We start from the raw sequence: 57,671 nt of genomic DNA on the forward strand, positions 1-57,671 counted from the left end.
CCAAACAACTTTTACCTCACCTTGAAGTCATTGCTAACCGCACCAACTTAGCTGTAAGTGCGCATCCTAATGCAGGCTTACCAAACGCATTTGGCGAATACGATGAAAGCCCTGCTCAAATGGCTTTGCAAATAGAAGAATATCTAGAAAAAAATCTAGTGAATATTATTGGTGGTTGCTGTGGCACCACTCCCGAGCACATACAAGCTATTGCAACTGTAGCATTAAACTACAAACCACGCGCAGTTTTCAACTCTAAAAACGCTGAAGTATGATTCCTGAAAAACAAGAAGTAGAGGCAGCCTGTAAGCGCGTAAAACCATATGTTCACAATACGACGGTTTTACAATCTTCCTATATAAATAAACTTTCTGGCGCCCAAGTATTTTTTAAATGTGAAAACTTTCAGAAGATGGGGGCTTTTAAAATGCGAGGCGCAACAAACGCTATCCTACAGCTTACAGAAGCGCAAAAAGCAGCGGGCGTTGTCACCCATTCTTCGGGTAATTTCGCGCAAGCTTTATCGCTGGCAGCACAAAACCTGGGTGTAAAAGCCTATATCGTCATGCCAGAAAATGCACCTCAGGTAAAAAAAGAAGCTGTAAAAGGCTATGGCGGAATAATTACCGAATCTGAGTCTACGCCTCTAGCGCGCGAGCAACAAGCGGAAAAAATTAGAAAGCAGACCGCAGCAACATTTATACACCCCTCAAACGATAAAAATGTAATTCTCGGCAATGCCAGTTCGGCCGCAGAGTTGCTAGAATCGCAACCCGATTTAGATTTTATTTTCACACCAGTAGGCGGGGGTGGGTTAGTAGCCGGAACAGCACTTGCGGTAAAATATTTCGGTAAAAACTGTAACACCATAGGCGCAGAGCCTTTTGAAGTAGATGACGCCTACCGAAGCTTACATTCAGGAAAGATTGAGCGAAACCAAACCACAAACACTATAGCCGACGGATTAAAAACCTTTCTAGGCGATATAAATTTCCCCATCATAAAAGATTTAGTTCAGGAGATAATAAGGGTAGAAGAAACCGAAATTGTTGCAGCTATGAAACTTGTTTGGGAGCGGATGAAAATAATTATAGAGCCCAGTAGTGCTGTTGCTTTAGCGGCTTTGCTAAAAAACAAAGAACTGTTTAAAAACAAAAAAATAGGAATTATTATTTCTGGCGGAAATGTTGATTTAAAGAATTTACCTTTTTAGTTGCTAGAATTAATAGAGAAATGGAATATAGAGATTTGGATGTTTGGAAGTTTTCTCGAGGGTTCGCTTTATGAACTAGAAACGCAATTGACTCTTGTTTATGATCAAAACTATATAATCGAAGAACAATTAAATGAAATAATTAACCAAATAGATAGCTGTAAAAAACTGTTGAACGGATTTATAAATTACTACAAAAAATTATTATGAAAGCTCAGCAACCAGCAACTAGCAACTGTCAACCTAGGTATTTGACGTTAAGTGGTCTTGAACCTCTTGTAATTACTCCCGAAAGCAATTTTATAAATGTCGGAGAACGCACCAATGTGGCAGGTTCAAAGAAGTTTCTCAGGCTTATAAAAGAGCAGAATTACGAGGAAGCACTTTCGGTAGCTCGCGAACAAGTGGAAAACGGAGCCCAAATCATCGATATCAACATGGACGATGGCTTGATTGATGGTAAGGAAGCGATGGTAAATTTTTTAAACCTCGTTATTGCCGAGCCAGATATCTCGCGAGTGCCTATTATGATTGATAGTAGTAAGTGGGATATTATTGAAGCAGGGCTACGCGTGGTGCAAGGCAAGTGTGTAGTAAATTCCATTAGTTTAAAAGAAGGTGAAGCAGAATTTATAAAGCATGCAAGATTGATTAAACGCTATGGTGCTGCAGTGATAGTAATGGCTTTTGACGAAGTAGGACAGGCAGATAACTACGAGCGAAGAATAGAAATTGCGGAGCGATCGTATAACATCTTAGTGAATCAAGTAAAGTTTGCTCCCGAAGATATTATTTTCGATTTAAATATTTTTCCGGTGGCAACAGGGATGGATGAGCACCGAAAAAACGCAATAGACTTTATTGAAGCCACACGTTGGGTTCGGGAAAATCTGCCATATGTAAGTGTAAGCGGTGGGGTGAGCAATGTGTCGTTTAGTTTTCGAGGCAATAACCCTGTTCGGGAAGCCATGCATTCCGTTTTTTTATACCATGCTATTAAAGCGGGGATGAATATAGGTATTGTAAACCCATCTATGTTGGAGATTTACGACGATATTCCAAGGGACCTTTTAGCGCATGTAGAAGACGTAATGTTCGACCGTCGTGAAGATGCTACAGAACGTTTGCTAGATTTTGCCGAAACCGTTATTGGAAAAACCAAAGAAAGCAAAATTGATCTTTCGTGGAGAGAAGAGTCTTTACAAAGCCGTATCACTAGAGCTTTAGTAAAAGGGATTGACGAATACATTCTTGAAGATATTGAAGAAGCACGACAAAGCACGTCAAAGCCAATAGAAGTTATTGAAGGTCATTTAATGATTGGTATGAACGTAGTAGGAGACCTTTTTGGAAGCGGGAAAATGTTTTTACCGCAAGTAGTGAAGTCTGCAAGGGTAATGAAAAAAGCTGTGGCCTATCTATTACCGTATATTGAAGAAGAGAAACTAAAAAATCCACAAGTTGGCGATTCCAAAAACGCTGGAAAAATATTGATGGCAACTGTAAAAGGTGACGTACACGATATAGGTAAAAATATAGTTGGCGTTGTATTGGCTTGTAATAATTACGAGATAATAGACTTGGGTGTTATGGTTCCCCCAGAGAAAATTATTGCAACAGCCAAGGAAGAAAATGTAGATGCTATTGGTTTAAGTGGTTTAATAACACCATCCTTAGACGAAATGGTGTTTTTAGCCAAGGAAATGCAACGACAAAACTTTACGGTTCCCTTGTTGATTGGTGGCGCAACTACCAGTAAAGCACATACGGCTGTAAAAATAGACCCAGAATATCACTGTGCTGTGGTGCATATTAATGATGCTTCGCGCGCGGTGACAGTGGTGGGTAATTTGCTAAAAAAGGAAACTTCAGACGTGTATAAAGACACTTTAAAAAAGGAGTACGATGTGTTCAGAAATAATTTTTTAAAACGTCAGAAAGTAAAAACGTACTTGCCTCTTTCTGAGGCTAGAAAGAATAAATACAAAATAGATTGGAGTGCTTCAGAAATTATAAAACCCAAGCAGTTGGGGGTTCATGTGCTTAACAACTTCAACTTAAAACTTTTAGAGCCTTATATAGATTGGACGCCCTTTTTTAGAAGTTGGGAGTTACACGGAAAATATCCAGAAATTTTAACTGATAAAGTTGTGGGTGAGCAAGCTTCGGAATTATTTGAGGATGCAAAAAAGATGCTTCAAAAAATTATTTCAGAAAAATTGCTTGAAGCGAGAGCCGTTTTTGGATTATTTGAAGCAACTACTGTTAATGACGATGATATTTCTTTAAAAATTTCTCAGCCTGAGCTTGTCGAAGACCCCAATCCCCAATCCCAAATTCCCAATCCCGTTTTTAGAACTCTTCGTCAGCAATCTAAAAAAGCGGCTGGAAAGCCCAATATAGCTTTAGCAGATTTTATTGCACCAAAAGAAAGTGGTATTAAGGATTATATAGGTTGTTTTTGTGTGAGCACGGGTTTTGGAACGGCGGAATTGGCAGCCAAATTTATTGCGGAACTCGATGATTACAATGCAATTATGGTAAAAGCCTTGGCAGATCGTCTGGCAGAAGCTTTTGCGGAATACCTTCACAAGGAGATACGCATAAAGTATTGGGGCTACGCTTCGGAAGAAAACCTTACAAATGAAGATTTAATTTCAGAAAAATACAAAGGAATTCGTCCCGCACCAGGCTATCCAGCCTGCCCTGATCATTTGGAGAAAAAAACTATTTGGGAAATTTTAAAAGTTAAAGAAAACATAGATGTTACCCTTACGGAAAGTTTAGCTATGTGGCCTGCAGCATCTGTTTCGGGGTATTATTTTGCGAATCCTGAGGCGCGTTATTTTGGAGTTGGAAAAATTAAAGAAGATCAAGTAGCAGATTTTGCAAAGCGGAAAAAAATAAATATAGACGAAGCTACAAACTGGCTTAAAACAAATTTGGCCCCCTAAACCCACCAAAGGGGGCTGCAATTATTTTTAAAAGCTTGAAAAATGAAAAATAATCTTAAATCGAAATGTTTAATCGCCCCTGAGTTCTCCCTTTGGGAGCTAGAGGGCTAGAATGGTATATGAAAGTAACAGCGCACATACAAAACGGAAACGGAAAATCTCAGTTTTCATTTGAAATTTTACCACCTTTAAAAGGGGAAAATATTCATTCTATTTTCAATAATATTGATCCATTGATGGAGTTTAAACCCCCATATATAAATGTTACGTATCATCGTGAAGAGTATATTTTTAAAGAAGTAAAGGATGGTTTGATTGAAAAAAAGATTGTTCGCAAACGCCCAGGGACTGTGGGTATTTGTGCGGCAATTCAAAATAAGTATCAAGTAGATGCCGTGCCGCATATACTCTGTGGTGGTTTTACAAAAGAAGAAACAGAAAATTTTTTAATAGACCTTCAGTTTTTAGGTATTGACAATGTAATGGCCTTACGTGGCGATGCGGTGAAAAGCGAGACCTATTTTACGCCAGAAAAAAACGGTCATAAGTATGCATGCGATTTGGTTTCGCAATTAAATGATCTAAACAAAGGGGTTTATTTGGACGATGCGCTTCAAAATACAAGTCCAACAGATTTTTGTGTGGGAGTGGCAGGGTATCCTGAGAAACATATGGAAGCTCCGAGTAGTGAAAGTGATATTCAATATCTAAAACGGAAAATTGAAAATGGAGCGGAATATATTGTTACTCAAATGTTTTTTGACAATGAGAAGTATTTCAAATTTGTAGAAAAATGTAGACAAGCAGGGATTAGCGTGCCTATTATTCCCGGCTTAAAACCTATAGCGGTAAAAACTCATTTAAATCTAATTCCCCACAGATTTAAAGTAGATTTGCCTGATGCATTGGTGAAAGAAGTGATGAAAGCCAAGGATAATAAAGAGGTCCGGCAGCTAGGTATTGATTGGTGTATTATGCAAAGTAAAGAGTTAGTGAAAGCTGGCGTTCCCTTTTTGCATTATTATTCTATGGGAAAAAGCAACAATATTAAAGAAATAGCTTCGCAGGTATTTTAAGATTGCTTTATTTTGTGGTAATGTCCCAAAGAATCTTTTTAGTACTCTTTTTTGTAACATGTTTTGTTTTTTCGCAGGAAAAAAACAATAACGATTTCTTTGTAGATGCCAATTATTTTTATGGAACTATTCTAAGACACAATAAGGATATTTCACATTTAATAAAAAATCATCCAGACGGTTATATAATAGGTTTCAACAAAAAAACATTCGGATCGCAGCTTTGGCAGCAGGAATATAATTACCCAGATTGGGGTTTTTCTTTTTTATATCATAATCCGCATTACGAAATTTTGGGGGAAAACTATGGGCTTTATGGGCATTTTAATTTTTATTTCTTCCGAAGAAATCTTTTTCTTAGGGTTGCACAGGGACTTACGTATAATACCAATCCGTTTGATATAGATACAAACTTCAAAAACAATGCGTATGGGAGCCACATATTGAGCTCTACATATTTAATGCTGAACTATAACAAACAAAATATTTTTAAAAATTTTGGAGTTCAGGCTGGGATCACTTTAATGCATTATTCGAATGGAAATTTTACCGCGCCTAATTCTAGTACAAATACATTCACTGTAAATTTGGGGGTTCAATATTCTTTTGAAGACGAAGTTGCAAAAAACTATATCTCTGATGCTAGTGCTGAAAATTTTTCAGAGCCTATAAAATACAATTTTGTATTTCGCGGCGGGCTCAATGAAAGCGATTATTTAAACTTGGGGCAGCACCCATTTTTTGTGGTTTCTGCATTTGTAGATAAACGCTTAAGCTATAAAAATACACTTCAAATAGGGACAGATTTTTTCTACTTGCCGTTTCTAAAAAAAGAGACAGAATACCTTTCCATTGCGTTTCCATCATTTGGAGTAAAAGGAGATGAAGATTATAAGCGTGTTGGGGTTTTTGCAGGTCATGAATTGCGTATAAGTGATTTGGCTGTGGTTTCACAAGTTGGGTATTATGTTTATTACCCATATGATTTTGAAGGAAGAATTTATTTTAGAGCTGGTTTGAAGTATTATCTAACCAATAAAATTTTTAGTGCGGTAACTTTAAAGTCACATGGCGCGAAAGTAGAAGGTGTTGAATTTGGCGTGGGTGTTAGATTATAAATTATGAAAAAACTATCATTTTTAGCGGTTATGTTTCTATTGGTTTCCTGTAATTCTGAAAATGCTTGGGATTGCTTACAATCAGCTGGAAATTCTGTTTCAAAGGAATATGAAGTTTTAGATTTTTCAAAAATTAGAATAGAAAACGATATTACGTTGTATTTAAAACAAGGCGATATTCAGGAAGTAGTACTAGAAACTGGCGAAAACCTTTTAAGCGATATTTCCGTATATGTAGAAGACGATACACTAGTGGCCAAGGATCAAAACGATTGTAATTTGGTGAGAGATTACGGGATAACCAAGCTATATGTCACTACGCCAAATATTACTGAAATTAGAAATAGCGCTGCATATGATGTTATTGGAGAAGGAATGCTCACTTTTCCTAAGCTTAGATTAATTAGTAATACTTCGACCGGCCCGGAAACATTTAGAAAAAGCGGCGACTTTTATTTAAGTATTAATTGTGAAGAATTTGTTGTTCAAGCCAATGGGCAAAGTGTTTTTTATATTAGTGGAAAAACGGAAAAAGCAAACTTGAATTTTGCTGATGAAATGCCGCGTTTTGAAGGAAAAGATTTAATGGTGGAAGAACTCACTGTTTCTCAAAGAAGTGCAAACAAAATGCTAGTAAATCCAAGACAGAGTATTGTAGGAAAAATTACGGGCACGGGCGATATTTTAAGCTATAACCTCCCGCCAATAGTGGATGTAAAAGAAATTTTCACAGGGCGGTTATTATTTAAAGATTAATTTATCTTTACCTGCATTGAAAAAAATATGAAACATCTTTTATTCGTCTTTTTACTTTTTCTTTTAAGTTTTTCACTTTATGCACAGGAAAAAGAATTAAAACCTGTTTCCCTAGAGGCTGATTTTTTCTACGGAAGCATTATAGAACACAATCCAGATATTCAGCATTTAATTACGGGCCATCCCACTGGAATGATCCTTTCCTATAATATAAAAACCTATGGTTTTAATGAATGGGAGCGTTTATATAATTATCCAGATTGGGGGTTTTCGGTTGCCTATCAGAATATGCACAATGAATATTTAGGAAATCTAACAGGCGTTTATAGCCATTTAAGCTGGTATTTTTTAAATAGAAATTTAAAGGTTTCTGTAGGAACAGGAGTTGCATATGCTGAGAAGCCTTATGATGCAGAAACTAATTTTATAAACAATGCATATGGAACACAGTTTTTAAGTACGACCTATTTAAAAGGAAATTTTGTTCGTGAAAATATATGGAAAGGATTAGGTTTTCATGCTGGAATTACCCTGTTTCATTATAGTAATGGCAATCTTAAAGCACCAAATAATAGTACAAATACTTTTGCACTAAATGCGGGGCTTAGTTATCAATTAGATTATAAAGAGTTTCCAGAATACATTCCTAAAACAACAGATTCACTTAAAAAAAACTATTCAGAACGAATTAAATACAATTTTGAGTTTAGAGCAGGTTTGAATGAAAGTGATGTGATTGGCCTAGGGCAAGAGCCTTTTTATGAATTTTCAGCCTATGTAGCTAAACGCTTAAGCTATAAAAGCACGATTACAGCTGGTGTAGATGTTTTCTTTTCAACTTTTTTAAAGGAATTAATTAAATATCGTTCCATTGCGTATCCAGAAGATAGTCTTACGGGCGAGGAAGACTACAAGCGCATAGCTGTTTTTGTAGGACATGAGCTGCGGTTTAATAAAATTGCTTTTGTAACCCAATTGGGATATTACGTGTATTGGCCGTATGAATTTGAAAATAGAATATACAGTCGCTTGGGTTTAAAACGTTACTTTTTTAACGATAAAATTTTCGCTACAGTTTCCGTGCATTCGCATTGGGCAAAAGCTGAAGCTATTGAATACGGGATAGGTTTTAGATTGTAAAAACACCTGAGTTTTTTCAGAAATAATAAATATGAAAAAAATAGTTTACATAGTGCTAATATTTCTATTTGTAGGATGCAGTTCAGATAAAAGTTGGGATTGTTTTCAAGAAGCAGGTAATATTGTTCAAACGGAAATAACAGTACAACCGTTTACAAAAATTCTGGTTTGGGAACGTACCAAATTGTTTATTCAACAAGGGGATACACAAAAAGTGGTGGTTGAAACAGGAGAACACCTAATGAATGATGTTGAAGTTTATGTTGTTGATGGAAAACTAGAGATCCATAATAATAATTCTTGCAATTTAACACGTGATTATGGGCTCACAAAAGTGTATGTTACTTCCCCAAATATTACAGAAATTCGAAGCAGTACCGGCTTGCCAATTGAAAGTATTGGCGTGCTGCGGTACCCATCTTTATTACTTTTATCTGATGACCAAAATACTGAAGATGGATACCATACCGACGGAGATTTTATACTAAATGTAGAAACAGAAAATTTAAGTGTAGTTGCTAATGGACTGTCTAAGTTTTATTTAAGCGGAAGGGCAACTAAGGCTAACTACGGGTTTTATGCTAGTGATTCTAGGATGTTTGCGGAAAATCTAATCGTACAGAATCTGTATGTTTTTAATAGAAGTACAGCAGATATGATTGTGAATCCACAAGAATCTATTAGAGGAAAAATTGTGGGCTTGGGCAATGTAATTTCAAAAAACCGCCCTCCAATTGTTGCGGTTGAAACGCTGTATCGCGGTAAACTTATTTTTGAATAGTTAATTCTGAAAATAATTTTTCGAGCGTAGTGTTTTTTTGATGAAGTTGCAGTATTTTCAAACCAGAATCGTGGGCAAAATCGAATACTTTTCCTCTCATATCCTGATCTGTGTCAAAATAAAGTTGATATACAAAACCAATAGTGTTTTCAACTTTTTCAATCTTTGGAAGCTGTCGTAGTGCAACATCTTCAACACGATAATCAAATTCTACTTCAATAATCTGTTGTTTGTTGTTCTTTAAGTCTTGAAGTTTTTTATCAAGCACAATTTTCCCTTTATTAATAATTATCACGCGGTCACAAACGGCTTCAACTTCTTGCATAATGTGGGTGGAAAGTAACACTGTTTTTTCTTGCCCAACATTTTTTATAAGTTGTCTAATTTCAATTAATTGGTTTGGATCCAAACCTGTAGTTGGCTCATCGAGAATTAACACTTCTGGATCGTGTAATAAGGCATTTGCAAGCCCCACTCGTTGGCGATACCCTTTTGAAAGTTGATCGATTTTTTTGTTTGCTTCAGCTGTTAAACCTGTTTTTTCGATAACAGAATCTACTTCACTTTTAGGGATTTTATAAATTCCGGCATTAAAAAGTAAGTATTCTCTTACATACATGTCTAGGTATAGGGGATTGTGTTCGGGTAAATAACCTACACTTTTTTTAACCGCAATAGGGTCTTTGTTTACATCAAATCCGTTTACAATGGCCACGCCATCTGAAGCAGGAATGAATGTGGTTAAAATCTTCATCATCGTAGATTTTCCGGCACCATTCGGGCCTAAAAAGCCAACAATTTCACCTTTTTCAATAGCAAATGAAATAGTATCCAGCGCTTTTTGTTGGCCGTACTTTTTGGTTATATTTTCTACTTTAATTGACATAATTCTTATAAGTTGAACAAAGTTACATAAATAAAAAAATGAAAAAAGTCTTTTCTGTTTTTAAGAATTAACTACTTTAGCAATCTATTAGAACACAATGAACAAAACTTTTACTTTCAACAATTTTTGGTATTTCTATTTTATAGATAGAACCGGGTATGTTGTATAGTTAATCCAAACATAAAACATTTAAAGTCCCGGAAATTATTTCCGGGACTTTTTTTTTAATCTAAATTCTAAAACAATGAACTTAAAAGTAGCAATGCATGGAATAGAAAGTTCGTTTCACCATCAAGCGGTTGAAAAGCTTTTTCCAAATGAAGAAATAACTCTTTTAATGTGCGATTCCTTTGAAAAAGTTACCAATGCAGTAAATAATTCTATGGCAGATTATGGTGTAATTGCCATAGAAAACACAATTGTAGGCTCCATATTGCCCAATTATTCACTTATTGATACGGGGGCTTTTGAAATTTTGGCCGAGACAGTCTTAAACATTCAGATGTATGTTATGGCTTTGGAAACAGAATCTATTCACGATATAAAAGAAATACATTCACATCCTGTAGCTTTGTTACAGTGCAGCGAATACCTTCAAAAATTTCCACCGCAGTTTAAAATAATTGAAGGGAAGGATACTGCTTCAGAAGCAAAAAAAATTAAAGATCAAAACCTTTTAGGGGTAGCTGCAATTGCCGGGAAACAAGTGGCTGAAAAGTTTGGACTTAAAATATTAGATAGTAATATTCAGGATATTAAAGAAAACCATACGCGCTTCGTACTTTTGGGTAAAAAAGAAAAGCAGAGAGTAAAAAAAGCCAATAAAGCTTCTTTAAAGTTTGAATTGGACCATAATGTGGGAAGTTTAGGTAATGTGCTTAGTCTTTTAACGACTTTCAATATAAACTTAACCAAAATACAATCGCTTCCTATAGTTGGAAAACCTTGGCAGTATGCATTTTTTGTAGATGTGGTTTTTGACGATGATAATTTCTTTTTTGAAGTGATGGAAATATTAAAGAAAACAGTGAAAGAATTAAAAATATTGGGAGTATACCAACACGATGAAACAACTGTGGAAACCCAATTTTCAAATGCAAGAATAAATGGAAAACAATAAAACCCTTCGGAATTGGCTAAACAAAATGGAATTGGCCCACCCATTAGTAATTGCTGGACCTTGCAGTGCAGAAACGGAAGCGCAAGTGCTTAAAATTGCACATCAGTTAAAAGAAACCGATGCTACCGTTTTAAGAGCGGGTATTTGGAAACCCAGAACCCGCCCAGGTAATTTTGAGGGCGTAGGGGCTTTGGGGTTAAAATGGTTGCAAAAAGCAAAACAAGAAACTGGATTAATGACTGCAACGGAAGTTGCGAATGCCAATCATGTAGCTTTGGCTCTAGAACATGATGTAGATATTCTTTGGGTAGGAGCACGCACAACGGTTTCTCCATTTATTGTACAGGAAATTGCCGATGCGTTAAAAGGAACTGAAAAAATTGTTTTAATAAAAAATCCAGTGAATCCAGATTTAGCATTGTGGTTGGGTGCTGTAGAACGTTTTTATGAATCTGATGTTAAAAACCTGGGGGTAATTCACCGTGGTTTTTCAACCTATGAAAAGACGCGCTATAGAAATAATCCGGAATGGCAAATACCGATTGATTTACAAAATAAATTTCCAGATTTACCACTTATTTTAGATCCTTCGCATATTGCAGGCCGGAGAGATATAATATTTGAGCTCTGCCAAACCGCCTTAGATTTAAATTTTGACGGCTTAATGGTAGAAACTCATTTTGATCCAGACAATGCTTGGAGCGACGCTGCACAGCAAATAACGCCACAAACTCTAGACCAAATGACGGTAGATTTACGCATCAGAAAGCAAGAAGGGGATGCGGTTGAATTTAAAAATAAGTTGAATACGTTGCGTACAAAAATCGATGTTTTAGACCACCAACTTATAGAATCTCTTGGTAAACGAATGAAGATTGCAGATGATATTGGTGCTCTGAAAAAGAAAAATAATGTAGCCATTCTTCAAACAAAAAGATGGAATGAGGTTTTAGGAAAAATGATATTGGAAGGGGAGGAAAATAAATTAAGTGAAGAATTTATTCTAAAAATATTCAAGGCTATTCATCAAGAGTCGATTAATCATCAGAAAAAAATTATTAATGATTGAAAAGTTTTGCAACTTTGTGCAATGAAAGGACTTGTCTATAAATCTACTGGAAGTTGGTATTCAGTAAAAGCTGAAGATGGAAATTTTTACGATTGCCGTATTAAAGGTAAATTCCGTATTGGGGGTATTAAAAGTACAAATCCAGTTGCGGTAGGCGATCATGTAGATTTTCAAGTTGAAAAAAAAGGAGATGAAACAGTGGGGGTTATCTCACATATTGATGAAAGAGATAATTACATCATTCGAAAGTCGGTAAACCTTTCAAAGCAAACGCATATAATCGCAGCTAATATTGACGTTGCTTTTTTGTTAATCACCCTAAACAACCCCCCCACGTTTACAACTTTTATAGATCGTTTTTTAGTTACTGCAGAGGCATATCATATTAAAGCTGTTTTACTTTTCAATAAAGTAGACACCTATACGGATGATGAATTGTTGGAAATAAAGTTTCTCGCAGCTCTGTATCGGAAAATTGGGTATGAATGTATTGGGATTTCAGCAATTACTGGAAAAAATATCGATAAGGTTAAAACGTTAATGCATGATAAAGTAACCATGTTTTCTGGTCATAGTGGGGTAGGAAAATCTACTTTAATAAATACGTTAGAGCCCGGTTTAAGCTTAAAAACTTCAAAAATTTCAGAACAGCATTTACAAGGGCAACACACCACAACTTTTGCAGAAATGTTCGATCTTTCTTTTGGGGGGCAAATTATAGACACCCCTGGAATTAAAGGTTTTGGCGTTGTGGAAATGGATAAAGAAGAACTGGGAGCTTATTTCCCAGAATTTTTTGAACTAAAAGAAAATTGTAAATTCAATAATTGTTTGCATATCGAAGAACCGCATTGCGCCGTAAAAGAAGCTTTGGAAAATGAAGAGATAGCTTGGTCACGTTATAAAAGTTACCTGCAGATTATAGAAGGTGAGGAAGAACACTTCCGAAAAGATATTTATGAAAAATAAAAATTGAAAAGAAAGGTATTGGGGAGAAATATTTTTTCTAACGATTTAATTATATATAAAATGCGTGTTTTAATTCAAAGAGTGAAAAAAGCTTCTGTAGCGATTGAAGGAGAAATAGTTTCCGAAATAAATCAAGGCTTGCTTATTTTATTGGGAATTGAAACCGAAGATACTCAAGAAGACATCGACTGGTTGGCTGGAAAAATTACGCGATTACGTATTTTTTCAGATGAAAACAATGCAATGAATCTTTCTGTACACGATATAGCTGGGGATTGTTTAGTAGTAAGCCAATTTACACTGCATGCAAATACAAAGAAAGGAAACCGACCTTCTTTTATAAAAGCAGCCAGGCCAGAAGTTGCTATTCCGCTGTATAAAAAATTTGTACTTCAATTAGAAAAGGAAACCTCACGGAAAATAAAAACGGGAACTTTTGGGGCTATGATGGATGTAGCCTTAATTAATGACGGGCCAGTTACCATTTGGATGGATTCAAAAAACAGAGAATGATGTTTAACGTTTTATTAACCTTTTAAAATTTTATATATTGGCACCTAATTAAAAGCGTTTATGAAAACCATCTTATGTTTCGTATTTCTGTTTTGCTCGGTTAGCATGTATGCTCAAAAAGAATACAATATAACGTCTGTAAATGCAGAGTTAATGGAGTATGCTAATAGTGTTTTAATCGATGAATTGGTGGAGATGGATGTTAGCGATATTAATAAACTGAAAATAAAAAAACGTCGTGTTGTAGCAGTTCTTAACAAAATAGGGGATGAGGATACTAACCTTTATGAATTTTATGATGAAAATTCACGTGTAAAAAATGCTGAAGCTTGGGTTTATAATTCTTTTGGTAAAGAAATAGCACATTTTAAAAAGAAGGAATTTATTGATGTAAGCCGAACAGGAAGTAATATTTATAGTGATGATCGCGTACTCTATTTAAAGTACACACCTACTACTTATCCTTATATTGTAGTTTACGAAAGTGAAACCGAAACTGGTGATTCTGCATTTCTAGACTCTTGGATCCCGTTGAAAGGTTATGCTGAAAGCACTCAGAAAAGTGTTTTAAAATTAAAATACAACCCTTCAAACAAACCAAAATACAAACCTCATAATATAGAAGGATATGATATTTCAATTGCTGAAGAAGTAAATGAACTTATCTTTTCAGCTACCAATTTAAAAACAATTCGGTATGAGGAACACAGTCCTTCTATAAGCACTATTTTACCACATGTTACTATAGCACTCGATGTTTTTAAGCTAAAAGGAGAAACAGGTTCAGGTAAAGATTGGGAGCAATTTGGAAGTTGGATGTATAAAAACCTTCTTTCTGACGTGCGTGATTTACCTGAAGGAACTTTGGCTCGCGCAAAAAGTCTAGTCGCTAATGAAACAACCAATGAAGGGAAAGCTCGAAAAATATACCAATACCTTCAAGACAAAGTTCGTTATGTGAGTATTCAGATTGGTATTGGTGGGTGGAAACCAATGCTTGCTTCCGATGTTGATAAGCTTAGTTATGGCGACTGTAAAGCGTTGACAAACTACACCAAGGCTATGCTTGATGCGGTAGGGGTGCCGTCGTATTATACCATTTTATACGGAGATACTGCGGAAAGAGATATTACTTCAGATTTTACTTCACTTCAAGGAAATCATATGATTCTTGCAATTCCGGACGAAGACAAAATAACCTGGCTAGAATGTACCAGTCAAGATTTACCTTATGGTTATTTAGGTGATTTTACGGATGATAGGGATGTGTTGCTTATTACTCCTGAAGGTGGAAAAATTGCCCATACCGCGGTATATGAAACTGAAAATAGTAGCCAAACAAATACTGCAAGGGTAAAAGTAGCTGCAGACGGAAAAGTGTTGGTAGATTTTCAAAGTATTTCAAAAGGACTTCAATATGAAGATAAATATTTACTTCCGAAGAAAAAACAAGACGATATAGACGCATATTTTAAAAACCGATGGAGCTATATCAATGGGTTTTCAATAGATGCTATTGAATTTAACAACGATCGTGAAAATGTTGTGTTTACTGAAAAATTATCGCTTTCCATCCCTAATTACGCAAACCCTGTAGGGGATGATTTTTTGTTCTGCGCTAATATTTTCAATCAAAATAAATACATTCCACCGCGAATTGAAAATAGAAAACAAAATCTTTATATAGGTTTCGGGTATGTGGATGATGATATTATTGAAGTTGAAATTCCTGAAAATTTTAATGTTGAAACACTCCCAGAAGCTTCAGTTCTAGAAACGAAATTTGGGAGGTATGAAATGAATTATAGTAAAGCAGAAGGGAATTTATTAATTTACACTAGAAAATTACTTATTAATAAAGGAGAATATCCATCTTCAGAATATGAAAATTATCGTGATTTTTTAAGATCCATAGCAAGATTAGACAAGACAAAAATACTGTTAAAACAAAATATCCAATAAACACCTATTCAAATGAAAACACGTATACTTTCAGCAATTACGGTACTATTCTTTATGAATATTTCTATTGCACAAAATTATAAATTCGGAAAAGTGTCTAAAGAAGAAATACTTCAGAAAGAACACCCGTCTGAACCAACCGCAGATGCCGCAGTGCTTTATCGTGAAACTAAGACCGATTTTCAATATACACAAGATGCAGGTTGGTATATGGTGACAGATTATTTTGAGCGAATTAAAATTTATACTAAGGAAGGTTTTGATTGGGCAAATGCGACTATAAATATTTATAAAGGAGATGGTGAAGATAAACTTCTTGGATTGAGAGGGTATACGTACTATCTTGGTGCCGATGGGAAAGTAGAAGAGGTAAAATTGAAAAACGATGGTATTTTTGAAGAAGAAACCAGTAAATATTTAACACAAACAAAAATCACCATGCCAGATGTTCGTGAAGGTTGTGTTATTGAGTACAAATACACGATCAATTCACCTTTTATCTTTAATATAGATGAATTTAGATTTCAGGAAACCATTCCGGTAGATAAACTAAAAGTGCTTTTTACCACCCCGGAATATTTTGTGTATAAAACGCACCAAAGAGGCTGGGTTCCTTATAAGGTTGATTCTGAAACAAGGGAGCGTACAATGAGTTATAGGCAAACAACACAGGATATTAGGGCATTTCAAGGCGCAGGAATTCCAGAAACTACAACGCGAGAGGTTAAATTTAATGAAGACACCTATACTGTAGCTTTAGAAAATGTTCCAGCACTTAAGGAAGAATCGTATGTAGGTAATTTAAATAATTATACGACGGCACTTCAATTTGAGATGAGTTATATAGATTTTCCTGGCTCACCGCTGAAAACATACGCCACAACATGGGAAGACGTTTCTAAAAGTATTTACCGAGTAGATGAATTTGGAACAGAGCTGAAGCGAACCAATTATTTTGAAGATGCTATAGACAAGCTATTAAGTGGTGTTTCAAATCCTGAAGATAAAATAAGTCGTATTTTTTCATATGTTTTGAATAAAATGAATTGGAACGGTTATAACGGTTATTATTCAAACGAAGGGCTTAAATCTGCATATAAAAAAGGTTCTGGAAATGTAGCAGACATTAATTTAATGTTGGTAGCGATGTTGCGTCATGCAAACCTTGATGCAAATCCAGTATTAGTGAGTACAAAAAAACATGGCATCCCTTTGTTTCCTACGCGTAACGGCTTTAATTATGTTATTGCAGCGGTTGATCTTCCTTCAGGAACGTTACTATTAGATGCAACCAATAAAGATGCTGAGATAGGCGTTTTAAAATCGAATATATTAAACTGGCAAGGGCGTGTTATTAAGCGAGATGGCACTTCTGCTTGGGTATCTTTAAGTTCAATAATTCCTGCGGTACAAAGTTCAATGGTAAATGCGGAAATTAAGCCAGATATGTCTATTTCAGGAAAAAATCAAAGCAGATTTACAGGAAATTATGCATTTAAATATCGAACGGAATACAAAAGTTTAAATGAAGATGCACAGCGAAAAGCATTAGAAAAAGATACTGACCAAGCAGAACTTGCGAATGTAAGTTTTGAAAATTTAAGCACACTTGGCAAACCAGTTTCTTTGCAATATGATTTTGAGTCATTAGATGCTGTAGAAGATGTAGCGGGCAAATTATATTTCTCACCATTGGTTTTTATGGCAACCAAGGAAACGCCTTTTAAGCCAGATACGCGCCAGTATCCTATTGATTATGGATTTCCAATCAAGAATCGATATATTGTAAACATTGCATTGCCTGAAGGATATGTTGTAGAGTCAATGCCCGAAAATGCAGTGTTTAATTTAGGTGAAAACGTGGGAAGTTACCGTTATTTAATTTCACAAGTAGGGAATAAATTGCAACTTTCAGTGGAGTTTTCAATAAACAAATCGTTTATTGCTGCTGAAGAATATGGGAATTTGAAAAAATTCTATGAGCTTTTAATTGCGAAGGAAAACGAAAAAGTAATTCTCTCAAAAGCATAATGGATATAAAAAACGCACAGTTAGCAGTTGATTCTTGGATAAAGGAACACGGTGTTCGTTACTTTAATGAACTCACAAATATGGCGCAACTTACAGAAGAAGTAGGCGAGGTGGCGCGTATTATTGCTCGGCGCTATGGCGAGCAGAGTGAAAAAGAATCAGACAAAGCTAAAGATTTAGGAGAGGAACTTGCAGATGTTATTTTTGTAGTTTTATGCCTTGCAAACCAAACAGGGATAGATTTAGAAAAGGCTTTTGAAAAGAAACTGGATTTAAAAACCAAACGCGATCACGATAGGCACCACGCAAATAAAAAACTAAAATAAATGTTTAAAAAGGTTATAAATACAAAAGGATTTTGGAAATCGGTATGTTTTTTAGCAATTGCTTTTGCGGTAGTTTTTGCACTCATTAAATGGGCAATCGAAGGTTTTTCAATGGCGTATTTCACTGAAAGAAATCCACTAATGTTTATAACCACCTTATTATTAGCAGGCTTTGTTTATGGCTTTTTTGTAACCTTCGGAAAGTTTAGATCAAAACTTCGCGAAAAAGAATCTAGGCGATGAAAGCCATTTTAAAACCTGGAACTTCTCCGAATAAACCGATACCCATCAACATTAGCGGTTCAAAAAGTGAATCGAATAGAATGTTGATCCTTCAGGCTCAATTTCCGAATATTTTAATTAAAAATATATCTGAAAGCGACGATACAAAAGCCTTGCAAGAGGGGATAAAAGTGTTTAATGGCACTGTAGATGTGCATCATGCAGGTACGGCAATGCGTTTTCTTACTGCGTATTTTGCGGCAAAAAAAGGAGCTCAAATAACGCTTACAGGGAGTAAGCGTATGCAGGAAAGACCAATCGGAATATTAGTAAATGCCCTAAAAAGTTTGGGTGCAGATATTGAATACCTTAAAAATGAAGGTTTTCCACCATTAAAAATAAAAGGAACTACACTTAAAAAAAGTGAAGTAAAAATGAAAGCGGATGTAAGCAGCCAATATATTTCAGCCTTAATGCTTGTAGCACCAATGCTTTCCAACGGACTTCGTATTATTTTGGAAGGAAAAACAACATCGATTCCATATATTGAAATGACGCTTTCCCTTTTAAAACAGCTGGGGATAAAAGGTGATTTTAATAAAAATGAAATAATAGTTCCGGCAACAAAAAAAATAGGAGATAAAACTTTAATTGTAGAATCAGACTGGAGTTCAGCTTCCTATTTTTATAGCTTAGTTTCGCTTTCAGAAAACTTTAAAATGGTTCTCAGAAGTTTTTCAGGAGCAAGTTTGCAAGGCGATTCCGCTTTGGTTCAAATTTATGAAACCTTAGGAGTACAAACTGTTTTTAATGATTTAGAAAAGACTATTTCGCTTTCTAAAACACACACAGCCTTGCCAGATACCTTAATGCTTGACTTGGCTAATACTCCAGATTTGGCGCAAACCATTGCCGTAAGCTGTTTTGGATTGGGCATTGGTTGTAATCTTTCAGGACTTCACACCTTAAAAATTAAAGAAACAGATAGGCTTTTGGCTTTAAAATGCGAATTAGAGAAGTTGGGGGCTAAAATTCAAGTGGATGACAGCGCTTTGATGCTTCAAAAAACAACAAAAATGAATGCAGCTGTGTCTATTGAAACATATCAAGACCACCGAATGGCCATGGCATTTGCACCACTTGCTTTAAAAACAAACATTGTTATAAATGAAGCTGAGGTGGTTTCAAAATCGTACCCTAATTTTTGGAATGACCTTCAACATACGGGTATCTTTTGCGAATTTTTGTAACTATTTCCTTCCTATATGTGTTTGTAAGAGGCTTGAGTGCACCTAAAACTCACACTTTGAGGATTGCTGCGTGAAATAAACCTTCATTTACTTGACAACGCCTATTCTGAGGTTGTATATTTGCAGCCTTTTAAAAATATAAAGACACGACGAATTATGGGAATGAAACTTTCAAATTTCAGCTTTAATCTTCCAGAGGAATTATTAGCAGAATATCCAGCTCCAAATAGAGATGAAGCACGTTTAATGGTACTAAACCGAAAGGAAAAAACCATTGAACACAAAACTTTTAAAGATCTTATTGATTATTTTGAGGAGGATGACGTATTAGTAACTAATAATACCAAAGTTTTCCCAGCACGTTTATTCGGAAATAAAGAAAAAACAGGTGCCCGGATTGAAGTTTTTCTTTTGAGAGAATTGAATTCTGAAACCCGTCTTTGGGATGTTTTAGTAGATCCAGCACGAAAAATTAGAATTGGTAATAAACTCTATTTTGGGGATGATGAAACATTGGTGGCTGAGGTTATCGATAATACAACATCGCGTGGAAGAACACTGCGTTTTCTTTTTGATGGTTCGTATGAGGAGTTTCGTAATAAATTGACAGAACTTGGAGAAACGCCACTTCCTAAATATATAAAAAGAGAAGTAGAACCTGAAGATGCAGATCGTTACCAAACTATTTTTGCTAAAAATGAAGGTGCTGTTGCCGCCCCAACTGCGGGCTTGCATTTTTCGAAGCACTTGTTGAAACGTCTTGAAATTAAAGGGGTAAATGTTGCTGAGGTTACACTTCACGTAGGTTTAGGGACTTTTAGCTCTGTGGAAGTTGAAGATCTTTCAAAACATAAAATGGATTCTGAGGAAATGAGTATCGATCAAAAAGCGGTGGATATTATTAATACAGGAATTCAAAGAAAAAAACGAGTATGTGCCGTTGGTACCACTGCAATGCGTGCTTTGGAAAGTTCGGTTTCTTCAAATCATTCATTAAATACTTTTTCAGGGTGGACTAATAAATTTATTTTTCCTCCGTATGATTTTAGTATTGCAAACGCAATGGTTACAAATTTTCATACACCAAAATCTACTTTGTTGATGATGGTCTCTGCATTTGCTGGACACGATTTTATTAAAGAAGCGTATGCCGAAGCAATTAAAGAAAAGTATAGATTTTATACTTATGGAGATGCAATGTTGATTATCTAAAAAGAAAAACACTTAGTTATAAAAATCCCGATATATCGGGATTTTTTATTTTACAAGCGTTTGGTTTTCAAATGTCAAAATAAAAATATATATTAGTCTATTGAAAATTACTCAGTTATTCGAATGAAGAAAACGATACTTTTATTCATTTTATGTATTTCTTTTTTCACTGCCTTTTCTCAGGGTGGCGGAAATGATACGCCTGCAAGCTGGGATTTATATTTAGATGAAGTTCCTAGAATAATTAAGCTACCTAGTTTAGACTTTAATAAGATACGGTTACAGGATAGTATTAACGACCTAGATAAATCTATGCCTTGGCGATATGGTATTCAAAGGCAGGTTAATTTAAATATGCAAACAGGTGGCCTCTGGACCAACTTGCCAGATGGAGGAAAAATATGGAGAGCTACAATCCAATCTCCTGGCGCTTTAAATTTAAGTGTTAATTTTGATGACTTTTTTTTACCCTTAGGTTCCAGGCTTCAACTTTATAATAACGACCGTACTGATATTACTTCAACATTTACAAGTAATCAGAATCAAGAAGCAGGGCAATTAGGCACTTGGTTTGTGGAAGGTGATGTTATTTGGATAGAATATTATCAGCCACCACAAAGTATAGCTTCCCCGAGGCTTCAGGTGAATAACGTTATTCATGGGTATAGAATGGGAAGAGTGAATACGTTATTTGATGGTAATCGCGGAATTAACGATTCTGGAGATTGTAATTATGATGTAAACTGCGCTATCGGAAATGATTTTGATTCTAAAAAAGATTTAGTGAAAAAAGCAGTGGCACTCTTAAATTTAGGAAACGGCCATTTATGTTCTGCAGCGCTTACTAATAATACGAGAAACGATAAAACCCCTTATTTATTAACAGCAAACCATTGTTTGGAAAACAGCAATCCAGCACTTTGGACAATCCGTTTTAATTGGGTAAGCCCAACACCTGTCTGTGGTACTGAAGGTGAAAGTGGTAACTTACAAACAAATTTTACAGTTAGTGGCGCAGAATTGAAAGCAAAAAATAGCCTGAGTGACTTTGCGCTGGTAAAACTTTTTGACCCCATTCCAGAATCTTGGGATGTTGCCTTTGCAGGTTGGGATAACTCTGATGCTAATCCGCAGTTTGAGGTGGGAATACACCATCCCAATGGCGATATCATGAAAATAACTCGGGACGATTCTGGGGCGCAAAAAGATGATGCCAACGGCACACAAGTTTGGCTTATTGGAGGTGGAGCACACGGTACAGGAGATGGATGGGAAATTGGAACTACAGAGAGTGGTTCGTCTGGCTCTCCACTTTTTAATGAAAACGGAAGAATAATTGGCCAACTATATGCAGGTCAGTCAGCTTGTGATGGTTATGAAAATAATAAGGACTACGATATTTATGGTAGGTTTGGTGTTTCCTGGAATAGCGGCAACACACCAGCTACCAGACTAATGGATTGGTTAGATCCTTTAAACACAGGGCAAACTACTATTGAAACACTTCAAAATTTACTGAACTTGCCTGATTTTCAATTAATAGGGGACCTTAAAATTTATCCAAATCCTGCAAATACCAATATTACAGTGATGAATAATAGGTATCCACATTTGTCATACCAATTTACAAATGCTTTAGGCCAACACATTCACTCAGGTTCATTGTCCAATACAATGAATACTATTGCAGTCGAGAATCTTTCAGAAGGAGTTTATTTTCTTCATTTGGTAGATGAGGATAGCAATGATTCTGTTACCAAGAAAATAATAATTAAACGATAAACCAACCATAATTCTAAATTAAGTAAAGCCTCTATTCTGAAAAGAAAAGAGGCTATTTACTTTAAAATATGGTAATTTTGCGCCATGGTTTCAGAAAAAAAAGACATACGCGCACTTTCAAAAGAAGAACTGAGAAGTTTTTTTGAGAGTATAGGTGATAAAGCCTTCCGTGGGACACAGGTTTACGAATGGCTTTGGAGTAAAGGCAGTCATAGTTTTGATGATATGACTAATATTTCAAAAGAAACTCGGGCGCATTTAAAGGAAAACTTTGTAATTAATCATATAAAAGTTGATCACCTTCAAAAAAGTAATGATGGAACCATTAAGAATGCCGTAAAACTTCATGACGGTTTGGTGGTTGAATCGGTTTTAATTCCAACAAAAAAAAGGACTACAGCCTGTGTCTCTTCACAAGTGGGTTGTAGTTTGGATTGCACTTTTTGTGCTACTGCTAGACTAAAAAGAATGCGCAACCTAAATCCAGATGAAATCTATGACCAGGTAGTCGCGATAGATCGTGAAAGTAAATTGTATCACAACAAGCCCCTTTCAAACATTGTTTTTATGGGAATGGGCGAGCCCTTGATGAATTATAAAAACGTATTGGCGTCTATTGAAAAAATTACTTCAGAGGAAGGGCTCGGGATGTCGCCAAAACGAATTACGGTTTCTACTTCTGGTGTGCCAAAAATGATTAAAAAACTGGCTGATGACGAAGTGAAATTTAATCTTGCTGTTTCGTTGCATTCTGCAATTCAAGAAACACGTGAACAAATTATGCCTTTTGCAAAGAGTTTTATATTAGAAGACCTTCGGGAAGCATTAGAGTATTGGTACGCTAAAACAAAGCGTAAAATAACATATGAATACATTGTTTGGAAAGGTATAAATGATAAATGGGTGGATATAGAGGCGCTTGTTACTTTTTGCAAATACGTGCCTTGTAAAGTAAATATTATTGAATACAATCCTATTGATGATGGCCACTTCCAGCAAGCTTCTGCTACAGCAATTGATGATTACCTTCAGGCATTAGAACACGACCGAATTCCGGTAACCGTTCGCCGAAGCCGCGGAAAAGATATAGATGCTGCTTGCGGGCAGTTAGCAAATAAACAATAAAAAGAGCGGCAATTTGCCGCTCTTTTTATAAAACTAAAATAAGGGAAATTAGTTTTTTACAATTTTAACGCTCTTAGTAGTTCCATTAATAGTTACGGCAGTAATATAAACGCCAGCTTGTAATCCTGAAAGGTTAATTACTTCATTAGTGCTCGAAAGTTTTTCTGTAAAAACTTGCTGACCGAGTAAATTATGAATTGAAACATTTTCCATTGAAGTATTTGCAATAAGATTTAATTGATTGTTTGTAACAAAATGTTTGAAACCTTCAAAATTATTATCAGCTACTCCCGCGGTAGAGCCCATATCTCCTGCTTCAATACCTTCATTGGCTACAGTATTAATTGCATAGTCTTTTATAGTTATACTTGAAGCATCAGCAGGAATATCCATTCTTACCCATCCATAAAATTGATCGGTACCTATGCTAATACGAAGGCCTAAATATTTATCTACTTGCCCATCGCACCATTGGCTGTTTGTATAAGCACAACCTTGCCAGTTTAAGGTTTGATAGTTTGAATTTGTAATCCAAGTTAATTGCGTATCATCAATAAGATCTCCTTCACTTAAAGCAAAGGGATAGTTATAGTTTCCTCCATTTATTCCTAATATAGAACCATAGTTTGAAGTGTAAACCCTTGCTGTTGTTCCGGGTATTGCGCCAGAGAATACTCCGTCGTTACTAATTTCAAAATCAGTAGCTGAATCTCCATTTAAATCTAATAAGAATCTTGTTCCGGTTAGTACTTCATCAGGATCTACATCTGTATATTCAATTTGCCCTGCAGCATCAGAAACTCAGGCAATTGCAAGTGCTAAAGCACCATACGAAGCTATTCTCTTATTAAAAGATTTTTGAGTATTTTTTTTCATAATTTAGAGGTGTGTTTAAGTTCGATCCTAAATAAGAACTTTATTAATATTAAATTCGCTTATAAAAATATAACTTTATTGTCAAAATTCCAAAAAATATGAATAATAAAAACCCAACGACTGGAGTTCCAGTTGAAATAACTATTGAAGGATCGTTAGGTCTCTTAGCATTAGGCGATATTGGTTTGCGAGAATGGAGAAAAGTAAGAAACGAATTACAAAAAACAAAGATTGATGAAGAAGAATAAATTGGTGTTAATTGGTTGGGATGCGGCAGATTGGAAAATAATTGGACCGCTTTTAGCAAAAGGTGAAATGCCTTCCTTAAAAAAACTAATTGATGAAGGAGTGTATGGCAATATGAGTACTATGAACCCACCTTACTCACCTATGCTTTGGACAAGTGTTGCAACTGGAAAAACTCCAGATAAGCATGGTGTCTTAGGGTTTATAGAATTAGCTCCAGATTTAAAAGGTGTGCGGCCAGTGACTACAAACTCTAGAAAAACAAGAGCAATATGGAATATACTTCACAATAAAGGGTATAAAAGTAATTTAGTAGGCTGGTGGCCTAGTTTCCCTGCAGAACCAATTAATGGGGTAGTTATTTCTGAGAAATTTCAAAAAATTCAGAAAGATCCAAAAAAAAAGAATCCAATTCATCCTGATGCAATTCATCCGAAAAAATTTGTACAAAAAATAAGAGACCTACGATTACGGCCTTATGAGGTAACTGGGCAGCATGTACTTCCTTTTGTGCCAAATGCAGCTCAAATAAATCAAGAAAAAGATCAATCATTATCAACATTTTCAAAAATACTCGCTGAAAACGTTTCTGTTCATTCTGCTGCAACATATACAATGGCGAATACGGAGTGGGATTTTATGGCTGTATATTACGATATGATAGATCATTTTTGCCATGCTTTTATGAAATACCATCCTCCAAAATTAAAAGAGGTGCCGCTAAGGCATTATGAATTATATAAAGATGTAATTGTAGGTGCTTATAAATTTCAAGATATGATGCTGGGACGTATGTTAGATCTTATTGATGAAGATACTACGGTGGTTGTTGTTTCAGACCATGGGTATGAATCTGGAGCTAACAGAATTCTGGAAATGCCAAAATACCCTGCAGCTCCAGCATTGGAACATAGACAATTTGGAATGTTTGTAGCTAAAGGGCCAAATATTAAGAAGAATGAGAAGGTTTTTGGTCTCGGTTTAATTGATATAGCTCCTACTCTTTTGCATCATTACGGGTTGCCTGTTGGGGAAGATATGGACGGGAAAGTAGCTTTAGATATATTTAAAGACCCAGGAGAAGTTCAATATATTAAAAGTTGGGATGAGGAGAGTGGAGATTTTGGAGAGTTGCTAAAAGAGCGGGAAACGGATCAACTTACCGACAATGAAACTATGGAGCAATTAATTGAATTGGGTTATATAGAGCGTCCTGAAGAAAAAATTGAAGATGCAATTTTAAAAACCCGATGTGATCTAAAACATAATTTGGCTCGGGTGTACCTTGGTAAAAAAGATTATGAAGAAGCGCGGAGAATTTTATTAGAATTAATTCTAGAACCTGAACCAATAGACCTCATTCCATATTATATGGACTTGTTAACGATCGAAATTAAGTTTTCGAATTTTGATAAAGCTCAGGAGTATTTAGACAAGCTTCGTAGTTTAAATGATGAATTTAAACACACAACTTATTTTGCTGAATCGCGAATTCTTCTTGGGAAAGGAGATATAAAGGGGGCTTTAGAACTTTTAATGAATGCTAAAGAACGTAAATCTAGCCCCGAAATATGGTTTCAAATAGCGAAACTCTATAGAAGAACAAGTCAATTTGAAAAAGCTAGAGCTGCTTTTGAAAAAACAATTGAACTTGAAAGTGATAGGGCGAAATATCATACCGGACTTGCCGAAGTTTTAGTTAGATTGGGCGAATATGAAGAAGCTGCAGAAACAGCCCTAACGAGTATTGAATTAGTAAAATATTACCCTGAAGCCCATTATACGCTTGGGGAAGCCTTAGAAAAACTAGGGGATTTTGAAAATGCAAAATTAGCATACGAAACGGCAAAACGCTTAAAACCTAAAACCTATCATAGAGCTGAAAAAGCACTTGAAAATATTGAGGAAAAACTTTTAAGTCCACTCGAATTAAAGGATAAGGAGTCAAAAAAATATAGGAAAGATCAAATCGTTTTAGTATCTGGTTTGCCACGTTCAGGCACGTCTTTAATGATGCAAATGTTAGATAAGGGAGGGATAAATACCCTCACTGATGGAAAAAGAGCGGCAGACGAATCAAACCCAAAAGGATACTATGAGTACGAAGCTGTTATGGCATTGCATAAAGATAATTCCTGGATGGAAAAGGCACAAAATAAATCATTAAAAGTAGTGGCTCCTTTATTAAAGCATATAAACCCCGAATTTAGGTATAAGATAATTTTTATGAAACGTGATTTGGACGAAGTGATAAAATCCCAACAAAAAATGATTGGTAAACGCACTGATACTTTGCCTATTTCTTTGTTGAATGCCTATCAAGAGCAATTAAACCATATTGAGGTCTGGAAAGAAAGAGAGCCTGGGGTGGAGTTAGTTTATATTGACTATAAAGAAGTTTTAGAAAGTCCAAATAAAATGCTGGATAAGATAGAAGCATTTATTGGATTGCCTTTAAATAAAGTAGCAATGGGTCGTTGTATAGATAAATCCCTTTATCGAAATAAATCAGAATAAGAAAATTGATAAAAGTGATCGTTTGTAAAAGAGCGGCAATTTGCCGCTCTTTTTTTAGTAGATAGTACACTTATTACCTTGAGAAACCATAAAAATCCTATTTCTATTTCAAAAAGCATCAATGTCACCTAAAAAAAAGAGCTAAAACCATCGTCCATTTTTAACTATCTTTGGGCCTTAATGAAGATAGTATCTCGCATAAAACTTCCCATTGAAAATGAAATGGAGCTTTTTGAAAAAAAGTTCTCCAATTCTATGGCTTCCAAAGTATCGCTTCTAAATAGAATTACGCATTATGTGGTAAATCGTAAAGGAAAACAGATGCGCCCTATGTTTGTATTCCTAATTGCAAAAATGACAGGGAATGGCGAGGTAAATGAACGTACGTATCGCGGCGCATCCGTCATAGAGCTTATACACACAGCAACATTAGTACACGATGATGTGGTAGACGACAGCGATCGCCGCCGTGGTTTTTTTAGTATAAATGCACTTTGGAAAAATAAAATCGCCGTTCTTGTAGGCGATTACCTCCTCTCGAAAGGTTTGTTGCTTTCCATTGATAATGATGATTTCGATTTATTAAAAATAATCTCGGTTGCTGTTCGTGAAATGAGCGAGGGCGAATTATTACAAATTGAAAAAGCCCGCAGGCTGGATATTACAGAAGAGATCTACTTCGAAATAATTCGTCAAAAAACAGCAACTTTAATTGCAGCTTGTTGTGCAATGGGCGCCCGTTCGGTAATGGCAACAGATGGAGAAGTAGAAAAAATGCGCCAATTTGGTGAACTCATCGGTACCGCCTTTCAAATAAAAGACGATCTTTTCGATTACGGAAATGAACACATCGGGAAACCTACGGGCATCGATATTAAAGAGCAAAAAATGACGCTTCCTTTAATATATGCTATAAATAATGCTACTTCCGAAGAAAAAAAGTGGTTAATCAATTCCGTTAAAAATCACAATAAAGATAAAACACGCGTAAACGAAGTTATTTCATTTGTAAAAGAAAATGGAGGCCTTGATTATGCCGTTTCCAAAATGAAGGAATACCAACAACAAGCACTCCAGCTTTTAGAAACCTACCCAACTTCCCCTTATAAAGAATCTTTAGAATTGATGGTGAATTATGTTATTGACCGAAAAAAGTAGCGTTTCTACTGCGCATAGTAGCAATTTACAGGGTCTTCTTGGGTGCAACTAACACATGGTTTCTAAATGGTAAAAACTTTTTTTCACCTTTAGGCAACCCTATTTCAAAAACCTGCGTCTATTAAAATAGAAGCGTTAAAAAGCGAAGCGTATTTTGAAAATTATACCCTTACATAAAAATTATTCTAAGTTGATTGCCCAGGCGTCTAAGGGAGACCGTCGTGCACAACACCAATTGTTTGAGCTTTTCTCACCAAAAATGATGGGGGTTTGCAGACAGTATTTAAAGAATAACGATTTGGCGGAAGAAGTAATGCTCTCTGGTTTTTTAAAAATGTTTACACACTTAAAAGATTTTAAAAACGAAGGAAGTTTTGAAGGTTGGATTCGAAGAATAATGGTAAACGAAAGTATTTCCCAACTTCGGAAGGACAAAAAACTAAATTTTATTTCTGAAACGGAACTTGAAAATGTTGCTGCACATTCCACTTTTATTGAAACGGAGCTGGAAGTAAATGAAATTCAAAAATTGATTGACAGCCTACCCGATGGTTATAAAACAGTTTTTGTGTTGTATGCAGTTGAAGGCTATAAACACAGTGAAATTGGCGAACTGCTTCAAATAAGTGAGAATACGTCAAAAACACAACTTTTTAAAGCGCGAAGAATGCTTCAAAACAGGGTCAATAAACAAAATAATTTAAGTTATGGCACCAATTAAACTAGAGGATAATATCCGTGAAAAACTGGAGGCAAGAGCGTTAAAGCCTTCCGCGGATGCATGGAAAAAGCTGGAAGTAAAACTGGAAGCCAGTCAGCCAAAAAAGAAGAAAGTACAATGGTATTACGTTGCAGCAAGCTTTGTTGGGTTTTTAATTTTAGCTTCAACTTTCTTTAATAAAAACAGCGTTGAAGTAAATACAGAAATAGTTAATGAAACTATTGATAAGCAGCTTTTAAAGACGCCTTCTGAAATAATTTCAAACAATACAGAAACAGTTGAAATTGCTGCCGAGGAAAAAAATAAACCTAAAATTGAAAGTGATAATTCTGACGAAAAAGAACACGTTTATAAAGTACCACCTCAAGGGAAATCTGAAATAGACAAAAAGATTAAAAACGCGTCACCTTTGGCAAAAGTTTCAACCGAAGAAGCGAAAAAACCTGTTGTAGAAGAAACGCGAAGCCTTTCAGCTGAAGAAATACTTATTAATACTAAAATTGATGAAGTTGTAGCATCGGCAAAAAAGTTAAAAGAAAATAATCAGGAAGTATCGGTAGCAGAAGTTGAGTTGCTATTAAACAACGCCCGCCGTGAAATCCAAACACAACGAATTTTAAACAGCCCAAAAGTAGATGCTACAGCACTTTTGCAGGATGTGGAATGGGAGCTTGAAAAAAGTTTTCGGGATAAAGTTTTCGATGCCCTCGGCGAGAGTTTTAATAAAATAAGAACGGCTGTTTTAGAACGGAATAATTAAAACCACAAGCCTAATCAGCACTGCGAATAATTAATTTATTCACTACTAAATATCATTCATCAATAATCAAAAATCGAACAAAATGAAATCATTAATTACCTTAAGCTCAGCTTTGACAATTTGGATATTAACCACTACTTATAGCTATGCACAAAACCCTCCAGATTGGACAAAAGCTGAAGTTGAACAACTGAATTCTTTAAAAGAGCAAATAATACAGGAAGAAAAGGACGGTTTAAAAAAAGAAGTAGAAAATATAAACGCTCGGTTACAAAATGAAGTAATTTCAGAAGCGGAAGCAGAAACTTTAAAGCAAGCAGCAGCAGAAAAGCATGCACTAAACATTGAAAATAGAATTGCTATTGTTGACAATCAATTGGCTTTGATAAACCGTAACGGAATAGATTCTACAAAGATTAAAGGGACAAGTATTATTTTGGGTATTGGCAGAGAGGATTCAGACAACGATCGGGTATTTGGAATACACGTTAAAAGTGGTTCTGCTAAAAAAATAAAAAAATACGACCGACGTACCACTTCAGATATTGTTTTTGCATTTGGTTTAAACAATGTAGTTACCGAAGGTGAATCTTTGGAAGATTCAGATTTTAAAGTTGCTGGAAGTCGTTTTGCAGAACTAGGATGGGCTTGGAAAACACGGGTTTTTAAAAATACCAATTGGTTAAGACTTAAGTATGGGCTGTCTGTGCAGTTTAATGGATTGAAGCCTACGGAAAATCGCTTTTTTGTAGACACAGGAGAACAAACCGAACTTCAAGTACATCCCTTAGATTTGGATAAATCTAAATTTAGAATGGACAATTTGGTGGTGCCAGTACACTTTGAATTTGGGCCTTCAAAAAAAATTGAGCACGACGATTATTTTCGATATTCAACAAATAATAAAGTAAAAATTGGTTTGGGGGGCTATGCTGGGATAAATTTGGGTGTGCGTCAAAAATTAAAGTTTGAAGAAAATGGCAAGGATGAAAAATTAAAACTCAAATCTGAATACAATACAAATAGTTTTATCTACGGTCTTAGTGGCTATATAGGCTGGCAGGGCGTTGCGCTTTATGCAAAATATGATTTAAATACACTATTCAAAAACAATGGGTTGGACCAACGTAATGTTTCCTTGGGTTTAAGATTTGATATGGATTAGCCAAACCACTTTAATTTTATAGTATTCGTTGTTTAAACCTGTGCATTTTTTAAAAATGTGCAGGTTTTTTGCCTATATTTAAATCGACAAAAACTGAGCGCTCTCAATCTTAATTTTTAAAACTATGAAAAGGGACCTCCGTAAGCAAAATCTTAAGCTAAACATCCAATTAAAAAAAGGACAGCAAATTTCAAATTTTTTTTCTTGTAAAAATATTGTAGAAGATATTGACGATGAAAACTACTTGATTTCATTGGATTTAACTAAGAATAAAAATCTTCATACCCCGCATTATGAGAATTTCAATAACAGCATCGATTCAATTGTATTTATTGAGATTGATGATAACTATGCGGTAGAAAAATTTAAAAACTATTACATTTCGCGCTACGGGAATAACAAACGTGCTTATTTAAAAAACGTCGTGGTAAAACTTATTATGGGGCAAACAAAAACGATGAAGTGCGACGTAGAAGTGGAAAAAGTTTTGAGGCTTTCAAGAGTTAGTTAGCACAACAGCCATATACTTGATGATGTTTTAGGGAAAGATTTGTTCTTACTAAAGTTTTTGTGTTTATTGTTTTTAGTATTTGGTTATTTAAACTTTCAACTTAGTTGAAATCCCTATTTTTGCACAAATAAAATCTAATGCTTTACGAAATTTGATTTCTAAAACTACTATAGATACTGTATTTGAGACCGCCCGCGTAGAGGAGGTAATTGGCGATTTTGTGCAGTTAAAAAAATCGGGGAGTAACTTTAAAGGTTTAAGCCCATTTACAGACGAGCGTTCGCCGAGTTTTATGGTAAGCCCCGTTAAACAAATCTGGAAAGATTTCAGTAGCGGAAAAGGTGGGAATGTAGTTGCTTTTTTAATGGAGCATGAACATTTTACTTATCCCGAGGCCATAAAGTATTTAGCTAAAAAATATGCAATTGAAGTAGAAGAAACTGAACAAACTGCTGAGGATAAAGAGCAGGTAAACGAACGTGAAAGTCTTTATTTGGTAAGTGAATTTGCTAAAGATTATTTTCATACTACATTAAAAAAAACAGAAGAAGGTAAGGCGATTGGCTTATCATATTTTAAAGAAAGAGGTTTTACAACCGAAACCATAGAAAAGTTTGAACTCGGTTATTCACCAGATTCTTGGGATGCTTTTACAGCTCATGCTATTAAAAAAGGCTATAAACTAGAATATCTAGAAAAATCAGGACTTTCTATAGTTAAAGAAGAAAAGCAATTTGACCGCTTTAAGGGAAGAGTAATTTTTCCAATTCTGAGTATGAGTGGTCGCACACTTGGTTTTGGTGGACGGATTTTAACTACTGAAAAGAAAGCTGCAAAATATCTTAATTCTCCAGAAAGCGATATTTATCATAAAAGTAAGGTGCTTTACGGTATTTTTCATGCCAAGCAAAGTATTGCAAAAGAAGATAACTGTTATTTGGTTGAAGGATATACAGATGTTATTCAGTTTCACCAGACAGGGATTCATAATGTGGTCTCCTCTTCGGGAACCGCTTTAACTTCAGAACAAATTCGCCTTGTAAATAGACTTACAAAAAACATTACGGTCCTTTTTGATGGTGATGCAGCAGGACTTAGGGCATCACTTCGCGGGATTGATCTTATTTTAGAACAAGGGATGAACGTTAAAATCTGTACCTTCCCGGAAGGTGAAGATCCTGATAGTTTTTCGCGAAAAAATTCTTTGGAAGAACTCACCTTATATCTAGAAGAGAATACGAATGATTTTATAACATTTAAGGCCTCACTACTTGCTTCGGAGGCAAAAAATGACCCTATTAAGAAGTCTGAAACCATACACGATATGGTAAATAGCATTGCGAAAATTCCTGATGTTATAAAGCGAGAAGTGTATATAAAGGAGTGTTCGCGGATTATGGATATTTCGGAACAAGTTCTTTTTAATACGCTTGCTCAGATTTTTAAGAAGGACAAAAAGGATACTTCCAAAAAGGAAGGAATTCCTCAGGAAGCTTTTGAAGTTATTCCAACAAAAAAAAAAATTGAAAAAGTAGATGTTCAATTTCAATTGGAACAAAAAATTATTGAACTCTTGCTTTTATATGGAAATGTAGAAGAAGATTTTGAAGAATTAATTCTGGAAGCGGATGAAAAAGGAGAAATTTCTTTAAAACCAGAAATTCAAAAATCGCGTGTTTTCGAAAAAATTTACCTCGATTTACAGGAAGATGAAATTGAATTTACAAATTCAGAATTTAAAGAACTTTATTATGAAGTTGTAAATCGTTTCACCCAAAATCCTGATGCTAAAGTAGAATCTTTTATAAACGAGATTCGTCCTGAAATGGGTTCTGCTATCACACATATTTTGATGGAAGAAGAAAAATACGCTTTGAGTAATTGGGAGCGTAAAGAAATTTACGTAAAAGAGAAAGACCAAACAGTTGCGCAAATTGTGAGTGAGACAATTTTAAATCTACGCCGTCATCTAGTTTCACAAAAAATAAATGAACTTTCTGAAACGATGAAGCAAGAGGACAACCCTGAAAAGGAAAGTGGATTGCAAGAAATTGTAGACTACATTAGTCTTAAAAAAGTTCTTTCCAATAAACTAAACAGGGTTCTTTAACTACGAAAATTGAAACATACGTGCTTGATTGATCATCTCCGCTAAACTTGAAACATTGAGTTTTTTCAATAATCTTGTTTTGTAGGTACTTACCGTTTTCTCGTTTATCTCTAATAAAGAAGCGATGTCTTTGTTTCGTTTTCCGTTAGAGAGTAAGTTCAAAACTTCAACTTCTCTAGCCGATAATTTTTTATAACGCCCCACAATTGTATTGTCTGTATTAGATTTATTGTTGTATGCCTGCTCAATTTTTTCATTTAAAAAGATGGATCCTGACGAAATGCGTTTAATAGCCTGTAGAAAGATCTCTTTTGAAGATGTTTTAGGGATGTATCCTGCAGCACCAGATTTTATAGAACGCATTGCGTAGATTTCTTCAGGATGTGAAGAGAAGATAACAACACGGGTGTTAGGAAACTCATTACGGATACTTCTTAATGCGTGAAACCCATTCATTTCAGGAATGTCTAATTCCAAAATTAAAATATCTGGTCGTTCTCTTTCTAAACATTGTAAAAGTTCGTGTCCGCGCGATACCTTTCCTACAATTAAATACTCATTTGTTCCATCTAATAAAGCTGCTATCCCTTTTCTAGTTATTGGGTGATGGTCAGCAATTACAACTTTTTTCATCTTAATGTTTTTATAAATTCTTGAATAAATAAAACCGTCAGATTTGGGGAGAAGTTGGTTTTAGCTACGTAATATTAGCAATCAATTTTGAATTTATATAATCTTAAGGGAAAGAATAACAAACCATTCGTTTAATGGTTGAATTACTCGATAAATTACAGTTTTAATGTAGGTTTTTTGGGATTTCACAAACAGGGATTGGCTTCATCTTGTGTTGATTGGCTTTATTTAATTTATTATAAATATCAAAAACAGTCTTTTTTCTACCTAAAAAATCATCACTTTTTTTACCGTTTTCTTTCATTTTCATAGCCCATTCTAATTCATCATAACTTGCGCCAAGTTGATCTTCATCTGAACGGCTATCGCCAAACAAACCATCTGTTGGAGCAGCTTTCATAATAGAGTCCACAATTCCTAATGCTTCCCCAATTTTATAAACGTCACTTTTCATTAAGTCTGCAATAGGGCTTAAATCTACACCGCCATCACCATATTTTGTGTAAAAACCTACCCCAAAATCTTCAACTTTATTGCCGGTTCCAGCAACCAAATACCGATGTAAGCCTGCAAAATAATAAAGTGTTGTCATTCTTAAGCGCGCACGTGTATTGGCTAGCGAGAGGTCGAGAAAGCTATCGTCAGAGGTTTGCGGTACTTCAGTTTTAAATTGTTCAAAAACGGAGGTCAGGTTTACTTCTGTATCACTAACATTGGCATAGTGTTCTTTTAAAAGTTTGATGTGTTCACGGCCACGTGTAACTTGGCTTTCAGCTTGATGAATGGGCATTTCTATGCAAAGGGTTCGCATTCCTGTTTTTGCACAAAGCGCTGAAGTTACCGCAGAGTCTATTCCGCCGCTAATTCCAACTACAAAGCCATCCATCTTTGCGTTTACAGCATAATTTTTTAACCAATTTACAATGTGTTTAATTACTTTTTCAGATTGCATTTTTTGTGTTTTTAATCTTTTATAATAATACCTTTGCACCGCAAGAGTTGCTAAAGATAAAATTAATAAAAAAGAATGGCGTTAATCAACCATAACATTTTCTCGATTATGAAATATTGTATTTTGGTTTTTTTTGGATTGGTTCTTTTTTCTTGTAACAACGCTAGTGAAGTTGAAAAGGAAATTGAAAAAATCCCTATCGATATAGAGATTATTCGTTTCGATAAAGAGTTTGCAAGTGCAACAAAAGATGATTTACCAAGGCTGAAAACTGAATTTCCGGCTTTTTTCCCGAAGCAATATCATGATAGTATTTGGGTTGAAAAACTGACTGATACACTGCAAGACCAATTAGAGCAGGAAGTTTTTAAGACGTTTTCTACCACAGAAAATTTGGAAAATATTCTAGTTTCTTTATTTCAACATATTAAATATTATTTTCCTAAATTTCAAACTCCACTTGTGGTTACAACAACTTCAGACGTGGATTATCGCAATAAAGTGATACTGGCTGAAAATATGTTGGTTATTGGCTTAGACAATTATTTGGGAAGTGAACATTATTTTTATGAGGGGATAGATCGGTATATTTCTAAAGGGATGAAACCTTCACAAATAGGTTCAGATGTTGCAGAAACATATTCTAGGCTATATATTAAACCTCCAAATAAAGCCACCTTTTTAAGCCAGATTGTATACTTCGGAAAAGAGCTATATTTGAAAGATTTATGGCTTCCAAAAGAGGCTGATGCGGAGAAAATAGGGTACACTGAAGCAGAATTTCAATGGGCGGAAGAAAATGAAGAGTATATGTGGCGCTATTTTATAGAAAAAGAATTGCTTTATAGTACCGACCCAAAGCTTGGAGCACGATTTATTAATCCTGCGCCTTTTTCAAAATTCTACCTTGATATAGACAACGAATCCCCAGGAATGTTAGGCCGTTATTTAGGCTGGAAAATTGTTCGGGCTTATATGAGAAATAATAGTACAAACATTCAGCAACTGATGGTTGCAGATGCTGAAGAAATATTCACAAAATCAAAATACAAACCCCAAAAATAATGGCAATTAAGCATACTTCAGAAATAAAATTAAACGTTTCCTTAGACGAGAATAAAGTTCCAGAAAACATCCATTGGACAGCGGAAGACGGTGGTGTTTCAAATGAAGAAACCAAAGCTGTAATGCTTTCGGTTTGGGATCAAAAAAGTAAAGAGTCCTTGCGTATAGACCTTTGGACGAAAGATATGCCGGTAGATGAGATGAAAATATTTTTTCACCAAACCTTAAGCGCTATGGCAGATACCTTTCAGCGTGCTACCAACGATGATAAAATGAGTGCTACAATGCGTGATTTTTGCGATTATTTTGCAGAAAAATTAGAGCTTAAGAGAGAGTAGTTTTGTTAATGCTTATACATTGGCGGTGAGGGACGAATTAAGTTCGTCTATGTATTTTAAAACAGCTTCTCTTCCTGTAAAATCACTAGCGGAAGTGACGAAATACGGAGGCATTTCTTCCCAGGTTTCTAGCATTTTTTTAGTGTAGGTTTCAATATTTCGCTCCAAAGCCTTTGGTTTTAATTTATCTGCTTTGGTGAATATAATATTAAACGGAATTCCGCTTTCTCCCATCCATTGCATAAATTCTAAATCTATGGGTTGCGGTTCATGGCGGCAGTCTACTAAAACAAAAGCGAGAATCATTTGTTCTCTTTTTTCAAAATAATTGGTGATGAATTTCTGAAAAGTTTTCTTGCTGCTTTTAGAAACTCGGGCATAACCATATCCGGGTAAATCTACCAAATACCAGTTTTTGTTAACAAGAAAATGATTTATTAACTGCGTTTTCCCAGGTCTTCCCGAGGTTTTTGCCAAACTTTTACGTTGCATTAGCATGTTTATTAGGGAAGATTTCCCTACGTTGCTTCGCCCAATAAAAGCGTATTCTGGCAAACGGTCTTTAGGGCATTTTGCAACATCACTGTTGCTCATAACAAATTCCGCAGATTTAATTTGCATTGTTTTTTAGTTTAAAAGGAAAGCTTAGGTTTACTGCCAAATACTTTAGTTAGTACCCGCGTTTTTCCAACCACGCATAAAGTAGTTTGTTAAATTCATCGGGGTGCTCCATCATTGCGGCATGGCCGCACTTATCTATCCAATAAAGGTCTGAATCGGGTAAAAGTGCATCAAATTCAATGGCAACTTCTGGTGGTGTTACATTGTCATTCTTGCCCCATATAATACACGTTGGAGTTTGCATCTTGGGAAGATCTTTTGCCATATTATGCCTAATCGCACTTTTGGCAATTGCTAAAGTTCTAATTAGTTTGTTTCTGTCGTTTACGGTTTCATAAACATCGTCTACAATTTCTTTGGTGGCAATGGCAGGATCGTAAAAAACATTTTCAGCTTTTTGCTTGATGTATTCATAGTCCCCACGTTTTGGGTAGCTTTCGCCCATGGCGCTTTCATAAAGACCAGAACTTCCTGTGATTATAAGTGCTTTTACTTTTTCAGGATACATTTTTGTACATAGCAAACCAATGTGTCCGCCTAATGAATTTCCTAAGAGAATAACCTCCTCATAGCCTAAGTGTTCAATAAATTGCGCGGCATATTTAGCGAAATTCTTCACATTGGTGCGCAATAAGGTCATTTTGTATATAGGTAATTCTGGAATAAGAATCTTATATCCCTTGGGTGGAAAGAAATTTGCAACTCCGTCAAAATTGCTCAATCCGCCCATAAGTCCATGAAGGATAATGATTGGTGTGCCTTCGCCTATTTCTAAATATGAAAATTTACCTTCTTTCTTTAAGTTTTCAGACATGCTTTGATTGGTGCAATTTAGTAAGACAAAAGTAAACAAATTTATTTCATACAATCAATTAAAAACTAGGGTTTGTTTTTTAAAGTTCCTAAGATAGGTTATTTACAAAGTGGTAAAACTTATCAACAAAGTGGTAGATTGTGGTAAAATGTGGTAAAAGTTCTTTATATTTGAATCTACAAATTACAAACGGGAATTTTCTACAATGCTCAATCTAATAGGCACATACGAATGTAAAGCAGACGTAAAAGGACGGGTTATGGTGCCTGCGCCTTTAAAGAAGCAGTTGTCGCCAATTATGACGGAAGGCTTTGTGGTTAAGCGCGCTGTTTTTCAGCCTTGTTTGGAAGTGTACCCAATGAAAGAGTGGGAGGCTTTGATGCAGAAAATGGGGGAATTAAATCGCTTCAATAGAAAAAACAACGATTTTATTAGAAGGTTTACGGCTGGTGTAAAAACTGTGGAGCTTGATGCTACAGGCCGTTTGTTGATACCAAAGGACCTGCTTTCATTTGCGGGAATCAGTAAAGAATTGGTTATCTCGTCTGCGATAAATATTGTGGAAATATGGGATAAAGATAAATACGAGCAAGCCATTGGTGATGCGGCGGATGATTTTGCTGATTTGGCGGAAGAAGTAATGGGGAATAAAAGCAACAATGGCGATGGAGTATCATAATCCAGTTTTATTACGCGAAACTGTTGAAGGGTTGAACATGAAGCCTGACGGTGTTTATGTGGATGTAACTTTTGGGGGCGGTGGTCACTCACGTGAAATTCTCAAGCACTTGGGGCCAAATGGAAAGTTGTTTGCTTTCGATCAGGATTTAGATGCATTAGAAAACGCTATTGACGACCCTCGGTTTTTACTTATCAATCAAAATTTTAGATTTCTAAAGCAATTTTTGAGATTTCATGGGCATAAAACTGTGGATGGAATTTTGGGTGATTTTGGGGTTTCATCACATCAATTTGATGTAGCTGAAAGAGGTTTTTCAACGCGTTTTGAGGCCGATTTGGATATGCGGATGAATCGTGATAGTAATTTTTCGGCGTATACGGTTGTAAATAAATACGAAGAAACGCAACTGCGAAATGTGCTTTCAAATTATGGTGAATTGCGGACTGCAACTGGAATGGCGCGTGTAATCGTTGAAGCGCGACAAGAGCAGAAAATAAAAACCAGTGAACAATTAAAAAAAGTGCTGAGTAGGTTTTTGCCTGCGCACAGGGAAAATAAAATCTTAGCGCAGATATATCAGGCAATTCGGATTGAGGTTAACCAAGAGTTAGAGGCGCTTAAGGAATTTTTGCTTCAAACGAATGAGGTTTTAAAACCTGGCGGGAGAATAAGTTTGATAAGTTACCATTCCCTAGAAGATAGATTGGTAAAACGCTATATCCGCAATGGTATGTTTGAAGGTGAGCCTGAGAAAGATGCTTTTGGGCATTTTGAAGTGCCATTTAAGGCGGTGGGAAAATTTATAATTCCTTCACCTGAAGAAATTAAACAAAACAATCGAGCAAGAAGTGCAAAGCTTAGAATAGCTATGAAAGTATAAAATGAAAGACGGTTTTTACAATATTATAAAAGGTAAATTTTTAGTGAGTGATGACGCATTAAAAAACTGGCGTTTTATCATTTTTCTTTCGTTTTTGGCTTTGGTTATGATTGCGAGCTCGCATAGCGCAGATAAAAAAGTGCATAAAATTTCAAAGCTAAACGCTGAGGTAAAAGAATTAAAAAGCGAGTATGTGGATGTGCGGATGCTATTGATGCGGGCTAGGATGGAAAGTAAGATTATTGCCGCAATGGAAAGTCGGGGATTACAACCATCAGTTACGCCTCCGAAGAGAATTCGAATTATTGAAAAGAAAGAATAAAACAGCGAAAAGCGAAAAGATAATAGATATTTAAAACCGACACCTGATAACCGAAAATGGCTTTCGAAGAAAAAAACTTATTAAACCGTTTATACATCATTGCTGGATGTATGTTCCTCTTCGCGCTTGCTATAAGTATAAAGTTGATGAATATTCAGTTTGTTGATGGCGAAAAATATCGCGAACTCGCCAAAGAAAACACTACTAAAAACTTTGTAATTCCAGCCAATCGCGGTAATGTTTATGCAGACGATGGCAGTCTTTTAGCAACATCAGTTCCAAAATACGACATTCGTTTTGACGCAGTTACGGTTTCTTCTGATGATTTTAAAGAAAATTTAAAACCACTTTCTGAAGGTTTAAGTAAAATGTTTGGAAAATCTGTTTCACACTACCAGAATCTATTTAGAAAAGCACGTGCCGATAAAAACAGGTATTTGTTAATTGTAAAAAACTTAGGGTATTCAGATTATATCAAGGTAAAAAACTTACCGCTTTTTCGAAAAGGACCTTATAAAGGAGGGATAATTGTGGAGCAGCGTACAGTTCGTGAGCATCCAATTGGGAAGATGGCACAACGCACTGTGGGAGATGAAGCTTACGATCGCCCGGGCTATTATACCGTGGGGCTGGAGGGTGCTTTTAACGATTTGCTTACAGGGAAAGAAGGACATCGTATAAAACAAAAAATTGCACAGGGGCAATGGAAACCTGTTTATGATGAAAATGAAATAGAGCCTCAGGATGGTTTTGATATTATTTCGACCATAAATGTGAATATTCAAGATATTGCGCATCATGCGCTTCTAAAACAACTTGAATATTACGAGGCGGAACACGGAACCGTCGTGGTTATGGAGGTTGCTACCGGTGAGATTAAAGCTGTTTCAAACCTAGGACGAACTTCTTTAGGAACCTATTATGAAAAACTTAATTATGCTATTGGGGAGTCTCATGAGCCTGGTTCTACTTTTAAAGTGATGTCGTTAATGGCTGCGTTGGAAGATAAAGTTATTGATACAAGCACTGTTGTTGATACCGGAAATGGGCGGAAAATATTTTATGGAAAAGCGATAAATGATTCTCATCACGGAGGTTTTGGGAAAATTTCTGCCGCCAGAGTATTGGAGGTTTCTTCAAACATTGGTATTGCAACTATTATAAATGATAATTATTCAAAAAACCCGAATAAATTCATCAACCACTTAAAAAGTTGGCATCTTAACGAAAAAACGGGGGTTGCTATTAAGGGAGAAGGGATTCCTATGATTCCTGAGCCAGGACACAAAAAATGGAGCCGAAATGCCTTACCCTCTATGTCTTATGGGTACAATTTGCATCTTACACCATTACAGACACTCACGTTTTATAATGCAATTGCAAACAGTGGGGTGATGGTAAAACCGCGATTTATTAAAGAAGTAAGGGCATGGAATGAGAAGGTGACTTTGTATGATACTAAGGTTATAAACCCTAAAATTTGCTCGGATGAAACTTTGAAAGAAATAAAGGAAATCCTAAAAAACACTGTAAAACGTGGAACGGGAAAATCACTTTATTCGCCAAACTTTTCAATGGCAGGAAAAACTGGAACTGCACAAACAGAATACTGGATGCCAGACTGGAAAAGCAACCGTCGCTATATTTCTTCTTTTGCAGGTTTTTTTCCAGCTGAAAACCCAAAATATTCTTGCATAGTAATTATTCATAAGCCAAGCACAAAAAAAGGGTTTTATGGAGCTGATGTGTCTGGGCCGGTTTTTAAACGAATTGCACAAAAAATATTTACCGACTCTCAAAGTATTGATTCGGTTGAAGAAATTGAAAAAGTAGATCCTGTAATTGAAAAAGATTTCGAGAAGTATTATGCAAAGCTACAACAGCCAGCTAAAACAATTCCAAATGTAGCTGGAATGGCTGGAATGGATGCTGTTTCGCTACTTGAAAACATAGGGCTTAAGGTGAAAATAATAGGGCATGGAACCGTTTCATCTCAATCACTAAAACCTGGGGAAATACTAAAAAAAGGCCAACAAATAACACTGAATTTATCGTGATAGTTTTAAAGGACATACTGTATAAAGTAACCATCGAGAAAGTCGTGGGCAGTACTTCTGTGGCCATAAATAACTTGGAATTTGATTCGCGAAACGTTTCTTTAAATGATGTTTTTATAGCAATAAAAGGAACTGTTTCAGACGGGCATCAATTCATTAAAAAAGCTGCAGACCAAGGTGCTTTGGCGGTAATTTGCGAAACCTTACCTGAAAATATTATAAACGGAATTACATACATTCAAGTTTTAGATTCACACAAAGCCTTGGCTATTATGGCTGCCAATTTTTACGGAAATCCTTCCGAAGAATTGAAACTTGTAGGGATTACGGGTACCAATGGAAAAACTACGATTTCATCCTTGCTTTATCAGTTGTTTAAAAAAGCAGGATTGGAGGTAGGTTTGCTTTCTACCGTAAAAATAATGGTTGGGAATACGGAATTTAAAGCAACGCATACCACACCAGATTCGTTGACCATTAATAAATATTTACGCGAAATGGTTACTGCAGGAGTAGAATGCTGCTTTATGGAAGTTAGCTCGCACGGTATCCATCAAAAACGTACCGAAGCCCTTCATTTTGTAGGCGGTGTGTTTACGAATCTTTCTCACGATCATATGGATTACCATAAAGATTTCGCCGAATATCGTGATGTGAAGAAACATTTCTTTGATGAACTGCCAAAAACCGCTTTTGCGTTGGTAAATGTAGATGACAAAAATGGTGCGGTGATGTTGCAAAATACCAAGGCTAAGAAAAATACATACGCTTTAAAAACCTATGCAGATTATAAAGCTCAAGTTTTGGAAAGCCAGTTTACGGGGCAACTTTTAAAAATAAATAACCAAGAATTGTGGGTTAAATTAATTGGAGGCTTCAATGCATACAACCTACTTGCAATTTATGGAACTGCAGAGCTTTTGGGCTTGCAACAGCTTGAAATCCTTCAAATTATTAGCACTTTGGAAAGTGTGGAAGGACGATTCCAATATTTAATTTCAGAAAAGAAAATTACTGCAATTGTTGATTATGCACATACGCCAGATGCGCTAAAAAACGTACTGGAAACAATAAATAGTATCCGCACCGGAAATGAAGATGTAATAACAGTTGTGGGCTGTGGCGGCGATCGAGATTCTCAAAAACGTCCTGTAATGGGCAATATTGCAGCCGCTTTAAGTACAAAAGTGATTTTTACAAGTGATAATCCGCGAACCGAAAATCCTGAAAAAATTATAGAACAAATTGAGGCTGGCGTGCCTGCAGAACATTATAAAAAAACAATTTCGATTACAAACCGAAAGGAAGCTATAAAAGCTGCATGCCAAATGGCAGCGGAAGCGGATATTATTTTGATTGCTGGAAAAGGTCACGAAACCTATCAAGAAATTAATGGCGAGCGCTTTGATTTTGATGATTTTAAAACTGTAAGTCAACTTTTAAGAATTTTAAACAAATAACCAATGCTTTATTACCTATTTGAATATTTGGATAAAACATACGATTTGCCTGGTGCAGGTTTATTCAACTTTATTACGTTTCGGGCAATTTTGGCGGTTATCTTATCACTTTTTATCGCTTCCGTTTATGGAAAAAAAATCATCAATTACTTAAGAAGAAAACAAGTTGGTGAATCTATCCGTGATTTAGGTTTGGAAGGTCAAAACGAAAAAGCGGGTACCCCAACTATGGGAGGCATAATAATAATTCTTGCTACACTAATTCCAGTTTTGCTTTTTGCAAAACTGGAAAACATTTATGTAATCCTTCTTATTGTAACCACACTTTGGATGGGAACGATTGGTTTTATTGATGATTACATTAAGAAGTTTAAAAATGATAAACAAGGTTTGCCGGGAAAATTTAAGATAATCGGGCAAGTAGGTTTGGGGCTTTTTGTCGGGGCCACCATGTATTTCCATCCAGATATTGTAGTTAAGCATTCTATAGAAAACCCTGGCACACAAACTGAGATTGTGGCAAAAGGACCTGCCAATCAATTTTATGTAAAGGATAAAGCGATGCTAACTACGATTCCTTTTGTCAAAGAAAATGAATTTAATTATTCGCAACTCATCAGTTGGGCGGGCGATAATTACAAAAGTTACGTATGGTTGATTTTTATCCCAATCGTAATTTTTATTATCACCGCAGTTTCTAATGGTGCAAATTTAACAGATGGAATTGATGGGCTCGCCGCAGGAACTTCGGCAATAATTGGGGTTACACTCGCGCTTTTTGCATGGGTTTCAGGAAACGTAATTTTTGCCGATTATCTCAATATTATGTACATCCCAAATACGGGTGAAATGACCATATTCATCACCGCTTTTGTAGGAGCTCTTATCGGCTTTTTATGGTATAATACCTATCCGGCACAAGTATTTATGGGAGATACAGGCAGTTTGACTATTGGGGGGATTATCGCGGTAATCGCGATTGCAGTTCGGAAAGAGTTATTAATTCCTATTCTATGCGGCATTTTTTTGATGGAAAATCTTTCCGTGGTGATGCAGGTTGGATGGTTTAAATACACTAAGAAAAAATTTGGCGAAGGAAGACGCATTTTTAGAATGTCGCCATTGCATCACCATTATCAAATAAAAGGGTTTCATGAAAGTAAGATAGTAACGCGATTTTGGATTGTAGGAATTTTTCTAGCTATCATCACCATTGTAACGCTTAAAATTAGATAAAGTGAAGCAGCGGTTAGTGATATTGGGCGGTGGCGAAAGCGGAGTTGGAACAGCTGTTTTAGGAAAGAAAAAAGGGTTTGAAGTGTTTGTGTCAGACTTCGGAAAAATAAAAAATAAATACAAACAAGTTCTTATAAATAATGAGATTGAATGGGAAGATGAAGGTCATTCCGATGAAAAAATTCTCTTAGCAGATTTAATAATGAAGAGTCCGGGAATTCCTGATACGGCTCCAATTATTAAAAAATTGCTTAAAAAAGGAGTGAAGGTTATTTCTGAAATTGAGTTTGCTTCAAAATATACGAAGGCAACAATTGTAGGAATAACTGGCAGTAATGGAAAAACCACCACAGCGAGTTTAACCTACGAAATTTTAAAAAACGGCGCGTTAAATGTTGCTTTAGGAGGCAATATTGGAAAGAGTTTTGCAGAACAAGTTTCAGAGGAAAGGTATGAAAATTTTGTTCTCGAACTAAGTAGTTTTCAGTTGGACGGAATTGAAATTTTTGCGCCTCATATTGCAGTGTTAACCAATTTGAGTCCAGATCATTTGGATCGATATGAATATAAATATGAAAATTATATCGCTTCAAAATTTAGAATTGTAATGAATCAAACGTCGCAAGATTATTTCATTTATGATGCTGATGATGAAGAAATACAACAATGGCTATCGAAAAACCCCATAAAATCGCGGCCGCTGCCTTTTTCAACTAAAAGAGAATTAACACAAGGAGCGTTCAAAAAAAACAACGAAATAATACTAAAAATAAACAATAAAGAATTCAATATGCCAATCGCAACAATAGGAATCCAAGGAGAACACAATGTAAAGAATGCAATGGCTGCCTCAACAGTAGCTACCTTATTGAGAATACGGAAACAAACTATTAGGGAAAGTCTTGAAGGTTTTCAGGGGGTAGAGCATAGGCTTGAAAAAGTGTTGAAAATCAACAATGTGATGTATATAAACGATAGCAAAGCAACAAATGTGAACGCTACTTTTTATGCATTAGATAGTATGGAAAACCCTACCGTATGGATTGTTGGTGGCGTAGATAAAGGGAATGATTACAGTGAGCTTTTGCCTTTGGTAAATGAAAAAGTGAAAGCAATAATCTGCTTGGGTGTGAATAATGAAAAATTAATAAATGCTTTCGGGAATATCGTCGATACTATTGTTGAAGCAGATTCAATGGCAAAAGCAGTAGAAACGGCATACAAATTGGCAGAAAGAAACAATACAGTGCTGCTTTCTCCAGCCTGCGCTAGTTTTGATTTATTTGAAAATTATGAAGATCGTGGCAGACAATTTAAAGAATCAGTAAGAAATTTATAAAATTAAAAACAAGAAACAATAAACTTTCATAGTGAAAAATATTTTTCAATACATACAAGGCGATAGAGCAATATGGGGAATAGTGGGCCTTTTGGCACTGTTTTCCTTTTTGCCGGTCTATAGTGCAAGCAGCAACCTTGCGTATTTGTATGGGGATGGAAGTACCTTGCCTTATTTATTTAAGCATTTTGCACATTTGGTTTTAGGGTTTGCTATTTTATATGGGGTTCATAAAATTCCATATCACTATTTCAGAGGGTTGTCTATTATCGCAGTGCCGGTGATAATTTTGTTGTTAATAATTACAATGGCTGAAGGTACAACCATTGATGGTGCAAACGCAAGTCGCTGGATTCGTGTGCCTTTTGTTGGGGTTACATTTCAAACCTCAACTTTAGCAGGTGTGGTGTTGATGACCTATGTAGCGCGCTATTTATCGCGAATAAAAGATAAAACGGTTGCTTTTAAAGAAACATTACTACCGCTTTGGACGCCGGTTTTTATAATATTAGCCTTAATTCTTCCAGCCAATTTTTCTACCACAGCAATATTTTTTGTGATGATTGTGATGTTGGTTTTTATAGGTGGTTATCCATTGCGTTATTTAGGAATAATCCTTGGTGCAGGCTTGCTTTTTCTTAGTCTTTTTGTACTATCTGCAAAGGCCTTTCCGGGCGTTTTTCCAAACCGTGTAGATACATGGATGAGTAGAATTGAGAACTTCACGGATAATAAAGACACTGAGGCAGACTATCAAATAGAAAAAGCAAAAATTGCTATTGCTTCAGGCGGAATTACGGGGATGGGCCCTGGCAAAAGTTCTCAGAAAAACTTTTTACCACAATCATCATCAGATTTTATTTACGCAATAATTGTTGAAGAATTCGGACTTATAGGCGGACTGTTTTTAATGGTTCTCTATTTGTTTTTGCTTTTCAGAATTGTTGTCGTTGCACATAAATCAACTTCCATTTATGGAAAACTACTTGTAATAGGTGTAGGCTTACCTATTGTATTTAGAGCGATGATTAATATGGCAGTTGCGGTTGAATTATTTCCAGTTACAGGGCAGAACCTACCACTGATAAGTAGTGGAGGAACATCAATTTGGATGACATGCTTGGCGCTTGGAATGGTTTTGAGTGTGAGTGCAAAACGCGAAGTAGTTGCCAAAGAAGAAAGTGAAGAAAACCCATTAGATATTTTAAGCGAAGCAATTTGAGATATAAATTCATCATATCAGGCGGCGGAACCGGCGGGCATATTTACCCGGCGGTCGCTATTGCAAACGAATTAAAAAACCGTTTCCCGGATGCTGAATTTCTATTTGTAGGAGCAAAGGACAGAATGGAAATGGAGAAGGTGCCACAAGCAGGGTATAAAATAGAAGGATTGTGGATTTCGGGTTTACAGCGAAGTTTGTCATTGCAAAACCTAGCTTTTCCTTTAAAATTGGTTTCCAGCTTGCTCAAATCTCAAAAAATTCTCAAAAAATTCAAGCCCGATGTTGCAATAGGAACTGGCGGTTATGCTAGTGCCCCATTGTTGCGAATGGCTTCATTACGAAAAACGCCATGTTTAATTCAAGAGCAGAATAGCCATGCTGGGATTACAAACAAATGGCTGAGTGGTAAGGTGCAAAAAATATGTGTTGCTTATGAAGGAATGGCGCAATTTTTCCCTTCCGAAAAAGTGAAACTTACTGGGAATCCTGTGCGTCAAGATTTGCTTGATATTTCTTCAAAAAGAGCGGAAGCTGTTTCTTTTTTTAGGTTGAAAAAGGACAAAAAAACACTTTTGGTGTTGGGCGGAAGCTTAGGAGCTCGCACAATAAACCAATTGATAGAAAAATGCATGCCATTTTTCGAAAAAAACAACTTGCAGTTAATCTGGCAATGTGGAAAATATTATGAAGAGAAATATAAAAGCAAGAGCACAGAAACAGTTCAAGTTCATGCTTTTTTAAACCGAATGGATTTGGCTTATGCCGCTGCAGATTTTATAATTTCTCGTGCTGGCGCACTTTCGGTTTCAGAATTGTGTTTAGTTGGAAAACCTGTGGTGTTTATTCCTTCACCTAATGTGGCGGAAGATCACCAAACAAAAAATGCCATGGCGATTTCCAAAAAAGACGCAGCCATATTAATTAACGAAAGCGATTTAGATTCCAGTTTTGAAAATGAATTTTATGAATTAATTGTTTCTAAGGAAAAACAGAAAACGCTCTCTGAAAATATAAAAAAGCTAGCAAAACCAAATGCTACGAAAGATATTGTTGAGGAAATTGAAAAATTATTAAAGCAAAAAAATTGAAGGATTTAAACCAAATACAAACTTTTTATTTCGTCGGAATTGGCGGTATTGGAATGAGTGCGCTTGCGCGTTATTTTAATATGCAAGGAAAGGCTGTTTTTGGATACGATAAAACGGCAACCGATTTAACAACTGAATTAGTTTCAGAAGGAATCGCCGTGATTTTTAGTGATGAAATTTCTGAAATCCCAGTGGCTGCGCTTTCCAAAGAAAACGTTTTGGTGGTTTATACTCCAGCAATTCCAAAAGGAAATAAAATTTTAAATTACTTTTTTGCCGAAGGATTCTCAACGGTAAAACGCGCCGAGCTTTTGGGGGAAGTGTCAAAAAAGACACTTTGTCTTGCTGTTGCAGGAACCCATGGGAAAACAACAACCTCAGCTATTTTAGGCCACTTATTGGCAGCATGCAATATGCCCGTAACTGCTTTTTTAGGTGGAATAGCGGAGAATTACAATTCAAACTTTATATACAAAGGCAGTGAAATTACTGTCGTTGAAGCTGATGAGTTTGACCGATCGTTTCTGCAGCTTCGTCCAGATATTGCTTGTGTAACCTCAATGGATGCGGATCATTTAGATATTTATGGTGATGCTTTAGAAATAGAAAATGCATTTAGAACTTTCGCTGAATTGGTTGAAAAAGAAGAAAATGTATTTGTAAAAAAAGACCTTCCACTAAATGGAATGACGGTTGCTATAGAAGCGCAAGCGGATTATGAAGCGCTAAATGTAAAGATTAAAGAGGGGGCTTACCTTTTTAATTTAAAAACACCAAATGGGATTTTAGAAAGTTTAATGTTTAATCTTCCCGGGCATCACAATCTTACAAATGCCATTATGGCTTTGGGGATGGCAATTTTAGCAGGTGCTCCAATCGATTTGTTGCCCCAGGCATTGGCGACTTTTAAAGGAGTTAAACGGAGGTTTTCGTATAAAATTAAAACAGACCGTTTGGTTTTGATTGATGATTATGCGCACCATCCAACGGAAATAGATGCGCTGTTTCAAGCAGTAGAAGAAATGTATCCAGATGATGAGAAGCAGATTGTTTTTCAACCTCATCTTTTTAGTAGAACAAAGGATTTTGCGGAAGGTTTTGCTAAAAGTTTATCACAGTTTGATGAAGTGGTACTTCTAGATATCTACCCTGCAAGGGAGGAGGCTATTGATGGAATCACTTCCCGATGGCTTTTAGACAAAATAGATTCTAATAAAAAAAGTCTTGTTGCTAAGGCCGTTTTGTCAGAAGTATTGTTGAAGTCAAAATCTAGAATAAAATTGCTGGTAGGTGCTGGAGATATTGGGGCTGAAGTAAATAAATTAACTAAAATACTAAGTGATGAAGCGTAGTATTGAAATCGTAAAATTTATTTTTCTGCTGGGCTTGATAGCCTTCCTTTTTGGCTTTAGTAAAAAAAGAAATGAAGCAAGGAAGTTAACTAAGCTTGAGATTGAGTTTTTAGATGAAAATAGTCCGTTTATAACATACAATACAGTTAATAAATTGTTGATACAAAGTCAAGATAAGGTTACGAACGTAGGTAAAGAAACTTTAGTTTTGAAGAAGATGGAGCAAAGGCTGCAGGAAAACGCTATGGTTCGTGATGCTCAGGTCTATATATCGGTTGATGGTGCTTTGGGGGTGCAAATAGAACAGCGTAAACCTATAGGAAGGGTTTCTGCATCGCCAAGTTATTATATAGATGCAGATGGAAAGAAGATGCCACTGTCTGATGTTTATTCAGCAAGAGTGCCAATAATAAATGGTACGTCTAAAGATAATTTCACTGAAATTGTTCCGTTGCTACTTAAAATTAATGAAGATGAATTTATGAAAACTAGTGTGGTTGGTTTGAATAAAAAAGCAAATGGAGACATTGAATTGGAGCTTAGAAAGACAGGTTTTAAGGTTCTTTTTGGGAAACCTATAAACATTGATAAGAAATTTCAAAATTTTAAAGCCTTTTATAAAAAAACAAAAGAGGATAGTACCTTGTATGGGTACAATTTGGTAAATCTGAAGTTTGAGAGTCAGGTAATTGCCACAAAAAAGTAAAGCCATGGAAAACGATAATATTGCTGTAGGATTGGATATTGGAACTACCAAAATAGTTGCAATGATTGGTAGGAAAAATGATTATGGCAAAATGGAAATTTTGGGAATAGGTAAGGCAAAAAGCCTTGGAGTGCACCGTGGGGTAGTGAACAATATTACCCAAACAATTCAGTCTATTCAGCAAGCGGTACAAGATGCTGAAACTTCTTCTGGAATGAAAATAAAGGAAGTTGTTGTAGGTATTGCAGGACAACATATTCGCAGCCTTCAACACAGCGATTATATTACGCGAACCAATGGTGAAGACGTTATAAGAGAAGAAGATATTGATCAATTATGCAATCAGGTTCATAAGTTAGTGATGCTTCCTGGGGAAGAAATCTTACACGTTTTACCACAAGATTTTAAAGTGGATGGACAGGGTGAAATAAAGGAACCCATTGGTATGTATGGCGCGCGTTTGGAAGCAAATTTCCACGTAGTTGTTGGTCAAGTTTCTTCCATTAGAAATGTAGGAAGATGTATAAAAAGTGCTGGGCTAGAGCTTTCCGCGATCACATTAGAGCCATTGGCTTCTGCAAAAGCAGTTTTAAGTCAGGAAGAAAAAGAAGCTGGGGTAGCCTTGATTGATATAGGAGGTGGGACAACAGATTTGGCAATTTTTAAAGACGGCATTATTCGTCATACTGCGGTAATTCCTTTTGGTGGAAATGTAATCACCGAAGACATAAAAGAAGGCTGCTCTATAATTGAGAAGCAGGCAGAATTACTAAAAATAAAATTTGGATCTGCTTGGCCGGGAGAAAATAAAGACAATGAAATAGTATCAATACCAGGACTTCGTGGAAGAGAGCCAAAGGAAATAAGTCTTAAAAACCTATCAAAAATTATTCATGCACGTGTTATCGAAATTATCGAGCAAGTGTATATGGAAATAAAAAATTACGGACACGAAGAACAAAAAAAGAAGCTTATAGCAGGGATTGTGCTTACTGGGGGTGGCGCGCAACTGCAGCATATAAAACAATTGGTCGAGTACATTACGGGCATGGATACGCGTATTGGTTACCCGAACGAACATTTGGCAGGGGATAGCGATACAGAAACGACGAGCCCTATGTATGCTACGGCTGTAGGATTGGTACTAAATAGTTTAGAAAGTAAAGAAAAATCTTCCCTGATGAAACGTTTTTCACATGAAGAAACAGTTGCGGAAAATGATACTAAAGTTGCTGAAAAAAACACAGCCAAAGGTTTAGAAACGGAAGAAGAAGAAAAAGAAGAGAAAAAAGAAAAAAATCCAAAAGGTTTTTTTGAAAAGTGGGCCGAAAAATTCAAAGAATTTTTGGACAACGCTGAATAAGTACAACTTGCATTAAGTGGGGGGTATACCGATTAGTAATCGGAATAAAAAAATAAAAAAATTGCGATAAAAAATATAATTATGAGCAGCAAAACAGAATTTGAAAACATTTCATTTGATCTGCCCAAGAACCAATCAAATGTGATAAAGGTAATTGGTGTAGGTGGAGGCGGGAGTAATGCCATTAACCATATGTTTAGTCAGGGCATAAAGGGAGTTGACTTTGTAATTTGTAATACAGATTCACAAGCGCTAGAAAATAGCCCTGTACCAGTAAAAATCCAATTGGGTGTTTCACTTACAGAAGGATTGGGTGCTGGTGCTAATCCAAAAGTTGGCGAGCAGTCTGCGGTTGAGAGCATGGAAGAGATTCGTAGCATGCTTACCACCAATACTAAGATGATATTTATTACTGCTGGTATGGGAGGTGGTACGGGTACTGGTGCAGCACCGATTATTGCCAAAATGGCTAAAGATATGGATATTCTAACTGTTGGAATTGTAACCATTCCTTTTCAGTTTGAAGGTAAAACTAGAAATGAACAAGCTCAGATAGGTGTAGAAAAACTACGTCAGAATGTAGATTCATTAGTAGTTATAAACAATAATAAATTACGTGAAGTATATGGAAACCTAGGCTTTAAAGCAGGGTTTTCAAAAGCTGATGAAGTTTTGGCCACCGCTGCTCGTGGTATAGCCGAAGTTATTACGCATCACTATACTCAAAACATTGACCTTCGTGATGCCAAAACAGTGCTGGCAAATAGTGGCACCGCAATTATGGGAAGTGCAACTGCTTCTGGTGCTAATAGAGCCAAAGAAGCTATCGGGAGGGCCTTAGATTCCCCATTGCTGAACGATAATAAAATTAAAGGCGCTAAAAATGTTTTACTGCTTATTGTTTCTGGTTCAGATGAAATTACAATCGATGAGATTGGCGAAATAAGTGATCATATTCAAGATGAAGCTGGCCACGGAGCAAACATTATTATGGGGGTGGGTGAAGAGGAGACTCTTGAAGGTTCAATTTCTATTACTGTAATTGCAACGGGTTTTAATGTAGAACAGCAAAACGAAATAGTAAATACCGAAACAAAAAAGATTATTCATACCCTGGAAGACGAACAACGTGCAGAGCAAAATCTTACTCCAAAACCAACTGCTTCGTCAGTGCGATTGCCAGAAAAGCCATTGGTTAGCAATCCGCCAAAAGCGGCAACTCCAATTGTAAAGCATACCTTGTTTGATGATACAGAAGTAACTGAAAAATTACCCTTTGATGGTTATATTAAAACGTCAGAATTGCTTAAAAACATGCCTGTTTCTTACGAAGAAGTAAAAGCTGAAAATATAGAGGATTTCAACCAAGTAGAGGTCAACAAAATAAATGTAAATGAATTTGTAATTGTTGAAGCACCAAAAAGACAAGAAGAGAAGGTTGAAAGGAGTTCAGAGGAAAAAGATGATCAAATATTGATGTTTGATCTTCCTATAAACTCTACTTCAACTAAAATAAATGAACCAGCGCAAACAGAAGAAAATATTTTCTTTGACTTAAAAGAAATAGAGGTTCAAGACCATGTGGAGATTATACCTGTTACTGAAGTTTCTGGGGAAGGAGTTAAAAGATATAGCTTAGATGATTATCAGGAAGTTGAAAACAATCTTAATAGCGCAAAGCCTTCAAAATTAATGGCAGAAGATGTGGAGGAAGAAGAAATTGTTTTTGAAAAAAGAACAGTTTCTGAACCAGAGGCTAACGAAGCTGATTTAAACAAAAATGATGACCCATTAAATTCGCCAATTTCAAAATTATTGATAGAACGTACCGAAGAGCGAAAAAGAAAAATGAAAGAGTTTAATTATAAATTTTCAAATAGCCCTTCTCGCTTAGATGAAATTGAAAAACAACCTGCATACAAACGCATGGGAATTGATTTGAACGAAACTAAAAACGAATCGAGTATTTCAAGAACATCAGTAAATACTGAAGATGATGAAATTGAATTGCGAAAAAATAATTCATTTTTACACGATAACGTAGATTGATATTTTTTTAATTTACCCTATAAAATTAAAGCACCAATTATCATATTGGTGCTTTTTTATAGGGGTAAATCCAAAGTAAACTATTTCGTGTTTCCGCTTTATTAAGTATCTTCGCAGTCTAAAAATAACAAAGAAATGAGCTTACAGGAAAAGATAATGGTAGCAATGAAAACCGCTATGAAAGCAAAGGATGCTCAATCATTAGAAGCATTGCGATCCGTTAAATCTGCACTGTTATTGGCGCAGACCGAAACAGGTTCAAAAGTAGCTATTTCAGAAGAAGACGAAATAAAGTTGCTTCAAAAGCAAGTAAAACAGCGAAAGGATAGTGCTGCAATTTATAAGGAGCAAGGTCGTGAAGATCTTGCAGCACCAGAATTGCTCCAAGCAAAAGTAATTGAGCAGTTTTTACCACAACAGTTAAGTGAAGAAGAAGTAATTAAAATCGTAGACCAGATTATTGCTGAAACTGGTGCTTCTTCAATGGTAGATATGGGAAAAGTAATGGGCTTGGCAACTGCAAAACTTGCGGGTAAGGCTGATGGGAAAACTATTTCAACAGCTGTAAAAGCAAAGCTTTCATAATTTATTTTAGTATTAGATTGATTTTTTAAAATACTGAAAAGGCCGCGTGGCGCAACTGAATAGCGCATCAGATTTCGGCTCTGAGGGTTGGGGGTTTGAATCCCTCCGCGGTCACGACAAAAAAAGAGAAAAAATTTCTGGGCTTGCTCAAGAATATTTTTTCTCTTTTTTTATTTTCAAAACGGCGTTTTAACCGGAGTACTCCATTGCACTTGGCGTTAACCAGTCTTTAAGCAGTGCCATTATTCACAACCACTTTAAACATTAAACTGTTTTAAATGATGGTCTAAATGTTTGTACTGCATTTGTCCCCATTGTTGTGGCGTAAATTTCCCAAAAAGAGGGTGTGGTGCCCATTGTTCACGCTCTTTCTGGCTTTCAAGCTCTTTTAATAATGAGAGGAGATTTATTTTCTCTACCTTAAAATCTCTAGGCTCCTCTTCTCTCATTATGGAGGCTGTGGGCATGTTTTTTTTGTATAAAGTATCGTTATAAAGCATTTTCTTAAAAAAAAAGCTTTGCGAAAAAATTAGGTTTTAATCCGTAATCATCTTTTTGAAGCATAATGTTTAAGGGTGCTTGACAATGATGTAGCATTTGTGCTGGAGTCATTTTACCCCATTCGTTTTCAGCATTTTCCTGGAGTTTGTGTATTCTTTTACGTGTTTCGTCATAGACCTGAGGGGAGAAAAGTGATTTCATAGTTTGGTTTGTTGAAGTGAATATTTAAAAGTATTAAATATATTTTTAAATGAAATTAATTTCAAAGATTGTTTTATAATTGTATGTTGCTAATAATTAGTTTGTTATCTTTAGTATAAAGCTTAGGTTATGGAAGAAAATAATTTCTTTTCCATTAAAAATTGGAACGAAGACGATCGTCCTCGCGAAAAATTAGTGCTAAAAGGTCATACGGCGCTTAGCGATGCAGAACTTATTGCTATTCTTATTAGTTCAGGAAGTCGTAATGAGAGTGCGGTTTCTTTAAGTCAGCGTATTTTAGCCACAGTTGGTAATAATTTAAGTGAATTAGGAAGACTTTCTATTTCCGATTTAAAGATATTTAAAGGCATAGGTGAAGCCAAGGCAATTAGTATTATAGCAGCGATGGAATTAGGGCGTAGGCGAAGAGCAGGGGAAGCGTTGGAACGGAAAAAGATAAGCTCTAGTAACTCTGTATTCGAATATATTCAACCTGTAATTGGGGAACTTCCACATGAAGAGTTTTGGATTCTTTATTTAAATAATTCAAACAAAATTATAAAAAGTGCTCAGTTAAGTAAAGGAGGGATTACTGGAACTATCGTCGATGTTCGTTTAACCTTTAAAGAAGCTTTGCAACTCGGTGCTGTAGGTATTATTTTGGCACATAACCATCCTTCAGGTACTTTGAAACCTAGTCAATCAGACATCCAGCTTACAAAAAAGTTAAAAACTGCAGGGGAAAGTTTAGACATAAAAGTATTGGATCACCTTATTATTACCGAAAAAGCGTACTTTAGCTTTGCTGATGAAAATATGCTGTAACCTTTTATGTTGTTAATCTATACCCAAAAAATTACTCCTAGAATATCTTATATTTTTAAGCACATTTGTCTGCGAATTTTAGGGGTTGATGTTATTTTTACTTCGGTAATTGAAGAGTTTATCGCACATACTGGTCCTAAAATTTCCTATGGAAAAAAGCCTTTAGGCAATGAACTTTTTTTTCAAAGCCATGGCTTACTGGAGCAACAAGGGCTTGAATCTTTTGAGGTTACCGTAAAAAAATGGGGGGAAACCTATGGCTTTTTTGCAGTTTCAAATACGAGTGGCCTTCCTTTTGATATTTTTGCATCCAGTTTTTATATGATTACGCGCTACGAAGAGTATTTGCCACACGTAAAAGATGAATTAGGGCGTTTTATGGCTTCAGAAAGTTTGGCTTTTAAGGAGGGTTTTCTTCAACAGCCCATTGTAGATATTTGGGCATATTTGTTTAAGTCTAAGCTTTTGGAAGCTTTTCCTGATATGAAATTCCCTCAAAAAAAAATTGCAATTCACCCTGTAATCGAAGCGGCTCAGCCTTATGCATATAAGCAGAAAGGATTGTTTCGTTCCCTAGTGGGGTATGTAAACAGTTTATTTAAAGGTAAATTACGTAGTATTTTTACCAGAACACAAGTTATATTAGGCATAAAGCGTGATCCATTAGACACTTTTAAATGGATTGTAAACAAAGCTACTAGGAGTGATTTCAATTTTACTATTTTCTTTCTTTTAGGCAATTCCTTATCCTTTAATGAAAGTATGAATACCCACCGACAAAAATTTAAATTATTAATAAAATACGTTTCAGATTATAAAGAAGTTGGACTTATTTTTTCGTTTAATTCACTCTGTAATTACGAAATGCTAAAAAGTGAAAAACGCAGAATTGAAGAAATTACCAATCGTAAGCTTTCTAATTCTATGAATTCAGAATATTTAGTAAACCTACCAGATATATACCGTCATTTAGTTGAACTAGAAGTAAAGCGTGATTTTACAATGGTTTTTCGTGATACGGTAGGTTTTCGAGCAGGAACGTGCACCCCTTTTCTTTTTTATGATTTGGATTATGAAATTAAAACCCCATTGATTGTCCACCCTGCAGCGATGACCACGCTTGCATTTCAGAAAAAGTACGCTTCTGATATAGAGAAAACAGTGTATAGACTTCTAAATTCTGTGGCAGAAGTAAATGGTACTTTTACAATGATTTTTTCAAATAAAGACCTTTCATCCACAGAAAGTAATAAAGTGTGGCGGAATATTTTTGCAGAAAAATTACAAGAATATGCTTAAAAGTGAAATAACAGATGTTTTTTTTGATCTAGATCATACCTTATGGGACTTTGATCGAAATTCTAGTTTGGCTTTTGAACGTGTTTTTAAAAAACACAATATCGATCTGTCGTTAACTGATTTTTTAAAAGAATATGAGCCAATAAATTTAGTTTATTGGAAAAAATATAGAGAAGAACGGGTTACCAAAGAAGAACTTAGAAGAGGACGCTTAACCGAAACGTTTAAGATTTTTAAAGTACAATACCCACTGGCAACCATCGATGCACTTGCAGATAGCTATATTGAAGAACTTCCTGTAGACAATCATCTTTTTGTAGATACCATAGCTATTCTAAATTATCTTTCAAGCAAATACAAACTCCACATAATTACAAATGGTTTTGAAACCGTACAACATTTGAAATTACAAAATAGTGGGATTAAAAAATATTTTTCAACCGTTACAACTTCTGAAGAGATAGGTTTGAAAAAACCACACCCACTTGTGTTTCAAACTGCGTTAAAAA

At 35.7% G+C, this 57,671-nt stretch carries 56 protein-coding genes and 1 tRNA gene (2 of these 57 cut by a window edge); 49 read left to right on the top strand and 8 right to left on the bottom strand.

Features of this window, described 5'->3' with window-relative positions:
* The 9 genes from ABJ955_RS08430 to ABJ955_RS08470 form a co-directional block, all read left to right on the top strand.
* Nucleotides 1-275, top strand: partial view of a homocysteine S-methyltransferase family protein gene (locus tag ABJ955_RS08430; protein ID WP_347374146.1) — the end only. The gene continues 739 nt to the left of window position 1, outside the view; the window shows 275 of its 1,014 coding nt (coding positions 740-1,014); its start codon lies beyond the left edge, outside the window; it ends in the stop codon at nt 273-275.
* The gene (locus ABJ955_RS08435) at nt 272-1,213 is read left to right on the top strand and encodes a pyridoxal-phosphate dependent enzyme (protein WP_347374147.1); all 942 of its coding nucleotides are present in this window, start codon (nt 272-274) and stop codon (nt 1,211-1,213) included. The genes ABJ955_RS08430 and ABJ955_RS08435 overlap by 4 nt, the downstream gene beginning before the upstream one ends.
* A 39-nt stretch (nt 1,214-1,252) precedes the next feature.
* The gene (locus ABJ955_RS08440; RefSeq protein ID WP_347374381.1) at nt 1,253-1,423 is read left to right on the top strand and encodes a four helix bundle protein; all 171 of its coding nucleotides are present in this window, start codon (nt 1,253-1,255) and stop codon (nt 1,421-1,423) included.
* The gene (gene metH, locus ABJ955_RS08445; RefSeq protein WP_347374148.1) at nt 1,420-4,167 is read left to right on the top strand and encodes a methionine synthase; all 2,748 of its coding nucleotides are present in this window, start codon (nt 1,420-1,422) and stop codon (nt 4,165-4,167) included. The genes ABJ955_RS08440 and metH overlap by 4 nt, the downstream gene beginning before the upstream one ends.
* A 119-nt stretch (nt 4,168-4,286) precedes the next feature.
* Nucleotides 4,287-5,243 (top strand): methylenetetrahydrofolate reductase [NAD(P)H], encoded by a 957-nt coding sequence (metF, locus tag ABJ955_RS08450; protein ID WP_347374149.1) that lies wholly within the window; start codon nt 4,287-4,289, stop codon nt 5,241-5,243.
* A 20-nt stretch (nt 5,244-5,263) separates the two neighbouring features.
* Nucleotides 5,264-6,361 (top strand): acyloxyacyl hydrolase, encoded by a 1,098-nt coding sequence (locus ABJ955_RS08455; protein WP_347374150.1) that lies wholly within the window; start codon nt 5,264-5,266, stop codon nt 6,359-6,361.
* 3 nt (nt 6,362-6,364) lie between these two features.
* The gene (locus ABJ955_RS08460) at nt 6,365-7,117 is read left to right on the top strand and encodes a head GIN domain-containing protein (protein ID WP_347374151.1); all 753 of its coding nucleotides are present in this window, start codon (nt 6,365-6,367) and stop codon (nt 7,115-7,117) included.
* 27 nt (nt 7,118-7,144) lie between these two features.
* On the top strand, nt 7,145-8,257 hold the full coding sequence (locus tag ABJ955_RS08465) for an acyloxyacyl hydrolase (RefSeq protein ID WP_347374152.1): 1,113 nt from the start codon (nt 7,145-7,147) through the stop codon (nt 8,255-8,257).
* A 31-nt stretch (nt 8,258-8,288) separates the two neighbouring features.
* Nucleotides 8,289-9,038: a head GIN domain-containing protein gene (locus tag ABJ955_RS08470; RefSeq protein WP_347374153.1), complete on the top strand. Its 750-nt coding sequence runs from the start codon at nt 8,289-8,291 to the stop codon at nt 9,036-9,038.
* Here the strand turns inward: ABJ955_RS08470 and gldA are convergent.
* A complete protein-coding gene (gene gldA, locus ABJ955_RS08475) occupies nt 9,025-9,924 on the bottom strand; it encodes a gliding motility-associated ABC transporter ATP-binding subunit GldA (RefSeq protein WP_347374154.1) in 900 nt (299 codons plus the stop codon). The genes ABJ955_RS08470 and gldA overlap by 14 nt on opposite strands.
* A gap of 244 nt (nt 9,925-10,168) precedes the next feature.
* Between gldA and ABJ955_RS08480 the strand changes: the two genes are divergently transcribed.
* From ABJ955_RS08480 to rlmN, 12 genes are all read left to right on the top strand, one after another.
* A complete protein-coding gene (locus tag ABJ955_RS08480) occupies nt 10,169-11,044 on the top strand; it encodes a prephenate dehydratase domain-containing protein (RefSeq protein WP_347374155.1) in 876 nt (291 codons plus the stop codon).
* Nucleotides 11,031-12,113 carry a bifunctional 3-deoxy-7-phosphoheptulonate synthase/chorismate mutase type II gene (locus tag ABJ955_RS08485; RefSeq protein ID WP_347374156.1) on the top strand — a complete coding sequence of 361 codons (1,083 nt, stop codon included), beginning with the start codon at nt 11,031-11,033 and terminating at the stop codon, nt 12,111-12,113. Before ABJ955_RS08480 ends, ABJ955_RS08485 begins: the two co-directional genes overlap by 14 nt.
* A gap of 21 nt (nt 12,114-12,134) precedes the next feature.
* Nucleotides 12,135-13,082: a ribosome small subunit-dependent GTPase A gene (gene rsgA / locus ABJ955_RS08490; protein ID WP_347374157.1), complete on the top strand. Its 948-nt coding sequence runs from the start codon at nt 12,135-12,137 to the stop codon at nt 13,080-13,082.
* A gap of 60 nt (nt 13,083-13,142) precedes the next feature.
* Complete coding sequence (gene dtd / locus ABJ955_RS08495; RefSeq protein ID WP_347374382.1) at nt 13,143-13,595, top strand: D-aminoacyl-tRNA deacylase; 453 nt, start codon at nt 13,143-13,145, stop codon at nt 13,593-13,595.
* Between the two features lie 60 nt (nt 13,596-13,655).
* A complete protein-coding gene (locus tag ABJ955_RS08500) occupies nt 13,656-15,557 on the top strand; it encodes a DUF3857 domain-containing protein (protein ID WP_347374158.1) in 1,902 nt (633 codons plus the stop codon).
* A 12-nt stretch (nt 15,558-15,569) separates the two neighbouring features.
* Nucleotides 15,570-17,588, top strand: a complete 2,019-nt coding sequence (locus ABJ955_RS08505) for a transglutaminase domain-containing protein (RefSeq protein ID WP_347374159.1) — start codon at nt 15,570-15,572, stop codon at nt 17,586-17,588.
* The gene (locus ABJ955_RS08510) at nt 17,588-17,914 is read left to right on the top strand and encodes a nucleotide pyrophosphohydrolase (RefSeq protein ID WP_347374160.1); all 327 of its coding nucleotides are present in this window, start codon (nt 17,588-17,590) and stop codon (nt 17,912-17,914) included. The genes ABJ955_RS08505 and ABJ955_RS08510 overlap by 1 nt, the downstream gene beginning before the upstream one ends.
* Nucleotides 17,915-18,157 (top strand): hypothetical protein, encoded by a 243-nt coding sequence (locus tag ABJ955_RS08515; RefSeq protein WP_347374161.1) that lies wholly within the window; start codon nt 17,915-17,917, stop codon nt 18,155-18,157. It abuts the gene before it with no gap.
* Nucleotides 18,154-19,386: a 3-phosphoshikimate 1-carboxyvinyltransferase gene (locus tag ABJ955_RS08520; RefSeq protein ID WP_347374162.1), complete on the top strand. Its 1,233-nt coding sequence runs from the start codon at nt 18,154-18,156 to the stop codon at nt 19,384-19,386. Before ABJ955_RS08515 ends, ABJ955_RS08520 begins: the two co-directional genes overlap by 4 nt.
* Nucleotides 19,387-19,548: 162 nt before the next feature.
* Complete coding sequence (gene queA / locus ABJ955_RS08525; RefSeq protein WP_347374383.1) at nt 19,549-20,598, top strand: tRNA preQ1(34) S-adenosylmethionine ribosyltransferase-isomerase QueA; 1,050 nt, start codon at nt 19,549-19,551, stop codon at nt 20,596-20,598.
* 123 nt (nt 20,599-20,721) lie between these two features.
* Entirely contained in the window at nt 20,722-22,380 is a 1,659-nt protein-coding gene (locus ABJ955_RS08530; protein ID WP_347374163.1) for a T9SS type A sorting domain-containing protein, read from the top strand.
* A gap of 84 nt (nt 22,381-22,464) precedes the next feature.
* Nucleotides 22,465-23,505 (top strand): 23S rRNA (adenine(2503)-C(2))-methyltransferase RlmN, encoded by a 1,041-nt coding sequence (gene rlmN / locus ABJ955_RS08535; protein ID WP_347374164.1) that lies wholly within the window; start codon nt 22,465-22,467, stop codon nt 23,503-23,505.
* A gap of 48 nt (nt 23,506-23,553) precedes the next feature.
* Here rlmN and ABJ955_RS08540 read toward each other — a convergent pair whose 3' ends face one another.
* Nucleotides 23,554-23,898 carry a T9SS type A sorting domain-containing protein gene (locus tag ABJ955_RS08540; protein ID WP_347374165.1) on the bottom strand — a complete coding sequence of 115 codons (345 nt, stop codon included), beginning with the start codon at nt 23,896-23,898 and terminating at the stop codon, nt 23,554-23,556.
* 581 nt (nt 23,899-24,479) lie between these two features.
* On the opposite strand from ABJ955_RS08540, the gene ABJ955_RS08545 reads away from it, so the two are divergent.
* The 8 genes from ABJ955_RS08545 (at nt 24,480) to dnaG (ending at nt 33,569) form a co-directional block, all read left to right on the top strand.
* Entirely contained in the window at nt 24,480-24,629 is a 150-nt protein-coding gene (locus ABJ955_RS08545) for a hypothetical protein (RefSeq protein WP_347374166.1), read from the top strand.
* Nucleotides 24,616-27,144 carry an alkaline phosphatase family protein gene (locus tag ABJ955_RS08550; RefSeq protein WP_347374167.1) on the top strand — a complete coding sequence of 843 codons (2,529 nt, stop codon included), beginning with the start codon at nt 24,616-24,618 and terminating at the stop codon, nt 27,142-27,144. The genes ABJ955_RS08545 and ABJ955_RS08550 overlap by 14 nt, the downstream gene beginning before the upstream one ends.
* A 180-nt stretch (nt 27,145-27,324) precedes the next feature.
* Nucleotides 27,325-28,302 (top strand): polyprenyl synthetase family protein, encoded by a 978-nt coding sequence (locus ABJ955_RS08555; RefSeq protein ID WP_347374168.1) that lies wholly within the window; start codon nt 27,325-27,327, stop codon nt 28,300-28,302.
* Between the two features lie 154 nt (nt 28,303-28,456).
* On the top strand, nt 28,457-29,023 hold the full coding sequence (locus tag ABJ955_RS08560) for an RNA polymerase sigma factor (RefSeq protein ID WP_347374169.1): 567 nt from the start codon (nt 28,457-28,459) through the stop codon (nt 29,021-29,023).
* On the top strand, nt 29,010-29,783 hold the full coding sequence (locus ABJ955_RS08565; protein ID WP_347374170.1) for a hypothetical protein: 774 nt from the start codon (nt 29,010-29,012) through the stop codon (nt 29,781-29,783). Before ABJ955_RS08560 ends, ABJ955_RS08565 begins: the two co-directional genes overlap by 14 nt.
* A gap of 82 nt (nt 29,784-29,865) precedes the next feature.
* Nucleotides 29,866-30,948 carry a hypothetical protein gene (locus ABJ955_RS08570; RefSeq protein ID WP_347374171.1) on the top strand — a complete coding sequence of 361 codons (1,083 nt, stop codon included), beginning with the start codon at nt 29,866-29,868 and terminating at the stop codon, nt 30,946-30,948.
* 124 nt (nt 30,949-31,072) lie between these two features.
* The gene (locus tag ABJ955_RS08575) at nt 31,073-31,459 is read left to right on the top strand and encodes a hypothetical protein (protein ID WP_347374172.1); all 387 of its coding nucleotides are present in this window, start codon (nt 31,073-31,075) and stop codon (nt 31,457-31,459) included.
* Nucleotides 31,460-31,610: 151 nt separating this feature from the next.
* Nucleotides 31,611-33,569, top strand: coding sequence for a DNA primase (gene dnaG / locus ABJ955_RS08580; protein ID WP_347374173.1), 1,959 nt, complete (start codon nt 31,611-31,613; stop codon nt 33,567-33,569).
* Here the strand turns inward: dnaG and ABJ955_RS08585 are convergent, their stop codons facing one another.
* Both ABJ955_RS08585 and nadE read right to left on the bottom strand, forming a co-directional pair.
* Complete coding sequence (locus ABJ955_RS08585; protein WP_347374174.1) at nt 33,570-34,202, bottom strand: response regulator transcription factor; 633 nt, start codon at nt 34,200-34,202, stop codon at nt 33,570-33,572.
* 163 nt (nt 34,203-34,365) lie between these two features.
* Nucleotides 34,366-35,154: an NAD(+) synthase gene (nadE, locus tag ABJ955_RS08590; protein ID WP_347374175.1), complete on the bottom strand. Its 789-nt coding sequence runs from the start codon at nt 35,152-35,154 to the stop codon at nt 34,366-34,368.
* A gap of 108 nt (nt 35,155-35,262) precedes the next feature.
* Here nadE and gldB point away from each other — a divergent pair, with 108 nt between their 5' ends.
* Together gldB and gldC are read left to right on the top strand one after the other, a co-directional pair.
* Nucleotides 35,263-36,219 (top strand): gliding motility lipoprotein GldB, encoded by a 957-nt coding sequence (gene gldB / locus ABJ955_RS08595; RefSeq protein WP_347374176.1) that lies wholly within the window; start codon nt 35,263-35,265, stop codon nt 36,217-36,219.
* On the top strand, nt 36,219-36,557 hold the full coding sequence (gene gldC / locus ABJ955_RS08600; RefSeq protein ID WP_347374177.1) for a gliding motility protein GldC: 339 nt from the start codon (nt 36,219-36,221) through the stop codon (nt 36,555-36,557). Before gldB ends, gldC begins: the two co-directional genes overlap by 1 nt.
* Nucleotides 36,558-36,569: 12 nt before the next feature.
* Here the strand turns inward: gldC and yihA are convergent, their stop codons facing one another.
* Both yihA and ABJ955_RS08610 read right to left on the bottom strand, forming a co-directional pair.
* Nucleotides 36,570-37,178: a ribosome biogenesis GTP-binding protein YihA/YsxC gene (yihA, locus tag ABJ955_RS08605; protein ID WP_347374178.1), complete on the bottom strand. Its 609-nt coding sequence runs from the start codon at nt 37,176-37,178 to the stop codon at nt 36,570-36,572.
* A gap of 49 nt (nt 37,179-37,227) precedes the next feature.
* Nucleotides 37,228-37,992 (bottom strand): alpha/beta hydrolase, encoded by a 765-nt coding sequence (locus ABJ955_RS08610; RefSeq protein ID WP_347374179.1) that lies wholly within the window; start codon nt 37,990-37,992, stop codon nt 37,228-37,230.
* Nucleotides 37,993-38,197: 205 nt separating this feature from the next.
* Here ABJ955_RS08610 and mraZ point away from each other — a divergent pair, with 205 nt between their 5' ends.
* The 15 genes from mraZ (at nt 38,198) to ABJ955_RS08685 (ending at nt 54,450) form a co-directional block, all read left to right on the top strand.
* Nucleotides 38,198-38,671 carry a division/cell wall cluster transcriptional repressor MraZ gene (gene mraZ, locus ABJ955_RS08615; protein ID WP_347374180.1) on the top strand — a complete coding sequence of 158 codons (474 nt, stop codon included), beginning with the start codon at nt 38,198-38,200 and terminating at the stop codon, nt 38,669-38,671.
* Nucleotides 38,658-39,554 carry a 16S rRNA (cytosine(1402)-N(4))-methyltransferase RsmH gene (rsmH, locus tag ABJ955_RS08620; RefSeq protein WP_347374181.1) on the top strand — a complete coding sequence of 299 codons (897 nt, stop codon included), beginning with the start codon at nt 38,658-38,660 and terminating at the stop codon, nt 39,552-39,554. Before mraZ ends, rsmH begins: the two co-directional genes overlap by 14 nt.
* A 1-nt stretch (nt 39,555) precedes the next feature.
* Nucleotides 39,556-39,876 (top strand): FtsL-like putative cell division protein, encoded by a 321-nt coding sequence (locus tag ABJ955_RS08625; protein ID WP_347374182.1) that lies wholly within the window; start codon nt 39,556-39,558, stop codon nt 39,874-39,876.
* Nucleotides 39,877-39,932: 56 nt separating this feature from the next.
* A complete protein-coding gene (locus ABJ955_RS08630; protein WP_347374183.1) occupies nt 39,933-41,933 on the top strand; it encodes a penicillin-binding protein in 2,001 nt (666 codons plus the stop codon).
* A complete protein-coding gene (locus tag ABJ955_RS08635) occupies nt 41,930-43,393 on the top strand; it encodes a UDP-N-acetylmuramoyl-L-alanyl-D-glutamate--2,6-diaminopimelate ligase (protein ID WP_347374184.1) in 1,464 nt (487 codons plus the stop codon). Before ABJ955_RS08630 ends, ABJ955_RS08635 begins: the two co-directional genes overlap by 4 nt.
* Before the next feature lie 3 nt (nt 43,394-43,396).
* Complete coding sequence (gene mraY / locus ABJ955_RS08640; protein WP_347374185.1) at nt 43,397-44,629, top strand: phospho-N-acetylmuramoyl-pentapeptide-transferase; 1,233 nt, start codon at nt 43,397-43,399, stop codon at nt 44,627-44,629.
* Nucleotide 44,630: 1 nt separating this feature from the next.
* On the top strand, nt 44,631-45,968 hold the full coding sequence (murD, locus tag ABJ955_RS08645; RefSeq protein WP_347374186.1) for a UDP-N-acetylmuramoyl-L-alanine--D-glutamate ligase: 1,338 nt from the start codon (nt 44,631-44,633) through the stop codon (nt 45,966-45,968).
* A 31-nt stretch (nt 45,969-45,999) separates the two neighbouring features.
* Nucleotides 46,000-47,190, top strand: coding sequence for an FtsW/RodA/SpoVE family cell cycle protein (locus ABJ955_RS08650; RefSeq protein WP_347374187.1), 1,191 nt, complete (start codon nt 46,000-46,002; stop codon nt 47,188-47,190).
* A complete protein-coding gene (murG, locus tag ABJ955_RS08655) occupies nt 47,187-48,281 on the top strand; it encodes an undecaprenyldiphospho-muramoylpentapeptide beta-N-acetylglucosaminyltransferase (protein ID WP_347374188.1) in 1,095 nt (364 codons plus the stop codon). Before ABJ955_RS08650 ends, murG begins: the two co-directional genes overlap by 4 nt.
* Nucleotides 48,278-49,633 carry a UDP-N-acetylmuramate--L-alanine ligase gene (murC, locus tag ABJ955_RS08660; RefSeq protein ID WP_347374189.1) on the top strand — a complete coding sequence of 452 codons (1,356 nt, stop codon included), beginning with the start codon at nt 48,278-48,280 and terminating at the stop codon, nt 49,631-49,633. Before murG ends, murC begins: the two co-directional genes overlap by 4 nt.
* Nucleotides 49,623-50,339, top strand: coding sequence for a hypothetical protein (locus ABJ955_RS08665; RefSeq protein WP_347374190.1), 717 nt, complete (start codon nt 49,623-49,625; stop codon nt 50,337-50,339). Before murC ends, ABJ955_RS08665 begins: the two co-directional genes overlap by 11 nt.
* 4 nt (nt 50,340-50,343) lie before the next feature.
* Complete coding sequence (gene ftsA, locus ABJ955_RS08670; protein WP_347374191.1) at nt 50,344-51,702, top strand: cell division protein FtsA; 1,359 nt, start codon at nt 50,344-50,346, stop codon at nt 51,700-51,702.
* An 81-nt stretch (nt 51,703-51,783) separates the two neighbouring features.
* A complete protein-coding gene (ftsZ, locus tag ABJ955_RS08675; protein ID WP_347374192.1) occupies nt 51,784-53,751 on the top strand; it encodes a cell division protein FtsZ in 1,968 nt (655 codons plus the stop codon).
* A 135-nt stretch (nt 53,752-53,886) separates the two neighbouring features.
* Nucleotides 53,887-54,336 (top strand): GatB/YqeY domain-containing protein, encoded by a 450-nt coding sequence (locus ABJ955_RS08680; protein ID WP_347374193.1) that lies wholly within the window; start codon nt 53,887-53,889, stop codon nt 54,334-54,336.
* A gap of 40 nt (nt 54,337-54,376) precedes the next feature.
* Nucleotides 54,377-54,450: transfer RNA gene (locus ABJ955_RS08685), tRNA-Arg, on the top strand.
* A 143-nt stretch (nt 54,451-54,593) separates the two neighbouring features.
* On the opposite strand, the gene ABJ955_RS08690 is transcribed toward ABJ955_RS08685, so the two are convergent.
* Together ABJ955_RS08690 and ABJ955_RS08695 are read right to left on the bottom strand one after the other, a co-directional pair.
* On the bottom strand, nt 54,594-54,803 hold the full coding sequence (locus tag ABJ955_RS08690) for a DUF1569 domain-containing protein (RefSeq protein ID WP_347374194.1): 210 nt from the start codon (nt 54,801-54,803) through the stop codon (nt 54,594-54,596).
* A 37-nt stretch (nt 54,804-54,840) separates the two neighbouring features.
* Nucleotides 54,841-55,038: a hypothetical protein gene (locus ABJ955_RS08695; RefSeq protein ID WP_347374195.1), complete on the bottom strand. Its 198-nt coding sequence runs from the start codon at nt 55,036-55,038 to the stop codon at nt 54,841-54,843.
* Nucleotides 55,039-55,167: 129 nt separating this feature from the next.
* Here ABJ955_RS08695 and radC point away from each other — a divergent pair, with 129 nt between their 5' ends.
* The 3 genes in view from radC to ABJ955_RS08710 are tightly spaced (at most 6 nt apart) and all read left to right on the top strand, a layout consistent with a single transcriptional unit that may run on beyond the window.
* Nucleotides 55,168-55,863: a DNA repair protein RadC gene (gene radC, locus ABJ955_RS08700; protein ID WP_347374196.1), complete on the top strand. Its 696-nt coding sequence runs from the start codon at nt 55,168-55,170 to the stop codon at nt 55,861-55,863.
* 6 nt (nt 55,864-55,869) lie between these two features.
* Nucleotides 55,870-57,162, top strand: coding sequence for a hypothetical protein (locus tag ABJ955_RS08705; protein WP_347374197.1), 1,293 nt, complete (start codon nt 55,870-55,872; stop codon nt 57,160-57,162).
* On the top strand, nt 57,155-57,671 hold the 5' portion of the coding sequence (locus ABJ955_RS08710) for a YjjG family noncanonical pyrimidine nucleotidase (protein ID WP_347374198.1). It continues 173 nt past the right edge of the window; 517 of the gene's 690 nt are visible here — the first part of the coding sequence; its start codon is at nt 57,155-57,157; the stop codon falls past the right edge of the window. The genes ABJ955_RS08705 and ABJ955_RS08710 overlap by 8 nt, the downstream gene beginning before the upstream one ends.

The organism is Aequorivita sp. Q41 (assembly GCF_039831855.1).
GTDB lineage: Bacteria > Bacteroidota > Bacteroidia > Flavobacteriales > Flavobacteriaceae > Aequorivita.

Coding starts and splice junctions, on each gene's coding strand:
- ABJ955_RS08435 (WP_347374147.1), top strand. CDS start 272: ATGATTCCTGAAAAACAAGAAGTAGAGGCAGCCTGTAAGCGCGTAAAA.
- ABJ955_RS08440 (WP_347374381.1), top strand. CDS start 1,253: ATGTTTGGAAGTTTTCTCGAGGGTTCGCTTTATGAACTAGAAACGCAA.
- metH (WP_347374148.1), top strand. CDS start 1,420: ATGAAAGCTCAGCAACCAGCAACTAGCAACTGTCAACCTAGGTATTTG.
- metF (WP_347374149.1), top strand. CDS start 4,287: ATGAAAGTAACAGCGCACATACAAAACGGAAACGGAAAATCTCAGTTT.
- ABJ955_RS08455 (WP_347374150.1), top strand. CDS start 5,264: ATGTCCCAAAGAATCTTTTTAGTACTCTTTTTTGTAACATGTTTTGTT.
- ABJ955_RS08460 (WP_347374151.1), top strand. CDS start 6,365: ATGAAAAAACTATCATTTTTAGCGGTTATGTTTCTATTGGTTTCCTGT.
- ABJ955_RS08465 (WP_347374152.1), top strand. CDS start 7,145: ATGAAACATCTTTTATTCGTCTTTTTACTTTTTCTTTTAAGTTTTTCA.
- ABJ955_RS08470 (WP_347374153.1), top strand. CDS start 8,289: ATGAAAAAAATAGTTTACATAGTGCTAATATTTCTATTTGTAGGATGC.
- gldA (WP_347374154.1), bottom strand. CDS start 9,924: ATGTCAATTAAAGTAGAAAATATAACCAAAAAGTACGGCCAACAAAAA.
- ABJ955_RS08480 (WP_347374155.1), top strand. CDS start 10,169: ATGAACTTAAAAGTAGCAATGCATGGAATAGAAAGTTCGTTTCACCAT.
- ABJ955_RS08485 (WP_347374156.1), top strand. CDS start 11,031: ATGGAAAACAATAAAACCCTTCGGAATTGGCTAAACAAAATGGAATTG.
- rsgA (WP_347374157.1), top strand. CDS start 12,135: ATGAAAGGACTTGTCTATAAATCTACTGGAAGTTGGTATTCAGTAAAA.
- dtd (WP_347374382.1), top strand. CDS start 13,143: ATGCGTGTTTTAATTCAAAGAGTGAAAAAAGCTTCTGTAGCGATTGAA.
- ABJ955_RS08500 (WP_347374158.1), top strand. CDS start 13,656: ATGAAAACCATCTTATGTTTCGTATTTCTGTTTTGCTCGGTTAGCATG.
- ABJ955_RS08505 (WP_347374159.1), top strand. CDS start 15,570: ATGAAAACACGTATACTTTCAGCAATTACGGTACTATTCTTTATGAAT.
- ABJ955_RS08510 (WP_347374160.1), top strand. CDS start 17,588: ATGGATATAAAAAACGCACAGTTAGCAGTTGATTCTTGGATAAAGGAA.
- ABJ955_RS08515 (WP_347374161.1), top strand. CDS start 17,915: ATGTTTAAAAAGGTTATAAATACAAAAGGATTTTGGAAATCGGTATGT.
- ABJ955_RS08520 (WP_347374162.1), top strand. CDS start 18,154: ATGAAAGCCATTTTAAAACCTGGAACTTCTCCGAATAAACCGATACCC.
- queA (WP_347374383.1), top strand. CDS start 19,549: ATGAAACTTTCAAATTTCAGCTTTAATCTTCCAGAGGAATTATTAGCA.
- ABJ955_RS08530 (WP_347374163.1), top strand. CDS start 20,722: ATGAAGAAAACGATACTTTTATTCATTTTATGTATTTCTTTTTTCACT.
- rlmN (WP_347374164.1), top strand. CDS start 22,465: ATGGTTTCAGAAAAAAAAGACATACGCGCACTTTCAAAAGAAGAACTG.
- ABJ955_RS08540 (WP_347374165.1), bottom strand. CDS start 23,898: ATGGATATTCCTGCTGATGCTTCAAGTATAACTATAAAAGACTATGCA.
- ABJ955_RS08545 (WP_347374166.1), top strand. CDS start 24,480: ATGAATAATAAAAACCCAACGACTGGAGTTCCAGTTGAAATAACTATT.
- ABJ955_RS08550 (WP_347374167.1), top strand. CDS start 24,616: ATGAAGAAGAATAAATTGGTGTTAATTGGTTGGGATGCGGCAGATTGG.
- ABJ955_RS08555 (WP_347374168.1), top strand. CDS start 27,325: ATGAAGATAGTATCTCGCATAAAACTTCCCATTGAAAATGAAATGGAG.
- ABJ955_RS08565 (WP_347374170.1), top strand. CDS start 29,010: ATGGCACCAATTAAACTAGAGGATAATATCCGTGAAAAACTGGAGGCA.
- ABJ955_RS08570 (WP_347374171.1), top strand. CDS start 29,866: ATGAAATCATTAATTACCTTAAGCTCAGCTTTGACAATTTGGATATTA.
- ABJ955_RS08575 (WP_347374172.1), top strand. CDS start 31,073: ATGAAAAGGGACCTCCGTAAGCAAAATCTTAAGCTAAACATCCAATTA.
- ABJ955_RS08585 (WP_347374174.1), bottom strand. CDS start 34,202: ATGAAAAAAGTTGTAATTGCTGACCATCACCCAATAACTAGAAAAGGG.
- nadE (WP_347374175.1), bottom strand. CDS start 35,154: ATGCAATCTGAAAAAGTAATTAAACACATTGTAAATTGGTTAAAAAAT.
- gldB (WP_347374176.1), top strand. CDS start 35,263: ATGAAATATTGTATTTTGGTTTTTTTTGGATTGGTTCTTTTTTCTTGT.
- gldC (WP_347374177.1), top strand. CDS start 36,219: ATGGCAATTAAGCATACTTCAGAAATAAAATTAAACGTTTCCTTAGAC.
- yihA (WP_347374178.1), bottom strand. CDS start 37,178: ATGCAAATTAAATCTGCGGAATTTGTTATGAGCAACAGTGATGTTGCA.
- ABJ955_RS08610 (WP_347374179.1), bottom strand. CDS start 37,992: ATGTCTGAAAACTTAAAGAAAGAAGGTAAATTTTCATATTTAGAAATA.
- mraZ (WP_347374180.1), top strand. CDS start 38,198: ATGCTCAATCTAATAGGCACATACGAATGTAAAGCAGACGTAAAAGGA.
- rsmH (WP_347374181.1), top strand. CDS start 38,658: ATGGAGTATCATAATCCAGTTTTATTACGCGAAACTGTTGAAGGGTTG.
- ABJ955_RS08625 (WP_347374182.1), top strand. CDS start 39,556: ATGAAAGACGGTTTTTACAATATTATAAAAGGTAAATTTTTAGTGAGT.
- ABJ955_RS08630 (WP_347374183.1), top strand. CDS start 39,933: ATGGCTTTCGAAGAAAAAAACTTATTAAACCGTTTATACATCATTGCT.
- mraY (WP_347374185.1), top strand. CDS start 43,397: ATGCTTTATTACCTATTTGAATATTTGGATAAAACATACGATTTGCCT.
- ABJ955_RS08665 (WP_347374190.1), top strand. CDS start 49,623: ATGAAGCGTAGTATTGAAATCGTAAAATTTATTTTTCTGCTGGGCTTG.
- ftsA (WP_347374191.1), top strand. CDS start 50,344: ATGGAAAACGATAATATTGCTGTAGGATTGGATATTGGAACTACCAAA.
- ftsZ (WP_347374192.1), top strand. CDS start 51,784: ATGAGCAGCAAAACAGAATTTGAAAACATTTCATTTGATCTGCCCAAG.
- ABJ955_RS08680 (WP_347374193.1), top strand. CDS start 53,887: ATGAGCTTACAGGAAAAGATAATGGTAGCAATGAAAACCGCTATGAAA.
- ABJ955_RS08690 (WP_347374194.1), bottom strand. CDS start 54,803: ATGCCCACAGCCTCCATAATGAGAGAAGAGGAGCCTAGAGATTTTAAG.
- ABJ955_RS08695 (WP_347374195.1), bottom strand. CDS start 55,038: ATGAAATCACTTTTCTCCCCTCAGGTCTATGACGAAACACGTAAAAGA.
- radC (WP_347374196.1), top strand. CDS start 55,168: ATGGAAGAAAATAATTTCTTTTCCATTAAAAATTGGAACGAAGACGAT.
- ABJ955_RS08705 (WP_347374197.1), top strand. CDS start 55,870: ATGTTGTTAATCTATACCCAAAAAATTACTCCTAGAATATCTTATATT.